This window comes from Lentzea sp. NPDC102401 (assembly GCF_044765805.1).
Lineage (GTDB): Bacteria > Actinomycetota > Actinomycetes > Mycobacteriales > Pseudonocardiaceae > Lentzea > Lentzea sokolovensis.
In genome coordinates this window covers 1-57671 of record NZ_JBIWKS010000025.1, presented here as the reverse complement: position 1 = coordinate 57671, position 57671 = coordinate 1, and the positions used below count along the sequence as shown (strand labels likewise).

At 65.7% G+C, this 57671-nt stretch carries 52 protein-coding genes and 7 pseudogenes (1 of these 59 running past the window's edge); 35 read left to right on the top strand and 24 right to left on the bottom strand.

From position 1 onward, the window contains the following. Positions 1–304, top strand: a pseudogene (locus ACIRG5_RS47295) (multicopper oxidase family protein); it begins 520 nt to the left of the window's first position. Between the two features lie 241 nt (positions 305–545). Here the strand turns inward: ACIRG5_RS47295 and ACIRG5_RS47290 are convergent. Then, the gene (locus tag ACIRG5_RS47290) at positions 546–1277 is read right to left on the bottom strand and encodes an esterase/lipase family protein (RefSeq protein ID WP_402917983.1); all 732 of its coding nucleotides are present in this window, start codon (positions 1275–1277) and stop codon (positions 546–548) included. A gap of 183 nt (positions 1278–1460) precedes the next feature. Between ACIRG5_RS47290 and ACIRG5_RS47285 the strand changes: the two genes are divergently transcribed. Next, the gene (locus ACIRG5_RS47285) at positions 1461–2597 is read left to right on the top strand and encodes a hypothetical protein (protein WP_402917980.1); all 1137 of its coding nucleotides are present in this window, start codon (positions 1461–1463) and stop codon (positions 2595–2597) included. 15 nt (positions 2598–2612) lie between these two features. Here ACIRG5_RS47285 and ACIRG5_RS47280 read toward each other — a convergent pair whose 3' ends face one another. Both ACIRG5_RS47280 and ACIRG5_RS47275 read right to left on the bottom strand, forming a co-directional pair. Further along, positions 2613–3140 (bottom strand): hypothetical protein, encoded by a 528-nt coding sequence (locus ACIRG5_RS47280; RefSeq protein ID WP_402918005.1) that lies wholly within the window; start codon positions 3138–3140, stop codon positions 2613–2615. A 42-nt stretch (positions 3141–3182) separates the two neighbouring features. Beyond that, positions 3183–3344, bottom strand: a pseudogene (locus ACIRG5_RS47275) (DeoR family transcriptional regulator); the annotation flags it as partial. 185 nt (positions 3345–3529) lie between these two features. Between ACIRG5_RS47275 and ACIRG5_RS47270 the strand changes: the two are divergent. Then, on the top strand, positions 3530–4291 hold the full coding sequence (locus tag ACIRG5_RS47270; RefSeq protein WP_402917977.1) for a DeoR family transcriptional regulator: 762 nt from the start codon (positions 3530–3532) through the stop codon (positions 4289–4291). Between the two features lie 6 nt (positions 4292–4297). Here the strand turns inward: ACIRG5_RS47270 and ACIRG5_RS47265 are convergent, their stop codons facing one another. Next, on the bottom strand, positions 4298–5134 hold the full coding sequence (locus tag ACIRG5_RS47265; protein ID WP_402917974.1) for a hypothetical protein: 837 nt from the start codon (positions 5132–5134) through the stop codon (positions 4298–4300). Between the two features lie 19 nt (positions 5135–5153). After that, the gene (locus ACIRG5_RS47260) at positions 5154–6065 is read right to left on the bottom strand and encodes a PucR family transcriptional regulator (RefSeq protein ID WP_402917971.1); all 912 of its coding nucleotides are present in this window, start codon (positions 6063–6065) and stop codon (positions 5154–5156) included. Between the two features lie 707 nt (positions 6066–6772). Between ACIRG5_RS47260 and ACIRG5_RS47255 the strand changes: the two genes are divergently transcribed. Further along, entirely contained in the window at positions 6773–7540 is a 768-nt protein-coding gene (locus tag ACIRG5_RS47255) for an IclR family transcriptional regulator (protein WP_402917968.1), read from the top strand. 231 nt (positions 7541–7771) lie between these two features. Here the strand turns inward: ACIRG5_RS47255 and ACIRG5_RS47250 are convergent, their stop codons facing one another. The 6 genes and pseudogenes from ACIRG5_RS47250 to ACIRG5_RS47225 form a co-directional block, all read right to left on the bottom strand. Beyond that, entirely contained in the window at positions 7772–8053 is a 282-nt protein-coding gene (locus tag ACIRG5_RS47250) for a hypothetical protein (RefSeq protein ID WP_402918002.1), read from the bottom strand. Continuing rightward, a pseudogene (locus ACIRG5_RS47245) lies at positions 7957–8585 on the bottom strand (IS110 family transposase). The gene ACIRG5_RS47250 and the pseudogene ACIRG5_RS47245 overlap by 97 nt, the downstream one beginning before the upstream one ends. A 416-nt stretch (positions 8586–9001) precedes the next feature. Continuing rightward, positions 9002–11062 (bottom strand): putative bifunctional diguanylate cyclase/phosphodiesterase, encoded by a 2061-nt coding sequence (locus tag ACIRG5_RS47240; protein ID WP_402917966.1) that lies wholly within the window; start codon positions 11060–11062, stop codon positions 9002–9004. A 685-nt stretch (positions 11063–11747) separates the two neighbouring features. Next, positions 11748–11972 (bottom strand): hypothetical protein, encoded by a 225-nt coding sequence (locus tag ACIRG5_RS47235; RefSeq protein ID WP_402917964.1) that lies wholly within the window; start codon positions 11970–11972, stop codon positions 11748–11750. Positions 11973–11981: 9 nt separating this feature from the next. After that, positions 11982–12759: pseudogene (locus tag ACIRG5_RS47230) on the bottom strand (transposase family protein). A gap of 839 nt (positions 12760–13598) precedes the next feature. Continuing rightward, a complete protein-coding gene (locus tag ACIRG5_RS47225; RefSeq protein ID WP_402917961.1) occupies positions 13599–14879 on the bottom strand; it encodes a PP2C family protein-serine/threonine phosphatase in 1281 nt (426 codons plus the stop codon). 1128 nt (positions 14880–16007) lie between these two features. On the opposite strand from ACIRG5_RS47225, the gene ACIRG5_RS47220 reads away from it, so the two are divergent. The 7 genes from ACIRG5_RS47220 to ACIRG5_RS47190 all read left to right on the top strand — a co-directional run bounded on the left by ACIRG5_RS47220 (position 16008) and on the right by ACIRG5_RS47190 (position 24222). Beyond that, on the top strand, positions 16008–16877 hold the full coding sequence (locus ACIRG5_RS47220; protein ID WP_402917958.1) for an SAM-dependent methyltransferase: 870 nt from the start codon (positions 16008–16010) through the stop codon (positions 16875–16877). A 110-nt stretch (positions 16878–16987) separates the two neighbouring features. Next, the gene (locus ACIRG5_RS47215) at positions 16988–18967 is read left to right on the top strand and encodes a putative bifunctional diguanylate cyclase/phosphodiesterase (RefSeq protein WP_402917955.1); all 1980 of its coding nucleotides are present in this window, start codon (positions 16988–16990) and stop codon (positions 18965–18967) included. A gap of 569 nt (positions 18968–19536) precedes the next feature. Next, positions 19537–19836 (top strand): hypothetical protein, encoded by a 300-nt coding sequence (locus ACIRG5_RS47210; RefSeq protein WP_402917953.1) that lies wholly within the window; start codon positions 19537–19539, stop codon positions 19834–19836. Positions 19837–20160: 324 nt separating this feature from the next. Further along, positions 20161–21105: an ATP-binding cassette domain-containing protein gene (locus ACIRG5_RS47205; RefSeq protein WP_402917950.1), complete on the top strand. Its 945-nt coding sequence runs from the start codon at positions 20161–20163 to the stop codon at positions 21103–21105. Continuing rightward, positions 21102–21899: a hypothetical protein gene (locus ACIRG5_RS47200; RefSeq protein WP_402917947.1), complete on the top strand. Its 798-nt coding sequence runs from the start codon at positions 21102–21104 to the stop codon at positions 21897–21899. The genes ACIRG5_RS47205 and ACIRG5_RS47200 overlap by 4 nt, the downstream gene beginning before the upstream one ends. Before the next feature lie 28 nt (positions 21900–21927). After that, the gene (locus tag ACIRG5_RS47195; protein WP_402917944.1) at positions 21928–22575 is read left to right on the top strand and encodes a TetR/AcrR family transcriptional regulator; all 648 of its coding nucleotides are present in this window, start codon (positions 21928–21930) and stop codon (positions 22573–22575) included. 654 nt (positions 22576–23229) lie between these two features. Next, a complete protein-coding gene (locus ACIRG5_RS47190) occupies positions 23230–24222 on the top strand; it encodes a GAF domain-containing protein (protein ID WP_402917941.1) in 993 nt (330 codons plus the stop codon). 497 nt (positions 24223–24719) lie between these two features. Here ACIRG5_RS47190 and ACIRG5_RS47185 read toward each other — a convergent pair. The 4 genes and pseudogenes from ACIRG5_RS47185 to ACIRG5_RS47170 all read right to left on the bottom strand — a co-directional run. Then, positions 24720–24906: pseudogene (locus ACIRG5_RS47185) on the bottom strand (transposase); the annotation flags it as partial. After that, a pseudogene (locus tag ACIRG5_RS47180) lies at positions 24858–25494 on the bottom strand (MMPL family transporter); the annotation flags it as partial. The pseudogenes ACIRG5_RS47180 and ACIRG5_RS47185, both read right to left, overlap by 49 nt. A 92-nt stretch (positions 25495–25586) precedes the next feature. Continuing rightward, positions 25587–26045, bottom strand: coding sequence for a hypothetical protein (locus ACIRG5_RS47175; RefSeq protein ID WP_402917938.1), 459 nt, complete (start codon positions 26043–26045; stop codon positions 25587–25589). Positions 26046–26356: 311 nt separating this feature from the next. After that, a complete protein-coding gene (locus ACIRG5_RS47170) occupies positions 26357–26677 on the bottom strand; it encodes a helix-turn-helix domain-containing protein (protein WP_402917935.1) in 321 nt (106 codons plus the stop codon). A 28-nt stretch (positions 26678–26705) separates the two neighbouring features. Between ACIRG5_RS47170 and ACIRG5_RS47165 the strand changes: the two genes are divergently transcribed. Continuing rightward, positions 26706–27140: a hypothetical protein gene (locus ACIRG5_RS47165; protein ID WP_402917933.1), complete on the top strand. Its 435-nt coding sequence runs from the start codon at positions 26706–26708 to the stop codon at positions 27138–27140. 466 nt (positions 27141–27606) lie between these two features. Here ACIRG5_RS47165 and ACIRG5_RS47160 read toward each other — a convergent pair. Then, a pseudogene (locus ACIRG5_RS47160) lies at positions 27607–28527 on the bottom strand (SbcC/MukB-like Walker B domain-containing protein); the annotation flags it as partial. 80 nt (positions 28528–28607) lie between these two features. Continuing rightward, positions 28608–29276 (bottom strand): hypothetical protein, encoded by a 669-nt coding sequence (locus ACIRG5_RS47155; protein WP_402917931.1) that lies wholly within the window; start codon positions 29274–29276, stop codon positions 28608–28610. 506 nt (positions 29277–29782) lie between these two features. Between ACIRG5_RS47155 and ACIRG5_RS47150 the strand changes: the two genes are divergently transcribed. The 4 genes from ACIRG5_RS47150 (at position 29783) to ACIRG5_RS47135 (ending at position 33642) form a co-directional block, all read left to right on the top strand. Then, positions 29783–30025: a hypothetical protein gene (locus ACIRG5_RS47150; RefSeq protein WP_402917928.1), complete on the top strand. Its 243-nt coding sequence runs from the start codon at positions 29783–29785 to the stop codon at positions 30023–30025. A gap of 100 nt (positions 30026–30125) precedes the next feature. Then, positions 30126–31181, top strand: coding sequence for a hypothetical protein (locus tag ACIRG5_RS47145; RefSeq protein ID WP_402917925.1), 1056 nt, complete (start codon positions 30126–30128; stop codon positions 31179–31181). Beyond that, positions 31178–32557 carry a hypothetical protein gene (locus ACIRG5_RS47140; protein WP_402917922.1) on the top strand — a complete coding sequence of 460 codons (1380 nt, stop codon included), beginning with the start codon at positions 31178–31180 and terminating at the stop codon, positions 32555–32557. Before ACIRG5_RS47145 ends, ACIRG5_RS47140 begins: the two co-directional genes overlap by 4 nt. After that, positions 32554–33642: a hypothetical protein gene (locus ACIRG5_RS47135; RefSeq protein ID WP_402917919.1), complete on the top strand. Its 1089-nt coding sequence runs from the start codon at positions 32554–32556 to the stop codon at positions 33640–33642. The genes ACIRG5_RS47140 and ACIRG5_RS47135 overlap by 4 nt, the downstream gene beginning before the upstream one ends. A 453-nt stretch (positions 33643–34095) precedes the next feature. Here the strand turns inward: ACIRG5_RS47135 and ACIRG5_RS47130 are convergent, their stop codons facing one another. Continuing rightward, the gene (locus ACIRG5_RS47130) at positions 34096–34593 is read right to left on the bottom strand and encodes a GNAT family N-acetyltransferase (RefSeq protein ID WP_402917916.1); all 498 of its coding nucleotides are present in this window, start codon (positions 34591–34593) and stop codon (positions 34096–34098) included. Between the two features lie 661 nt (positions 34594–35254). Between ACIRG5_RS47130 and ACIRG5_RS47125 the strand changes: the two genes are divergently transcribed. Next, the gene (locus ACIRG5_RS47125) at positions 35255–35488 is read left to right on the top strand and encodes a hypothetical protein (protein WP_402917913.1); all 234 of its coding nucleotides are present in this window, start codon (positions 35255–35257) and stop codon (positions 35486–35488) included. 103 nt (positions 35489–35591) lie between these two features. Here ACIRG5_RS47125 and ACIRG5_RS47120 read toward each other — a convergent pair whose 3' ends face one another. Next, positions 35592–36767: an AbrB family transcriptional regulator gene (locus ACIRG5_RS47120; RefSeq protein WP_402917910.1), complete on the bottom strand. Its 1176-nt coding sequence runs from the start codon at positions 36765–36767 to the stop codon at positions 35592–35594. Further along, positions 36767–37615 (bottom strand): formyltetrahydrofolate deformylase, encoded by an 849-nt coding sequence (locus ACIRG5_RS47115; protein ID WP_402917907.1) that lies wholly within the window; start codon positions 37613–37615, stop codon positions 36767–36769. The genes ACIRG5_RS47120 and ACIRG5_RS47115 overlap by 1 nt, the downstream gene beginning before the upstream one ends. A gap of 475 nt (positions 37616–38090) precedes the next feature. Here ACIRG5_RS47115 and ACIRG5_RS47110 point away from each other — a divergent pair, with 475 nt between their 5' ends. The 3 genes from ACIRG5_RS47110 to ACIRG5_RS47100 all read left to right on the top strand — a co-directional run bounded on the left by ACIRG5_RS47110 (position 38091) and on the right by ACIRG5_RS47100 (position 39982). Beyond that, entirely contained in the window at positions 38091–38783 is a 693-nt protein-coding gene (locus ACIRG5_RS47110) for a DddA-like double-stranded DNA deaminase toxin (RefSeq protein WP_402917904.1), read from the top strand. After that, a complete protein-coding gene (locus tag ACIRG5_RS47105) occupies positions 38780–39367 on the top strand; it encodes an Imm1 family immunity protein (RefSeq protein WP_402917901.1) in 588 nt (195 codons plus the stop codon). Before ACIRG5_RS47110 ends, ACIRG5_RS47105 begins: the two co-directional genes overlap by 4 nt. A 189-nt stretch (positions 39368–39556) precedes the next feature. Further along, positions 39557–39982: a hypothetical protein gene (locus ACIRG5_RS47100; protein ID WP_402917898.1), complete on the top strand. Its 426-nt coding sequence runs from the start codon at positions 39557–39559 to the stop codon at positions 39980–39982. Between the two features lie 169 nt (positions 39983–40151). On the opposite strand, the gene ACIRG5_RS47095 is transcribed toward ACIRG5_RS47100, so the two are convergent. From ACIRG5_RS47095 to ACIRG5_RS47085, 3 genes are all read right to left on the bottom strand, one after another. After that, complete coding sequence (locus ACIRG5_RS47095; RefSeq protein WP_402917896.1) at positions 40152–40544, bottom strand: hypothetical protein; 393 nt, start codon at positions 40542–40544, stop codon at positions 40152–40154. Positions 40545–40799: 255 nt separating this feature from the next. Then, on the bottom strand, positions 40800–41702 hold the full coding sequence (locus tag ACIRG5_RS47090; protein ID WP_402917893.1) for a phosphotransferase enzyme family protein: 903 nt from the start codon (positions 41700–41702) through the stop codon (positions 40800–40802). Further along, positions 41699–43135: a helix-turn-helix domain-containing protein gene (locus ACIRG5_RS47085; RefSeq protein ID WP_402917890.1), complete on the bottom strand. Its 1437-nt coding sequence runs from the start codon at positions 43133–43135 to the stop codon at positions 41699–41701. Before ACIRG5_RS47085 ends, ACIRG5_RS47090 begins: the two co-directional genes overlap by 4 nt. A gap of 442 nt (positions 43136–43577) precedes the next feature. Between ACIRG5_RS47085 and ACIRG5_RS47080 the strand changes: the two genes are divergently transcribed. The 11 genes from ACIRG5_RS47080 (at position 43578) to ACIRG5_RS47030 (ending at position 52280) form a co-directional block, all read left to right on the top strand. Continuing rightward, positions 43578–43823, top strand: a complete 246-nt coding sequence (locus ACIRG5_RS47080) for a helix-turn-helix domain-containing protein (protein WP_402917887.1) — start codon at positions 43578–43580, stop codon at positions 43821–43823. 208 nt (positions 43824–44031) lie between these two features. Continuing rightward, positions 44032–44769: a hypothetical protein gene (locus tag ACIRG5_RS47075; protein WP_402917884.1), complete on the top strand. Its 738-nt coding sequence runs from the start codon at positions 44032–44034 to the stop codon at positions 44767–44769. 49 nt (positions 44770–44818) lie between these two features. Further along, positions 44819–46459, top strand: coding sequence for an APC family permease (locus tag ACIRG5_RS47070; protein WP_402917881.1), 1641 nt, complete (start codon positions 44819–44821; stop codon positions 46457–46459). After that, a complete protein-coding gene (locus ACIRG5_RS47065) occupies positions 46456–47127 on the top strand; it encodes a GNAT family N-acetyltransferase (protein WP_402917878.1) in 672 nt (223 codons plus the stop codon). Before ACIRG5_RS47070 ends, ACIRG5_RS47065 begins: the two co-directional genes overlap by 4 nt. 187 nt (positions 47128–47314) lie before the next feature. Then, complete coding sequence (locus tag ACIRG5_RS47060) at positions 47315–47725, top strand: hypothetical protein (RefSeq protein WP_402917875.1); 411 nt, start codon at positions 47315–47317, stop codon at positions 47723–47725. Then, positions 47719–48354 (top strand): DUF3558 domain-containing protein, encoded by a 636-nt coding sequence (locus tag ACIRG5_RS47055; RefSeq protein ID WP_402917872.1) that lies wholly within the window; start codon positions 47719–47721, stop codon positions 48352–48354. The genes ACIRG5_RS47060 and ACIRG5_RS47055 overlap by 7 nt, the downstream gene beginning before the upstream one ends. Before the next feature lie 468 nt (positions 48355–48822). Next, positions 48823–50124, top strand: coding sequence for a hypothetical protein (locus ACIRG5_RS47050; protein ID WP_402917868.1), 1302 nt, complete (start codon positions 48823–48825; stop codon positions 50122–50124). Next, positions 50121–50384 carry a hypothetical protein gene (locus tag ACIRG5_RS47045; protein WP_402917865.1) on the top strand — a complete coding sequence of 88 codons (264 nt, stop codon included), beginning with the start codon at positions 50121–50123 and terminating at the stop codon, positions 50382–50384. Before ACIRG5_RS47050 ends, ACIRG5_RS47045 begins: the two co-directional genes overlap by 4 nt. A 33-nt stretch (positions 50385–50417) precedes the next feature. After that, the gene (locus ACIRG5_RS47040; protein WP_402917862.1) at positions 50418–50915 is read left to right on the top strand and encodes a hypothetical protein; all 498 of its coding nucleotides are present in this window, start codon (positions 50418–50420) and stop codon (positions 50913–50915) included. A 73-nt stretch (positions 50916–50988) separates the two neighbouring features. Further along, positions 50989–51618: a transcriptional regulator gene (locus ACIRG5_RS47035; RefSeq protein ID WP_402917860.1), complete on the top strand. Its 630-nt coding sequence runs from the start codon at positions 50989–50991 to the stop codon at positions 51616–51618. After that, entirely contained in the window at positions 51615–52280 is a 666-nt protein-coding gene (locus ACIRG5_RS47030) for a Crp/Fnr family transcriptional regulator (protein ID WP_402917857.1), read from the top strand. The genes ACIRG5_RS47035 and ACIRG5_RS47030 overlap by 4 nt, the downstream gene beginning before the upstream one ends. A 39-nt stretch (positions 52281–52319) precedes the next feature. Here ACIRG5_RS47030 and ACIRG5_RS47025 read toward each other — a convergent pair whose 3' ends face one another. Next, on the bottom strand, positions 52320–53963 hold the full coding sequence (locus tag ACIRG5_RS47025) for a helix-turn-helix domain-containing protein (protein WP_402917856.1): 1644 nt from the start codon (positions 53961–53963) through the stop codon (positions 52320–52322). A 225-nt stretch (positions 53964–54188) separates the two neighbouring features. Between ACIRG5_RS47025 and ACIRG5_RS47020 the strand changes: the two genes are divergently transcribed. From ACIRG5_RS47020 to ACIRG5_RS47005, 4 genes are all read left to right on the top strand, one after another. Beyond that, entirely contained in the window at positions 54189–54854 is a 666-nt protein-coding gene (locus ACIRG5_RS47020) for an RNA polymerase-binding protein RbpA (RefSeq protein ID WP_402917853.1), read from the top strand. A 247-nt stretch (positions 54855–55101) separates the two neighbouring features. Further along, on the top strand, positions 55102–55827 hold the full coding sequence (locus tag ACIRG5_RS47015) for a GPP34 family phosphoprotein (protein WP_402917997.1): 726 nt from the start codon (positions 55102–55104) through the stop codon (positions 55825–55827). Between the two features lie 136 nt (positions 55828–55963). Next, positions 55964–56572: a hypothetical protein gene (locus tag ACIRG5_RS47010; RefSeq protein ID WP_402917851.1), complete on the top strand. Its 609-nt coding sequence runs from the start codon at positions 55964–55966 to the stop codon at positions 56570–56572. After that, a complete protein-coding gene (locus ACIRG5_RS47005) occupies positions 56569–57156 on the top strand; it encodes a hypothetical protein (RefSeq protein ID WP_402917848.1) in 588 nt (195 codons plus the stop codon). Before ACIRG5_RS47010 ends, ACIRG5_RS47005 begins: the two co-directional genes overlap by 4 nt. The last annotated feature ends 515 nt before the right edge of the window (positions 57157–57671 follow it).

Below are 57671 nucleotides of genomic sequence, written 5' to 3'. Positions count from 1 at the left end.
AGCGCGTCGACTTCACCGTCAAGCGCGGCGCCACCGAGACGTGGCTGATCAAGAGTTCCGACCTGGCCGGCGTCAAACACAACTTCCACCTGCACCTCGTGCAGTTCGAGGTGCTCGAACGCACCGGCGGTCCTCCCCTGCCGAGCGATCGCCGTCTCACGGACACACCGTGAGGATCACGGCAGGCGAAACGATCAAGGTTAAGGCGACGTTCACCGGCTACACCGGCCGGTACGTCTACCACTGTCACTTCCTCGAACACTCATGGATCGGGATGATGGCGCAGATGGAGATCGTGTCCTGAGTGTGCGGACCCGCCCGGATTCCTACATGCTCGGATGGATTTTCCCCGTGCTGAAACCGATAATGAACGAGCGCCCTGCACGGCTCTCCCAGCCGGGGCGTCCTCCTGGTCGCTCAGCGTCTTGCCTGGTAACACTTTGGTGAGCGTTCCGCGAGACGCAGCGGCCAGGGCGTGATGGAGTCCCCGGTGCCACGAATGTCGGCTGCGGCAAATCCGACAGGCACCGGGGACTCCGCTCTCACTACAACGCGAAACAGTTCAACTGCACAGGCTTACCGAGCAATGCGTCTTGCACGCCGTCGTAGACAGTCCCGTCGAAGGCCATGCCCACGTGCGCAACCGTCCGCAATGGACATTGCGACTGCACCAGCACGTTGGTTGCGCCGTCGTTCATGCGAGCGTTGTCGACAGGACGTACCAGCTCATCGAGCACCGTGTAGAGGTTCGTGTACCGAACCGATCCGATGGTGTCCGGTCCGGCGTTGAGATCGTTGAGAAAGCTGGACCCGACCTTCATCTGCTGGCACGCAACGATCCGCAGGCAGTTCCCGCCTCCGAAGAAGTTCGCGATGGTGGCCACGATCGTTCCGTAGTTGGGGGCGGCGAGGTTGACCAAGGCGCTGACCTCGGCCGCGCCGCCTGATCTGATGTACTGGCGAGCGACGAGCCCGCCCTGGGAGTGCGCGACCAGCGCGACGGACGAAGCCCCGGTCCTCGCACGGAAGTCGTCGGAGAACCGATCGAGGTCGCGGGCGCTGGTGCGTATGTCGGCAGTGCCCAAAGCGGTGAGCTGGAAGATCCCCACGCTGTACCCGTCGGCGCGCAGGCGCTTGGCGAGCGGCTCGTAGAAGAACGCCGGACCGAACGTGCCTGCCACAACGATGACCGCCCGCGGCGGCGAAGTGGTCACCGCGTTGGCTGCAACGGGGAAAACGAACAACAGAAGAACTACAACGACGAAGCGTCGAATCACTGAGGGCCTCCTTGCCCGAGCGATGACAGCGACTTGCTTCGGTGAGCGCGGCACCCAGAGTGACCGGAGCGAGCACGCGCTGCAGCAGCTGTGCCGCCCAGTGGAACAACAGGTGAAAGCCCGGTTTCGGCGCCATGGCCGACATGCTGTTGCGGACGGACTCCTATTGATCAACAATGGGTCGTGTTCGACAGCGACTTTGCCGACGACCCAGCGATCACGGAGCTGCGGCAGCTAATGGCGGCCTGCCAGTTTGTCGAGGTGGTGGGCAGAACCGCCGATCTCGGCCCCGAACCGGCGATCGCAACGGATCGCGCGCGGTGGCGGATGCTCCTCTTGCTCCGGCTGGCGGCATTGGTGGTGCTCATGCGCTATCCGGAGGCCGAGGTCACCTGTCGACAAGCCCTCAGGTCGGCGGAAGCAGACGGAGATCTCCCCGCTCGCGCCAGGATTCTCGGATACGGGCTCACCACTGCCTACTTCCTCGGACGCATCGAGGAAGCGGTAACTCTGCTCGACGAGGTGCTCGCCGCCGCGGAGGAAATGCCGCAGGGCCCTGGACGCATGTCGACTCTGACCGCCGCGGCGATCGGAGCCGGGATGATCGGCCTGACCGATCTGAGCGACGAACTGCTCAGCCAGCTCGTCGATCAGGTGCTCGCAGCGCCTCATGGAGTGATCCCCGCAGGCGTCGTCATGTTCGTGCACGCATTGCTGACCACACGACGTTGTCAGCTCGCCCTGGAACTGGAGCAGCGAGGGCAGGCGAAGTACACCGATCTATATCGCAGCGTCCTCACTTTGGCGAGCGACATCGGCGTCGACGTCCTGGACGGGGCCGTGATCAACAGCTCCCTGGCAGACCGGCCGGCGAACCTGTACCTCGCCCACCTGTGCTTCGCCAAGATCACCATCGGCGAGGGAGCCGAGATCGAGGAAATGGTGCGGTCCGCGACGGCCGGCGCCACCACGGCGACGTTCGACTCGGTGAGCGCCACCACGGAGATCATGTGGGGCTTGAGTCAGCTGCGCGTCGACCTGCAAGGCGACGAGATCGATCTCGCCCACTGCGACGCATTGGCCAGACATCTGATCGGGCTGGCGGATCAAACACGCACCCCCGTCTTGCAAGCAGAGACCGCGCGCGTCTTCCTCGAGGTCGCACTCCGAAACGGTGACTCCGTGCTCCGCGCAGCAGCAAGAGAACGTTACGAAGCAGCTCTCGAGCAGCTGGACTGGATGACGAGGCTGGAACGTGCCCAGTTCACTGGCTTGAGATCGCAGACGATGAGAGCCATCGTCCGTGACTTCCTCGGATGAACCGATCCCACTGCGTCAGGACGTGATGAAGAGCCTCAAACCGTTGGCGCGCAACGATCCAACCAGCTCATCCGGTAGCCGCTCGCTGGTGATGCACGCGTCGACGAGATCCAACGAGCTGATCAGGTGACTCTCTGATGATGGCGCGGCACTGCCGGGCATGACCACCGCGACAACACGACAGCCTGACAGCGTGGCACGCCGGCCGGCGGATGCGGCGAGTTCGGTCCGAGCCTGAACACCGTCAGCGGTGATACCGGAACATCCGATCAGAGCCAGCTCGACGCTGATGTGGTGATCTCGCTCGGGTATCACCGTCATCGAGGGGCTCAAGAGACCAGGCGGCACGATCACGGTGAACCGGTCCTCCTGCCCGCGGAACAACGCGGTCAAGGACAACGACTCCGTGTGCACCGTGACGTTGGACAGATCCCGCCTGCTGATCAGAGCGCTCACAACGGAGCGCGTGCCGGGGCCCACGGCGACGCTGTCGCCGCTGCGCACAAAGGCCGCGGCCATGGCACCAGCCGCGGGGTCGGCCACGTCCTCTGGGACCTCGTGGCGATGGGGGGCCGTCGACGCGACCTTCGCCCCGCCGCGTACCCGATGCACCTCACCGCTGTCTTCGAGCCAGCGCAGGTCGTGACGGATGGTGACTTCTGAAACTCCGAGAAGTTGCGTGAGATGACGTACCTGTACGAATCCCTGTCGCCGAACGAGGTCGACGATGTGGTGACGACGCTCCATGCTGCTCGCCACGACAGGATCACGGCTGGTCTCCACCGTCGCCGCTGAGGTTCCTCTGCCAGTACCCATGTGTGCGCATCGCCAGTCGACATCGTTTCGGAAGTGGCAAAGTTGAAAGTAGAACAGATATCATGCGTTCACAAGCTCCGCTGACCGTAGGAATCGGCTGCCAGGAGGAGGGCGCGGTGTCGGACAAGGAGTCATCCGACCGCGACCAGCGCCAGCGACGCATGGCTCAGATGGTCGCCGACGCCTCCTACGTGGGAGTCAAGGAGCTCATCCGCGAATTGAGGGTCTCCAGGGGAACTGTCCAGGCCGATCTGCGCGATCTCGAAGCAGCAGGTCAGGTACGGCGAGTCTGGGGCGGCGCGCAGCCAGCCACCAAGACCGCGCCCAGAACGGCCGATCCCGTGTCCGCTGGTCCCGTCGCGGTGGCAGCCGCTCTCGTGAGGTCGCAGGACGCGATTCTCCTCGCGTGTGGTGACCTGTCCGATGCGCTCGCTGCCTCACTGGTCGAGCGGTCTGACATCGCTTCTCTCCGAGTGCTGACCGGCGATGTTCGAGCGTGTGCTCGCTTCGCCGAAGACCCCGTCCGGTTCAGCGTCCTGGTGACGGGCGGAACGTTGCGCGGCACCGTGCTGGTGTCGGATGACATCGCGCCGCAACACGACGAGCCTGTCGACATCGCCTTTCTCCCCTGTCATCGGATCAGCGCCGGCGGTCAGGTTTTTCTGACTGAGGAGCAATCCGCAATCGCCGCGTCGTCGGTAGCGGTCGCAGCTCGCCGTCGAGTGTTGGTGTCCGATGTGGACGTGTTCGCTGCTTCCGGTGGCAAGAAATGGCTTTCCTTGAGCGAGTTCGACGCGGTGATCACCGGCGCCGTGCGGGATCGCTCGCTCCTCGCGGGTCTTCGCTCGGCAGGTGCTCAGATCCTCGTCAGCGACTGACGAGGATCAGCCCGCCAGGAATTCGGCGGTACGCAGCCGTGCCGACCATTCATAGGCGCTCCACCGACGTCTCCACTGCCGGTCGTGCTCCGCGGCGTTGTCCTTATCTCCCAGTTCTCTTGTCGTGCAGGCAACCAACCGGTTCAGCTCGATACTCAGCAGGGCAAGGCCCGCGTTGTCGGTCGAGCGATAGGCGCCAAGGGCGAGTCTGAGCGCGCCGGCGACACTCCCCTCCACCGCAGCGGCCTGGGCGAGCGCTATCAGCATCAGGCACCGCGCTTGTTCGCCGGCTCGCGAGAACACGTCGGACCTGGGTGGGCACTGCCGCAGTGGGGTCCTGGCCGACGTGCCGAGCAAGGCCGATGCCAACATCTCGAATGCAACCCCGGTGCAGCGCCACACTTCTTCGGAAGACCGCTCGACCATTGTCCGCCCGAGCAGAGCAGCTCGGCGGAACTGCGACACAGCTTCATCCTCGTGTTCGAGGTAGATGTACGAGAGACCGAGCTCCACTCTGAGCCGTTCGTACGCAGACAGCTCACGCAAGGTCCAGGTGTGCGACCCGAGCCGATCCCGTTCATCGGCAATGCGGCCGAGCCACGTCTCCGAGACGCCATGCATGCCGAGATCCATGCTCAAGACGGCGAAGTCGCACGTGGCTGTCAGCGTTGAGTCGTCCGGCTTCCTCATCAGGTCGCCCAAGTCACGCGTGATCAGCTTCATCTCACGCAGCGCTTCGTTCGGTCGCCGGTCGGCGAGGAGGACCGCGGCGTGGACAACCCCGATGTGCACGGCTTCACCGGTCAGACCGCATGCACGCGCCTGCTGTGCTATCTCGGCCAAGACAATGGGCGAAGGTCTCTCAGCAATCGATTTCGACTGACATCTTGGTTGCATTTCGACCATTCGCAAGCACGTGTGAGTCAAGCGGCGATTTTTTCTTTCGAAGGTCTTCTTGAACGGCGACGACCGCCAGGCCGGTTCGCAGCATCATCAAGTCCCTGGAGCTCACCGGATTCCATCCGGTGAGCTCGGCGATCCTGGTCAGTCGATAGTCGAGCGTGCTGCGATGCAACGACAGACGCCGTGCAGCCTCGTTGCGATTGCCGTTCGTGTGAAACAGCACTTTGAGCGTCGCGACCAACGTCTGGTGATTCAGGACCCGCGCCATCGCCGGCGCCAGCATGCGAGCAGCATCGACGTCCTGCACCGCGAGCAACTCCAGCAGGACGTCGCCCCGTTCGTAGACTCCGGGTGGACAACCGAGTGCCCTGACGACCACCGCAATCCGGTGCGCCAAGTCCGTCGCACCTGCGGGCGAACCCGGCCAGTCGGAAGGCGCCACACCCGCCCAGCAGTCCGCCGCGGGCGGGAAACACGCGGCCAGGATTCGTCTCGCGTCCGCGGGCCCCGTGGCGACGAGCAGCCGGCCCGACCTCCCGGTGCCGAGATGCAGGAGCCTTCCTCCAGCAGCAGAAACAAGTTCCCACTTGGACACACAGGCCGGCACAGGGGTCACATCCGCGAAGGTGGCTCTGAACGTCGTCCCCGACGTTATGGCCGCGCGCTCGTGGAAACCGATGAAGAAGCTTTGCAGGACGCGTCCCACGACGGTGTCGATCGCATCCTCGTCGGCCGGATGACAGGTGCCCAACAGCCGGATCAACGCTAGCCGTAACGGCCGGACCACCTCCTGCACGGCGTGTCCGTCCTCACTCCACGAGGAGCCGGCGTCCCGCGCGATGATCGCCGCATCGCGACCGGGTACGGACATGCCGCCCCGCACCTCGGCCCGCAACCCGACACCAATGCGCTCCGCCCAGTTCTCGAACTCCGCTGGAACACGGTCGGCAGATCGCAAAAGCCCAGATCGCCGTTCATGACTCTGTCCTTGCCCTGACATGGCCAACCTGCCTTCAAAGACCAACGATGCTCTGACACTGCCCGTCGCGTCGGCCGCAGATTGTGGTCGTCGAACCATCCGAGAATCACTGGTTGTTCCACGTGGCGGAACAAGAAGGCGAGATCGGGTTGGCCGGATTCCGGACCTCAAGCGGATTGCACTGCCGGGAATCGCGCCCTGACCTGGCACTTCAGACGCACGGGCCAAACGAGATGACTTTCGAAATCGGTCGAGGAACCATGCAGCCGGCAAAGTGATTGCCCCTGCAAGCAATCGGGTGGCCGCGCGACTCCGACGTCGAGAACACCTGTTCCCTTGCGCTGCAACGAGTTTCGCCACTTTCGCGCTTCCTCTGCCCCCACCGGGGAGATGGCTTCCGACCGCATGAAACCGCGCGATCAGGCTTGAGTTCCTCCGAAATGAGATGGCTCAGCACGGCGAGCGAAAGGCATCCCACCTGCACTCTTGACGAATCCGAAAGATCAGAACTACAGTTCCGGCGACGGTCACCCCTGCGGCCGTCGCGCCTTCCTTCGTGTCAGAAGCAGGCGACATTTCGTTCCGCGTGGAGGTCAGCGATGACGCGCCAGTTGATCAACGAGTCCGCGCCGGCGAGCGAGCACGTGCTGGAGCGAGCGTTCAAGCTGTTGACCGCATTGGTTGTGGCAGAGCGTCCAATGTCCCTCACCTCGTTGAGCATCAGGTCGAACCTTCCGAAGACGACGGTGCTGCGCTTGGCTCGCACGCTGGTGACGCTGGGGGCATTGGAACGGCAGGTGAACGGCGACTACGCCATCGGGCTGCGGTTACTCGAGCTCGCCACGCTCGCACCTCGCGGGCACGGGGTCAGGGCGCTGGCCTTGCCACAGATGGAAGAGCTGCGCTCCGCAACCAGACAGCAAGTGGTTCTCGCAGTCATCGACGGCACTGAGGCAGTGCTCGTCGAGCGACTGTCTCCTCAGGTGAACGCCCGCTCTCAGTATCGCGTCGGCGGGCGAATACCCCTGCATGCGACCGCTCTCGGCCAGTGCCTGCTGGCACACTCCCCTGCTGCGTTGCAAAACCAGATCCTCGACGGAGACCTGTCGGTGAGCCCGGAGAGCATCGTGATCGCACCGGCGGAACTCCGTGCCCGGCTCGCAGCAGTCCGCAGGTCCGCCACCGCTGTGGTGACCAGAACAGCACCCTCGCCCTGCATGACTGTTGCCGGCCCTGTGTTCGGCCGAAACAGGCAGATTGTCGCTTCGCTGGGCGTCGTCACTTCACTGGAGGCGTTCAACCTCAAAGCGTTGCGAAACCTGGTGAACACGGCCTGCAGGAAAGTCTCGGAAGCAAACTCATCCTGATGACCGCCTCCACGCGTTCGGATGGGGATGCTCTCCCATCCGAACGCCAGCATGGACCTCGCCGTGATTCTAGCGGTGGGTGTGCAGGAACTGTTCGATGATCTGATCCGGCCGGCGCCTCGACGCTGCGCATCGAGGCGCCGGCCGGATCGCCAACCGTCGACATCGCGATACCGCCCGTGGCCTGGCCGGGATCGCCTGACCAGTCACACCGCCGACTGCGCCGCCGATCTATGTGGGCAGATTCCGCATCCGCTCGATGGCAGCGCGGCTCAATGCTCTGCCCGACGCGGCGGAGATGGCTTCGAACAGCCCTGCGGCCGCGGCATGGCGGCCGAACCGCCCGTTGATGAGGTATTCGGTGAGCGCTCCGATGACGGCGCCACCGGCGGCCTCGCTGGCCGGCCGGGCCACGCTCAGCGGCGTCCCAGCCTTGAGCAGCAACGCGAGCACGCCGATCCGGACGGCCAGGCCGCAGGTGACACCGATCGGTGAGGCCAGCCACGGCGACATTCCCGCGAGGCGAGGCGACGACCGTGCTTGCTGCGGTCGCCGTCGGCCACCGCGAGCATGTTGATGGCGTTCAGTCGCGACACGTACTGCACGACAGCCAGGCCGCGGTCGTGGTCGTGGCGACGGGCGGTAAGCATGCGCAGCTCGACAACCAGCTCCTGATCGGCACGCACCACGGCCAGGTCACGGTGCATGCGGGCTTGGTCGGCGATGACGTAAGCGTCCTTGGCATCGGTCTTGCCCGCACCTCGGTATGTACTTGCAGCCCGATTCACCCTCATGCCGGGCAGGTACACGACACGCTGACCATGGCCAGCAGTAACGCGACCAGCAGAGCCGCCTCACTGCTGTGCAGATCAATGGCCCACACCAGTTCCTTGGCCAACGCACCGATTTCCCTGATGAGCACCAGCAGAGCGGACTCGTCGTGGACCACACGCCGCGAGAACACCCTGCCGCCGGCAGCGTCCACCACCGCCGCGTGATGATGCTGCTTGCCGATGTCCACTCCCGCCCATGCCGGTCCAACCATGTCTCCTCACACCCGATGTCCAGTCCCGAGAGAGCCTCGCAGGCAGGTCCCTATCCAGCCACAACAACGCAGCTCTCAATCAGCAGCCGAGTCACCCTTGAGGGCCAGACGGCCAGTCATAGGGAGCCACCTGCGCAGACAATTGATAGCCACATCTGGCTCTCCTGGGACATCCGGGCCACTACAAGACCCAGACGACATCAAGACATGGACCACTGATCAGTTAGTACTTTACTCGTCTATGCTTCGGCGCGGACCATCGCGCGGAGACTGACGTCCGGTCCGCGGTTTCCAGAATAGTTCGAACGTGTAACGATCTGACGAAGATCTGCAGCGGACTCACGGAGTACTGCGGCCCAGATGTGTCCGTGCGTTTCGGCGACTTCTCCTTACCGGGCAAGGGCGTTGGTCGGCGCTCAGAGGATCGCACGGCCTCCTCGGGCCACCGGTGGCTGCTCGTCCCAGTAACCCGCCGACTCGGGTTTGCCGAACAGGTACCCCTGAGCGAAGCCGCAGCCGGCACGTCGGAGCCACTCGGCCTGCTCCTCCGTCTCGATCCCCTCGGCCACGGTCTGTGCGCCCAGCACCTCGGCGAGATCGATCACGCAACGGATGACGCTCCCGGTGCGGCGGTCGTCGATGTCGCGGATGAACGAACTATCGATCTTGACGATGTCGAACGGGTAGCGCCGCAGGTAGCTGAGCGACGAATAGCCGGTGCCGAAGTCGTCGAGCGCCACTCGAACCCCAAGATCCCGAACAGCCGCCAGGCCGCGCATCGCCCCCTCGTCTGCCCAGACCGACTCCGTCACCTCGATGGTCAGGTGTCCCGGCGGCAGAGCCGTCGCGTCGAGCACCCGGTTGAGCGCGGGCAGAAACACCGGCGCGGACAGCTGCCGGGTCGACACGTTGACCGTGACGCCCAGGGCGTGCCCTTGTGCGAGCCATCGGACGGCCTGCCGACATCCGGTGTCGAGCACGTGCTCACCCAGAGGCACGATCAGTCCGGTCTCCTCGGCCAGTCCGATGAACTCGCTGGGACCGATCAGCCCTCTGCCTGGGCGTTGCCACCGCACCAGGGCCTCGGCGCCGGTCACCGCCGACGTCGAGAGTTCAACGATCGGCTGGTAGTGCACCACGAGCTGCCCGTTTTCCACCGCGGTGCGCAGATCGGCCCGGTCGCGTTGACGGGCAAGCAAGTGATCTCCCATCGCGGGACGGAACAGTCGCATCCGCCCGCCACCCTCGCGCTTCGCCGCGTACATCGCCGTATCGGCGTCGCGCAGCAGTTGCGCCGTTTCGGTACCTGAGGACGAAACAGCGACGCCGACGCTGGCCCGGATAAGCTCCGTCGTGCTGGCAAGCTCCGCCAGCAGCCGCACGGCCAACCGGCTGGCTTCGAGAGAGTTATGTCCGGGTGCCAGGACAGCAAACTCGTCACCGCCCAGTCGCCCCGCGATCACCGGCAGCCCGATCGCGTCGGTGATGCACCGGGCAGCGGACCTGAGATAATCGTCTCCTGCCTCGTGTCCGTCCGCGTCGTTGATCTCCTTGAACTGGTCCAAGTCGATGACCAGTAACCCTACCGGTCCGTTCTCGAGAGCCGATGTCAGAAGCTGCATGAACTGCGCGCGGCTGACGAGGCCTGTCAGGGCGTCTCGCTCGGCCATGTCGCGCAGCGTGTCCTCCAACTGCCGTCGTCTGCTCACGTCGACTGCGGCAACCACGACTTGCACAGGACCGGAAGCACGCGTCACGGGCACCGAGTGAACAGAGATGACGCCGACATCGCTGACGGCCACCTCTACCGGATCCGGTCCAGAAGCACGACATCCAGCGTCGCAGCGAATTATGTCCGGCTCATGCGCACACGGCACTGTCCGGTCAGTTTTTCTGTTGTCGTTCCACCCGAACATCACGCCCGCACGCTCGTTGTGCAGGGCCGGTCTGCCGTCAGCGTCCAGCAGTGCTAGACCGACAGGACTCGCGTGCACAAGCGCAGCGACGGTTCGATGGGCATTGTCGGCCAGTTGCGAGGCGCGGACGGTCTCGTGCAACGCGACGGAGCCGATGACCAGTCCGACAAGCGGCAACAATGTCGCGACCACCAGGTCGACGTCGACATGAGCAAGACGGCTCAGTGCGAAGCTGGCCCCAGCAAGATAGCCGAAAAGAACGACGAACGCTTTCGGAGGAAAACGCTGGCTGCCTCCCCGCAACGCCCGCCGAGTAGTAACTGCGAACAAGAACGCGATCACCGGCTGTGGCGTCATCAAGACTATCGCGGCACCCACGGCGACAAGCCCCTCGACAGCCGCGATAAGCCAACCGTCGTAGGCGGGCCGAAACCACCAGCAACACAGGACCGAAATGACCAAGCAACCGAGAAGCAGACGCGCGCCGTCCACCTCCGCCAAGACTACGAGCTGAATCACAAGGACAGCACATGCCAACCAGGCGAACGAATTGGTCAGCACTCTCACTCCACGTAATTCATCGTTTCCCGACTCCCCTCCACGACATTGCACCGCAATGTCGGATGAACACCGCGGATCACTCAAATCTCTCACTCCCGGAATTCAGATTTCCGCTGCCCGACTGGCTAACATCAGATCATCCGACAAGAAGCCTCCAAAGCAAACAACGTCTGCCGACAATTTTTGATCACGCAAAAAGAAACCTACTAAACTTCTCTCCGCCTGCGCGCCAGCCCTGTGCACCGATGCCAAACTGCAACTTTCAGAGCCTTACACGTACCCGAACGCTGACCGACCGTGATGGGACCTCATCAACGTGGCCCATCAAGCCCCTTCCCGCCAATTGCATTTGAAACCGATTGGTTCAGTAATCTGGCGATCAAGGTATCGCTGCTTGCGTACGATTTAATCCGACAACACTGGACGTCACTGGCGGGATAATGCCTTCCCGGCCGGCGTCAAACGGTTGGTTCGACAACTTCGCTGAATGACGTGGTGGCCAAAGCTGAAACCAGAGTCCGCGCGGCCCCACCGACCAATAATTCAGGCTACTTCATCCCACAGACGCCAAGGGCGAACTCGCTGCCGTGGCCGGCCGCGCCGTTGCAAACGCCTTCAAACCAATTGCAGTCAAGATCCTGCGTGGGCAGACTCGGCTCCACTATCGGGGCGAACGCACCCGTGATCACCCGGCCGGGACAGCAGCACCCAGCCGCTCAATCAGCGCGAAGATCGCAGTCACGAGCAGAGGACGCGGTGCCGGCGAGCCGAAGTAGCGCAGCACGTTCGACACGACGAACACACTTTCGGCCACCGACAGCAGGACGAGTCCGACTGTGATTGCGCGCAGTCCCCGCCACACCCTGGGCACGGCATTGCGCGCGCAGCGGCGAGCACAGAAGATCATCACTGAGCCTTTTCATCCTGTGGTGATCCCGTAGTTCTTTAGAACGTAGATGGCTTTGGCCAAGCGGCCGGCGCCGCGGGGGCAGCAGCGGAGCTTGCGAAGGATGTCCCAGTTCTTGAGCTGGGCGTTGGCGCGTTCGCCGGGTCCGCGCAGGCGGGCGTGGGCGCGGTTGGCGTCCTTCTACGACTCGGGTTTGTTGCGGCCCTTGCAGGGGTGATCACGTGACGGCCGGTCGGGTCGTAGCCGTGGTAGCCCTTGTCGTCCAAGGCGATCAGCCCGGTGTCACGCAGGGCGGCGAGGATGTTCCAGATCCGGGCGGCGGCGGTGTCATGGGTGCTGCCGGGCAGGTCGCCGGACACCCACAGCATCGAGCCGTCCAGGGAGGCGATCACTTGCAGATTCACCCGTGCGTCTTGTGCTTGCCGGAGTAAAAGGGGCGGTCGGCGGCGATCCGGTCGATCGGGATTAGCGTGCCGTCGATCACCACGTAGGCCAGGCCCCGGCGTTTCGCTTTCCGCAGCGCCTGTCGTAGCTTCGGGGATCGCTAGGCCAGCAGTTCGACGGTTTCGTTGACATAGCGCCAGCAGGTCGTGGTGGAGACCGTGAACCCGGCGCCTACCTCGGCGAACGGCTCGCCTTCGCGCAGGTACACCAGCACCAGCAGGGCCTGTTGTCCTGGGTTGAGCTTGCGCCACACCGACCCGAACCGCTTACGGTGGGCGCGGACCAGCCCGGACACGACGGTCAGGGTCTGATGTGACAACGGCAGCGCGGCACGGTAGAACGACACGTGAAGCCCCTGGGTGTAGAACGATCTTGGTCGAAAGTTCTCCTACCAGGGGCTTCGTCATGTCCGGGCGACGACACGCCAACTGTCGCCGGTTGTGATCGGCATCCCTTACGCGCCAACACATCCAGACCAGGGTGAAAAAGGCTCACTGCGAACGCGTAGAGCAAGTATCCGTTGGCCGTACCGTAGGACAGCGAGATCGTGGCGACGCCGGCTGGACCACCACCGGTGGAACTGGCACGAGTGCGGCAGCGACCCTCAGCGCCCCGGTGTGGCCAGTACCGCAATCGTCATGATGACGACGCTCGCGGTCAACGGAGCGGCATGCCTCCACGCCTTACTCGCCGCGGCACCCGGCACACCGCGCTCACCAGGAAGAAGCAGACCAGGCTGCACACACCCAGTTGCAGCAGTACGCGCTCGACGAGTTGACGCACCAGCGGATCGAACCCGAGGAAGGACTGTCCCACAGAGGAACCTCACCGAAGGGATGCCTACAGCCCAGCACGCGATCAGTGCCGTTACGCAATGCAGGCATTTGTCGTCCGGTTTGCACATCGACAACCACAAGAACAACGCCAACGCCGAGAACCACAGAACGGTCTGCGCACTTCTCAGGTATTCCACCGCTCCTCCGGTCGCCCACGAAATCGGGCAGTACATCGAGCCGGCATATACGCACGAAATGTCCGCTGCGGCACACGCCCACGCACATGGCGTGTGCTGCAGCCGCAAGGCAACCCAGCCCCTGAGGACTGAGTTCCCGTTCCGAGCCGTGATCGGCCACGCTGAGGAGGTCGCTGGTCGAGAGCCACGGTTCGCGCGGGCACTCGACCAGTTCAGGACCGCGCGGGAAGCAGCATGGCGGATGCAGTGGTGGACCATTCGAACAGTACGAGGGTGGCGTCGTCCTGTAACCGGCCGTCCTGATGGTCTAGAACGGCATGGATGATGCGACGCAGTGTTTCCGGTGGGGACAGGCCCGCAGCTTCGTGGCGTTCGGTGTGGTCGATGAGTCCACGTAGCCCGAAGAACTCGCCGCTGTCGTCGCGGGCTTCGGTGATGCCGTCGGTGTGCAGCAGGATCCGGTCGCCTGGCTGCAGCGCGACCGTCCCCAAACCGGAGATGCCGCCGAGCGGGCGGATACCCAGCGGAGGTCGTGGTCTGACCAGCGGCAGGGACACCGCGTGATGGTCGCGTAGCAGTACTGGTGGGGGGTGTCCGGCAAGCAGATAGTGCAGGCTGCCTTGGATCAGGTCGACAGTGGCGAGCAGAGCGGTGCAGAACCCGGTCAGTGGCGTGTCGGCGAGGACCTGGTCGGCTGCGTCGGCCATCTCAGCCAGGTCACCGCCGCCGCGGCGGGCGTTGCGAGTGGCGGCCAGCACGGTAGTGGTGATCAGCCCAGACTTCACGTCGTGGCCGGTGGAGTCGAAGACCGCCAGGTAGGCGTGGTGGTGGTCGTCCACGGCGTAGTCGTAGCCGTCACCGCCGACTTGGTCGAACGGCTCCATCGCCGCAGCCACGACGAGGTCGCGGCCGGCGAACGTGCGCGGTGGCAGCAACTGGCCAAGAAGTTCGCTGGCCACGCTCAACGGCCGGGTGCGGCGTACCTGGTGCAAGACGTCGCTGTACGCCCGCTTGGCCACGATCAGGTGTCCCAGCAGGCCAGCCAGGGTCCAGCACCGCGCCCGCAGCCGCGTGTCGGACGGATCGATGTCAGCGGGCAACTCCAGCCGGAGGACACCCACTCGGTCAGTGCCGTCGACCACGGGTACCCACAGCACGGAGCCACCGTCCTCCACGGGACAGGCGTTGATCAGCTGGCCGTCAGGACTGGGCCGAGCGACCTCCATCAGGTCGCTGAAGCGGAACGCCCGTCCTGCCACGGTGCCCTCCATCGACAGCGAACCAACGGCCTCATCAGCCTGCTCTGGCCCTCCGGTACGAGACCCGATCGGATGAAGAGCACGCTCGGACAGATCGGCCAGGAACAACTCCGCCCGCAGCCCGACGCGGGCACACGCGCCGTTCACCAGGTTCACCAGCTCAGAAGCGGTAACCAGGTGCGAGGCGTCGATGACCTCGCTCAACACCGCGCACCACACATCGTCCCCGGTCATCACGCGACCATAACGGCGGCGGGAACCCGCAGCCGCCGCCGGTTGGCCGCCGCTCGCAATCGTCATCGCTCCAGCGGAAGCACCACGAGCCTTCCTGCGCACCATCGCGGCACGATGTGCACATGTCGGCGGCGACGACAGCGTTCACGACGCTGCCATCCTTCTGGCTGCGCGTCGACGCCCAAGGATGAACTTATTGGGGCCTGAGGCAGGTGAAGAACGAATGTCGCCCGTGGACGTCCTAGCCGCCACGCGGTCGCTGACAAGCTCGCCGATCGCCTGACCACCTGGCGACCCTTCGCACCGACTTCTTCCCTTCGAACCCGCCACCTTCACCGACTCCGAACCAGAGTGACGGCAGGACCGGACGCGCGGAGAGCAGGGCGATAGGGTCGCCATACCGCGGAGCCGCATCCGCTGGCCCCGCGTACACTTTCGCGTCCACTGTGGACCCGATTCGCGAACTGTCCCGAGTTCGCATTTACCGCAATTGGCGGCACTTCTAGCAATCGCCGGAAATCGGGCGGATATCGCTGAACTGCAGGTTCTGCATCGTTCGTGAACGTAGTGTTGCCCGGCGAATCGCCAGGTCCGGCTGAGGTGGCGTGCCGAAAACGAGCTCGTCGTGGCGCACCTCTTGCACAGCAAGCGGAGCTTGTGGCGGCGGCCGTCGCGGCACGTTCGACGGCGCGAACCCAGTTACGCAGGGTCTCGTGGTTCACCGAACTCGCGGGCGACGTGCCGCAACGGGCGATCCGAAGACCGGGCCAACTCGACCAAGTCCCTGCGAAACTGCTCGGGAACCTTCGACGAACGTGACACCAGTACATCCTGCCCCAGACCGGTGTCTGGGATGTACGTGTCTGGCTCGCAGGGGAACCGGAAGAGCCATGGCACCAAGTCCTTTACGAACATGACCTCGGACGACTCCGCTGACGGCCCCGCCCTTCGATTTGCGAGGAGTCGATGTCCCGCGCCGGCGCGGGAAGCACTTCGTCAGCCGGGCCCCGGCGTGCTGAACGACGGTTGCACCGTCCAGATCGGCCGGACTGGACGTGAAAGCCGACGCAGGGCGACGGTGAGTCACTCGTTGCACGACGTGTCGCTTGCTGTCCGGGATAGGGTGCGATGCGACAGGGGATACGCCTTCAGATGGTGTCAGAGGACCGAAGGGGGAGTCGGGTGGTGGCGGAACGTCCGAGTTGGGCGCCTGAGGGGGTAGATGTCACTCTCCCTAGTCCGGCGCGGATGTACGATGCGTTGCTCGGCGGATGGCACAACTTCGAGGTGGACCGGAACGCTGCGAGCATGGCCGTGCGAAAGGTTCCGGACCTGCCCAAGGTAGCGCTGAGCAATCGCGCCTTCCTGCGGCGGTCGGTGAGGTTTCTCGCCGAGAACGGCATTCGGCAGTTTCTCGACATCGGATCCGGTATCCCCACCGTCGGCAACGTCCACGAGGTTGCTCTCGGGGTCGCCCCGGAGAGTCGTGTGCAGTATGTCGACATCGACGCCGTCGCTGTCGCGCACTCCAACGCCATCGTGGGTGGTGTGGGCGGGGTGGGAGCGATGGAGGGCGACCTGCGCGATCCGGAGTCCCTGTTGGCTGAACTGCGTCGCAACTCGGTGATCGACTTGTCGCGTCCTGTCGCCGTTCTCCTCGTTGCCGTGCTGCACCTCATCACCGACGACGAGAACCCGTGGGAAATTGTTCGGATTCTGCGCGACTCGATCGCCCCTGGCAGTTGTGTCGTCATCTCCCATCTTTCCAGCGCCAGTCGGCCCGACGACGCCGCGCAGCTGGGCGCTCAGGCGCGGAACGCAGCCGGGGTGGGTATTCACTTCCGGACCAGGAAGGCGGTCGAGGCGTTGTTCGACGGCTGGACTCTGGTCGCGCCTGGGTTGGTGGAGTTGCCTCAGTGGCGACCGGAGTCGGCAGAAGACGTGTACGAATTACCCGGGAAGTCGCTCGGCCTCGCCGGTGTCGGCCGCAAGTCGTAACGGATGTCGCCGTGCCCAGGGCTGACTGGATTCGACATGTGGAGTGTCGATGGGCGGCGGAGCTAGCCGAGTTCCGACCTCCGTCCACGACGAGGCGTGAGGTCGACCATGTGGTCGCAGGATTGGTACGCGACCTGTGCACTTCGGTGGATGCGGGCGTATCGCCCGAAGCCGCTGGACACGCGGTCGGCGTTAAGCTGATCTCGGACGGCTATCGTCGGCCCGAGGTGGTCGCCACCACGATCCGGTTGTTGCTAACGGGAGCGGCGGGGTGCCGCGACGGCCTGGCGGCGGCGGTTGCGGCCGGTGTGGCCGAGGGGTTTGCCACCGCCATGCGTGAGCGACTGCTGTGCGAACAGGAAATCGTCCAGCGAGCCGCCACCGCGGCGGCCGACGAAGCCGAGCGGCGCCGAAAGGCGAGTGACGCACGATTTCAGGCGGTCTTCACCGAAGCCGCGGTCGGCATCGGAATAGTTGGCCTGGACGGTGTGGTGGCCGACATGAACGCTCCGATGGCCGCCATGCTGGGGCTCACGCCCGGCCAAGCAAAGGGACGCACCATCGCAGATGTCGTCGGCCCTGAGAACCTCGGTCTCGCTTACCGCAGGTTCCAGACGTTGATGAACGGCGTGGAGTCCCGGTTTCGGCTGGAGACCAGGCATCACAAGCCCTGCGGTGGCATCACCCATCTGGACCTGTCGATGTCCGTTGTCCGCGACACTGCGGGTACGCCGCAGTTCATGATCGGTGTCGCGGTGGACGTGACCCAGCAACGCCAACTCAGGGACCGGTTGTGGCACGAGGCACGGCGTGACGCGCTGACAGGACTGCCCAACCGAACGCTTCTCACCGAGTATCTCACCAGCCATCACGCCCCTCATGTGGTCTGCTATCTCGACCTGGACGGCTTCAAGAACATCAACGACAGCCTCGGTCACAACGCCGGCGACCGCGTGCTTGAGGTCGTCGCCCAGAGGCTGAATGCCGCAATGACCGAGACCAGTGGTTTCGTTGCGAGACTAGGCGGAGACGAGTTCGTCATCGTCCACACGGTTACAACGGACCACAACACGGACCACGTTCTCGACGGGCTCATCGCTGCCGTTGAGCGGCCTATCCGCCTTGAGACGAGCGAAGTACGCGTGACGTGCAGCGTTGGAGTCGCCCACTGCGATGTCGGAGGCGGTGATCCGCAGCGCTTGTTGCAGGCCGCCGACATCACGCTGTACCGCGCCAAGACCGGTGGCAAGCAGCGCTGGGAGCGCTACGACCCGGACCACGCGACGGCGGAGGCAGCGAGACGAGGACTCGCGATGGCCTTGCCCGCCGCGCTGGCGCACCGGGAGTTCACTCTGGCCTACCAGCCGATCGTCGCCCTCGCCGATGGAACGCCAGTCGGGTTCGAGGCATTGCTGCGCTGGTCGCACCCCCGGCTGGGCCGAGTCGCGCCCGGCGAGTTCATCCCGGTCGCCGAGGAGACCGGACACATCGTCGCGCTCGGTCGATGGGTACTGCGCCAGGCCTGCAGCGACGCCGTCCGCTGGAGCCACATGCTCGACGGTCGCGGCTACGTGAGCGTGAATGTCGCGGCGGCGCAGTTGAGAGAGCCGGACTTCACCGATGACGTGCTCTCAGCGTTGCACGCCGCCGGGCTGCCCACGTCGGCCCTGCAGCTCGAACTGACCGAGTCCGCGATTGCGGGCGACACCCCGGTGGCTCGTCAGGCGTTGACCGACCTCGCGGGCGCGGGAGTGTGCCTGTCGATCGACGACTTCGGTACCGGGTACTCCAGTCTGTCGCACCTTGCCACGCTGCCCGTGCGGCAACTGAAGATCGATCGCTCGCTCATCTCTCCAGTCGGCGGCGACGAAGCTCGATCCAAGATCGTCGACGCAGTGATCTCACTCGCGCACTCACTGGACATCGCCGTGGTCGCCGAAGGCGTCGAGTCACCGGCACAAGCAGATCATCTACGCGCCGCTCACTGCGACTTTGCCCAGGGCTGGCTGTTTGGCAGGCCCGCGCCTCTTGAGGAGTTCCTGCCTGGCGGGGGAAGGACGATCACGGCGCTGGGGCCGTCGACACGATAGAACCTCCCTGCACCGAGATGGTCGGTTTGTCTGCGGTAATCGACTCCAGCATGTACGCCTCGTACATAGGACTCCACGAGGTGTACGTCCACCGCAGCCACGTCGGAAGCCGTGATCAGGTCCGGATCGACGCGAGCGTCGACCACGACACTGGTTCTGAAAACGCGGTGACTCTCGGAACCTTCAATTTCAGCGAAGTCACCTCGTGTGCGGAACCTTCGGCGAGACTGGTGTCGACGGCACGTAAAAACTGGATCTGGCTCACTTCTGGTGATTGGCGTACCCGAGGTCACCGTCGTCGTCAGATGCGGACCGCAGTGAATAGGCCTCGTTTGCGCAGAAGCGCGAGGCATGCCCGGCCGAACATCTGCTCTTGATCATCTTAAGAGTTACGTGGAATCTGGACGTGAGGATGATCCTGTCTCCTCGGTGACGACCGCGAAACCGAGGAGATGGCTTGAGCGGCACGGCGGTGCTGACGGAAAAGTGGCCAGTGCTGGCGCGGCACGAGCGGACAGCGGGTTGGTTGCTGTTACAGGTCGACCTGGGACGTGCGCCGCGAACGATTGATGCCTACGCCCGTGGGGTTGTCCGAGTGCCTGCTGACGTGCGAGCGGGAGGGCATCGAGGCGCTCACCGCGAATCGGGCCCACGTAGCAGGCTTCGTGCATGAGCTGACCGAGCGGCCCAGCCGCCGTGGCCCGAACGTGGTATCGCTCGACTCGGGTTCCGAACTGGCCAATGCCACCGTCCAGCAGCGGATCGTGCAGGTGCGGCTGTTCTACGACTTCCTGATGGAGGAGGGACTTAATGAGTCCAACCCGATCAGGCGAGGCCGCATCACGCCGGTCGCCGGCAGCCTGGCCTGATCCCTCGGTTGACCAGGTTGCTATGGATCCCTGGCGAGGCGCAGTGGCGAAACAGAACATCCCGGAGGTGGCGAAGAACGAGCCGATGCAACCGCGTGATGCACGCGCTGACCTACGATGCCGCGCTGCGCAGCGAAGAGCTGTGCTCGCTGCGGACGGTGGATCTCGATCCGGCCCACCGGACGCTGCGGATCAGGGCGGAGACGACGAAGACCCCGGCTGGAGCTCGGCATCAACCGCGTGTTGTTCGAGTAGCTGGTTGACCAGCAGGAGAACTTGCCTCCATTATGTGAGTGAGCGCTCACACGCTTAGGAGGCGGATGGATGGGAGTCATCACAACGGCAGGTCTGACGCGCCGGTTCAGCGACGTCACGGCCGTGGAGGATCTGACCCTCGATCTGCCGGAGACAGGCGTGATCGGGCTTGTCGGGCCGAACGGATCGGGCAAGTCGACGCTGATCCGCATGTTGCTGGGTTTGGTCGCGCCCACTTCTGGTTCGGCGACCGTGCTGGGCGAGTCGATCGCCAGGCCGGGCCGCTATCTGGACCAGATCGGTGCTCTGGTGGAAAGTCCGGCGTTCGTGGCCGGCCTGTCTGCTCGCGCGAACCTGCTGTCGCTGGCTCGGCTTCGCGGATTACCCGGCCGACGGGTCGACGAGGTGCTTCAGGTGGTCGGGCTCACGGGCCGTGACCGGGAGCCGGTGAAACGGTTCTCCCTCGGGATGAAGCAGCGCCTGGGTATCGCGGCGGCCCTGCTCCCGGATCCGAGGCTGCTCGTCCTGGACGAACCGACGAACGGCCTGGACCCCTCAGGCATCGTCGAGGTCCGCGGACTGCTGGCGGACTTGGCGAGGTCGGGCCGAACCGTGCTCGTGTCGTCGCATCTGCTGGCCGAGATCGAGGCAGTCTGCGACTACCTCGTCGTGGTTCGCTTCGGCCACCTCGTCTATAGCGGGCCTGTCACCGATCTGCTCCTGCGGGCCGGCCATCGTCTGGAGATCGCACCCGAGCACGACCACGACACTTGCGCGCTGCGATCTCTGCTCGCCGAACAGGGGTGGCAGGTCGAGGAGACCGTCGGCGGCAGGCTCAGCGTCGTCGCCGAGGAGCACCAGAGTTCGGCCATCAACCGGACCGCGACCAGCGGCGGCATCACGTTGAGGCTCCTGACCCCGATGCGAGGCAGCCTCGAGGACGTGTTCCTCCAGATGACTGGCCACGCGCCTTCGGCAACGCACGTGACCGCCGCGGAGAAGAGGGTTCGATGATCAACGCCACGCGCAGCGAACTGGTGAGGATCCGACGCAAGGGAGTGATCATCGGCTGGCTCGGCCTGATCGTCCTGTTCGTCGCGATGATCAACATGGTGATCGTCCAGGTTGTCAGCGAGAGCTCCGCTCCTCCAGCGGGCGCGCCCGGTGTCAGCTTCCCCGTCCTCGCCGAACTGCGGTCACCCGAGGGCCTGGTCGCGGGCCTGTCGTCGGCGGCAAGCATGCTCGGGGTGGTGACCCTCTCCTTCTGGGCAATAGCCACGGCGAGCGACTACAGCACAGGGCTGATCCGGATACTGGCGTCCGCAGAACCCAACCGCGTCCGGCTCCTCTCAGGCAAGATCACCGCCTTGACGGCGTGGACGGCAGCAGCTAGCACCGTGGCGCTCGTCGCCAATCTGGTCATCGCGCCCGTCGCCGCCCGCGCAGGTGACATCGACGTCTCCGCGTGGGGGCAGGGCCTGGTGCCGACCCTGGCCGGAGCCTGGACGAACCTGTTCTGCACCTTGCTGGTCTGGGGAGTCATCGGACTCGCACTGGCTGTGGTCACCCGTTCGGCCGCCATCTCGATCGCCGTCGGCGTGGGCTACGTACTCGTCGTCGAGTCCGTCATCACCGCGGCCGCCGACACGATCGCCGACTGGATGCCCGGCAAGACGCTCAGCGCCCTCGCCCAGGGGGGCACCACCGACATTCCCTATGCCACCGCGCTGGCGCTCGGGGTGGCCTACACCGCCATCGGAGTCGGGATCGCTTTCACCATCTTCCAGCGCCGTGACATCACGGACTGACAACACGGCGACAAAGGAGGAACCAGTCGTGTCCGCCCGAGGCGACGCAACCCGCGCCAAACTGATCGCCACGACGATCCGACTCGTCAGCGAACTCGGCTACACGAAGACGACAACACGCGCCATCGCCCAGGCCGCAGGCATCGCGGAGGGAACGCTCTACCGCCACTTCCCCGACAAGGCAACGCTCTTCGGCGCCGCCGTTCTCCACAAGAACCAGCAGGTCGTCGACTGGGTCGAGAACCTGCCCGACCGTGCGGGAACCGCCACTGTCGTGGACAACCTCACCGACTGCCTCACCCACCTGGCGGCCCTGCGTACCGACGTCATCCCCCTCGAACTCGCGATTCTCACCGATCCCGAACTCGCCCGTGCCGCCCCGCCTCCCGGATCTCTACCGGGGCCTCCGGGACAACTGGCCCAATACCTCGAAGCCGAACAACAACTCGGCCGCCTCCGCCGCGACGCGGATCCCGTACACACCGCGATCGTCCTGCTCGCCATGCTCTTCGGACTGGCGATCAGCCCACCCCGCTCCCCTGCCGCACACTCCGCGTCCGCGATGCCCACCATCCGCGACGCCGTGGAACTGGTGTTGCAAGGGCTCGACCCACACCCGGCCCGAACGGCCGCCACGACAAAACCGCCACGTGACGAGCACGGCGGCACTCAGTGAATGCTGCGTTGACAGCGCACCCTGAGGACCGCGCCAGTGATCCACACCGTCAGTGGGGGCGGCAAGCCCACGCCGAACAGGAGGTTTGTGGATGTCGCCGGACTCGACGTCTGAGCGAAACCAGATGAACCGCCGCCAAGTCCGGCACGGCGGCGGAACAGCCTCGGCTCAACGCAGGCACCATGGGTCCCGCATCATCCGTGCCGCGACATCTCGGCTGCCCACCATGCAACGCGACGGCCGTGCCTCGATCTGGGATGAGCGCCACCTTCTACATAGCCGTCGTGAATGTCTGTTCGCACCATTTGTCCACTCGCGGGCAACTTCGGCCGGTCGGTTTCTATGAGTTTCCTGAAGCTGCCGAGCCACGGGACGAGTCTCACCGCCCGCACCGTACGTTGACGACCCATCACGTTGACGACTCAACTATTGTGGAATCAGCTTCGCTGACCGGCTGGCGCTGGGGGTTCCGCGGACAGGACGGTGTGACCGGTGAGACCGGATCCCTCTTTGCAGGACCGCTCCAGCTCCACACGCACGGAGGCAGGATGGCGGCAAAAGCTCGCGTTCCTGGTCGCCCACTGGCACCCGTTGCGAGACCCAGAGCACTTGACGAGGGAACTGGTCGAGTTCGCGCGGCTGGCCTCAGACGGGATGACCGCCGCGCTCACGGTTCCGGCGGAGCAACCGGGGTGGTTGCGCATCGCTGTGGCCGAGGGCGGACTGCGGGAATGGGAGGGCAGACTCGTACCGGTGGAGGGATCGGTGTCCGCGCTGGCCATTGAGGCCGGACGAGCGGTCATCATCGATGACGTGGTGCGCGATGAGCGAACAGAGCAGGCGGCTAGATCATCTGCTGTCGGTCCCACCGTGGCGGCACCGATCATCGCGGACGGTGAGATGCGAGGCGTGTTGATGATCGGCAGGCCGCCGGGCAGCCACCGGTTTGCCGACTGCGATCGCGAGATGGCCGACGCGGTGGCCGGTTACCTCGGCTGGGCGCTTCTCGCGCGAGCCGACCCGCAGGATGCGGGTGTGTCGGATCTCGCTGCCGCTGTGCACGGAGAACTGGCGGGCCGGTTGTTCCAGCTGACCGTGGACCTGTGTTCTCTGCGCTCCCTGGTACCAGAGGCCGCGATGGCGAAGATCGACAAGATCATCGCCAGTTCGGACGCCCTCGTCGCCCCGGCTCGAGAAGCTCTTTGTGAGAAAATCTCTCGCTCGAGCCAGGTTCTGCGCGCGCGATCCCGCGTCGTGTCCGCGTTCGGAGCTGCGCTGAGCACTTGCGACCTGGTCGGAAGCGTGCGGATCGACGACTCGACAGCACTGGAAGCAAGCAACACCGTGCTTGACATCGTGGAACGGTGGGTTCCAGTCGCGGTGGCCATTGCGGCCCGGTACGGCCTGGCGAGGGCTGTCGCATTGGACGTATGCCAACGAGACGGGACGATCGAGGCGCAGCTGCGGTACCGCGGCTGGGCTGCGAGCGCCACGGACCTGCCACCTGTTCATCGTCTTCAGACCACCCAGGAAGTCGACACACGGCAAGAACACACCAGTACGCCCGCGGACCACGTGGTACTGCGCCTGGCGATTCCGCATTCTCCTGCACCTCAAAGGGTTTCCCACACCAGCACCGAGCAGTAGCTGGGTGCCCTGCGGAGTGGGAACCGTCGAAATCTGACACCGGCCATCCTCGGCAGTGCTCCAGCCGGGACAGCTGTCCGCGCTGGGGTGTCGAGCATGCGGACCTTCTGAGGCACTGACCCGGCTGCCTCACACAGCGGGCTCATCCCATACCGCACGAACGGTGTGCTTCGCCAGGTCAGCCGCTGAGGTAGCCGCTCTCGCACGTCACACAGAGGGATCAGTGCGTTGGCAAAGCCACCAATGCGACCGCACGACGCGAGCGGCTGACCACGCCTGGAGGAGAGCACGCAGCGGGGTAGTCCACCAAGGAGTCGCCCACTACGCCGAACAGTTCCGCACATCCCACGCTAATAGAGCGCTTCTAACCCTTTTAGGGTAGAGGTGGCGGAGTTTGATGCGTGCGTCGTCGGTGGTGAACTGCCTGCGGACTTGACGCTGTTCGGTGTCGATGGCGTGTTGCCATGCGGCGAGTTCGGTGTCGAGGGTGTCGAGGTCGCTGACGGGGCGGTCGAGGCATTGCCGTGACAGTGCGGACAACTCGATCTCGGCGATATTGAGCCAGGATCCGTATTTGGGGGTGCGGTGGATCTCCAGTCGCTGGGCCAGGGCGAAGGCCTCGCCGGGTGCGAACGCCTCGTAGAGGGAGGCGATGGTGTGGGTGTTGAGGTTGTCCATGACCAGCACCAGTGACAAGTTGCTCCGCGACGGCCACCAGATCCGATGTCGACGGTCAGGGCCGGCACGAGGAACGAGCGGACCAGGAGCGTGTCCGGCAGCACGCCAAAGGCAACGATGAACGCCAACTGCGCGAGGAAGAGGACCTGGAGCACGGCCAGCACCGCGAACGTCGCCGCGAGGACCACACCGGCCGATGTGATGACGCCACCTGTGACGCTCAACCCGCGCTGTGTTCCCTCTCGAGTTCCGATCCTCTTCACTTCCTCTCGTGCCCGCGACATCAGGAAGATGCTGTAGTCGACGCCCGAGAGCCACCATGACCACGAACCCGAACAGCGGCGCGACCGGATCCGCACCGGGGAAGTCGAACAGGTGGTTGAACACCAGCGCGGAGACTCCCATCGTCGCCGCGAACGACAGCACGACGGTGGCGATCAGCACGAGCGGCGCCAGCAGTGACCGCAACAGCAGGGCAAGCACCGCGAAGATCACCACCAGGACGATCAGGATGATCACCAGCCGGTCGCGTTAAGAAGCGCGCTGGGGGGTGTAGAGAAATGTCGCGGTCGATCCACCGACCTTGCCCTCGGCGACAGGTCACCGAAGGCCCCGACCGCAATCTCTGCTCTTCGGCCCCAGGATGCAGACGGAGTGGAACAGTGGTCTGAGTGTGCCGCCCCAGTTCAGCAGGGTGCCCATACGTTCGCTGAGCGGAAGAACATCGTCGCTATGCGCGCGGCGTACTGCAAGAGTTCGACCTCGAGTGGGAGCACGACGACGTTGATAGTCGTGGTGTGGGCGGCGTCAACTTGCGCGGCGATGGAGCGGTAGGCGCATATAGTTAGATCAGCGGACTGTGCAAACGTAATGTCCGGATCAACGTGCAGCGCGACTGCGAACGAGACCACTCGGCGAGGACGTGGTACACCTGTCCACCGACCACGCGCGATGTAAGGCGGCTGCACGGCGGCCCCCTCCGGGATGAGGAGGACATCGGCCGCCATGGGGACATCGGCAACGGTGACCGAATCGGCAACGATCTGTCCGAGCCGGGCCACAACGACATCGCGAGAGCATTCCGCTGTGACGAGGATCGGCAGGATGTGACCAGTCAATCGCGGCATCGTCAGTGCATACCGCACCAGAAGGCACCTCCGCAACCACTTGAACACCGGCAATTCCCACACACAGCCGAATCGCGCGGAGACGCACTGAGGTTCACCCTAGGCCGTGGACACCTAGTGGTCACGCCCGTTAGTTCGTCGGGGGTCATGCCGCGAGTGGCGGGGGTGCGTGGTGGTCGTCATGGCCGAGGCGGGTCAGTAACCGGTTGAGGTCGTCGCGTGTGAAGGTCCAGTCGAAGGGCCGGGCCCGGCCGGCAGACTGGGATGGATACGAGGACGCGCCTGGATTCCCGGTTTCTCGTCCGCGCTGATCACGAAGTCGTTGTCACCTAAGGGTTCCCCGTCCCACATTCGATCGTACAGGTCGAGCACTCTGGCGGCCTTGACCGCGAAGTACGGTCACGGGGAAAGATCCACGACCGATGCTGCCACGGCTTGATCGCGTCCGTGGACAGCCAGCGGCGCACCGTGGAGGCCGACACCCGGTCGCAGATGCCGCGGTCGGCTGCCTCACGGGCCAGTTCCGGACAACTCCACCGGGCCAGAGCGGCACCGGCCTGGGCGGGCGGTTCGCAGGCCAATGCCTTGACCTCGGCCACCACGGTGGCGGGGAAGACTCGTGGCCCTCCGCTGCGGGGCCGGTCAGCCAAGCCCGGCAGGCCATCGCGGCAGAACCGCTTGCGCCACTTGCGGACGGTGTCGTCGGTCGGATTCGCCTACGCGGGCCGCAAGGTCACTCTGCGGCTGGACGGGCACCTGATGCACGCCGTGCTCGACAACGCCCTCGTCGGCAGCTGGCCATGCCCCGTCAGCGCCGACAAGCTCGCCCGACTGCAGGGCGCACGCACACCGTCCAGTCCGCTGCCGCCACTGCCACTGCCCGCCGGATCGCTTCGCGCCCAACGGCGAGTGCACGCCAGCGGCCGCATCCTGGTCGGCGGCCAACGGATCAAACTCGGGCCACGGCACCGCGGCAAGCTCGTCACCGTCGTCATCGAAGACACCCATCTACGCGTCCTGCACGGCGACGAAGAGATCACCGTCCGGCCCCGCCACAACCTCAAACCGATCACCCGGCTGCACGTCACCGGCAAGGGCGTCACGCCCGACTGACGTCAAGCATGTCCCGACGACAAATGGTCAAGCATGTCCTGAGCCCACACACCGACACCCGCGTCACTGAACTCCAGAAATGCGATGCCTTGGGGACATCGCCCTGGCTTTCGAGTGCGGGTGAGTGCTTAGTTGCGAAACATAAGCACTCAGGGTTAAACCTGGAGTCTGCTGTAAGGCTGTTGAGGCCCGTTGACCTGCGGTTTGGCGTAGTTGAGTGCAGTTGAGGTCGGTCGAAGACTTCTTCTATGTGAACTATGGCGATGAGATCGCGCTGACCTGCAGAAATGCGACTCCTGCAGGTTGGCGCGATTCCGTTCAGGTTCGTTGAGGACCGTTCTGGTGCGTCCAGCGCACGACGCTGCTCCCAATCCGCTCCCAGAGCGTGCTCCCACGGCTGCCGTACTGCTTTCGTCGCCGACATGGGCGTCCTGTGACGTAAGAGGAAGAGTCGACCTGGGGGACTTCAGCCGTCTTCCTCTTCCCGCTCGTCGAGTACCTCGTTCCCGTTCCATACGAAGCGGGCTGTGGTAACGGCGTCTTCTCCGTCGCCACCCGTGATCAGCTGATGGATCGCGATGCCGTCCAGTTCACGGTAGGTGCACCACTCGTGGTCCGAGGTGAGCACCAGGTCCAGGTCCAGTGCGGACAGGAGCTCGAAGACCTGGCCGCGGTTGACGGTGTCGACGCCGACGAAGACCTCGTCCAGCAGGATGACCCGCGGTGCTCCGGCGACAGCCTGGTAGTGGGCTGCCACGGCGGCGAACAGGGGTAGGTGCAGGGCGATCGCCTTCTCGCCGCCGGAGAGCGCTCCGTGGAGTTTCTTGGTCAACGGCTGCCAGCCCGTGCCGTTCATGCGGTCGAGTTTCACCACGAACCGGTGCCAGGCGGTGTAGTCGAACACCTGCTCCAGTTGCTGTTCCCAGCCCGCGGCGGACTCGTCGCCCTTGGCCTGCTCGACGCGCTCGCGGAAGAATCGGTGCAGCGACTCGCGATCGGCCTCGTTCAACCGCACAGGATCCTTGAGCAGGAGGTCGCGTGCCGCCTTCGTGCCGACCGGCAGGTCCGGCGAGACTTCCCACACCAGCCGCACCGCCACCTTGGACGCCGTGCGCACGCGCTCCAACCGGGCGTTCATGCCATCGACCAACTCGTGCGCCTGCCGTATCCGGGCGGCGAGGTGGCGGCGGGTGTCGCCGGTGAGGGTTCGGTCGAACAGTTCGCGTTCTTGTGCGGTGATGTCCTCCCGGCTGCGCTCCGCGTCGGATCGGAGCCGCTCGAACAGCGCCGACGCGCCGATGCGCATCCCGTCCACCATCGCGGAGAAGACCTGGACGTCCTCGTCGGAGTCGAGTTCGAGGTCGGCGCGACCACCGAGCACCTCGCGTGAATACTCGGCACCGCCTGACGGCGACTCTCACGCGCACACGCGCAAGTAGGGACGGGCGGCCGCGATCACCCACAACCTCAGGCGCGGAGTGCAGGTGAGGGAGTCGCGCTCTCGGGCGGTAGCACCGCGTGCCCTGCCTTGCGCAGCAGGTCCTGTACGCGCTCATCACCGGCGGAGCTCGGCCTGGGGATGGCTGGTGCGGAGGTGTGCTGACTCGGCCGTAGAAGACTCAGGTAGATGGTCTCGTGTACGACGGCGACCCGCCCGCGGCCGGGAAGCGTCAGCGTGGCGTGAACTCGCAGCAGTTGCTGGCGGCCGCTCTCGTCGGGGCCTTCCGTTGGGTCGGCGATGTGGGTATGCCGGCGCACCGAGTAGCGCCTGAGAATGGCCCCGAGTGGCAGTTCGTGCTGGTCAAGTGCTCTTCGTGCTTCTTCGGGGAGTCGCTGCCGGGCGATCAGCGCGCTGACGTGCGCGACGACGAGCGGGGCGGACGCGGGGATGGTGGCGCTCAGCGAGCCGGCGCGGGACAGCACACGCAGGGTGCTGTCGTGCAGCCGTAGCGCGTGGCGTTCGCGTGTGGTGGGCGGACGCAGCTCGTGATGGTGCAGTTGGTGGTCGAGAGGGATACGCAGCCACTCCTGCAACGTCGCGGTGAGTTCGTCGGTGTTCTCGATCAAGTCGATGAGACCGTTTCGCGCCGTGATCTCGGCGGCGGTCAGCTGGTCGCGCAACTGCAGCGTGGTCATGGTGCGGTCCTGTCCCCCTGGCGCTCTTCGGCCACCTGTCTCGGTCGCCCGCGGCGCCGTGACGAGAACTCGTTCAGGCACCGGTGTGCCCAGGGTGCGCTCACGCGGCGGTCCGGACCAAGGGTGCGGGGCAACTCCGCGAACCTGATCACGCGCCGTAGCTCTGAGTAGTCGTGTTCCGCGATTTCTGCATTTCCCTTGTGTCTCTGTTGACCTCACCTGGCCTTATCGTGCATGGTCGCAGTCACGTTCAGTGCATGGCTGCTGGGCGGGTCGGGCGCTACGAGCGCGGGCGCGGTGTGGGAACCGATGGGTCGCACGGTGCGCGAGGTGTCCGGCCGGCACGTGGGGTGCAGTTGTGGGGCGACCACAGAGGTCGGGGTCGCGGCTGGGCTGTCGCGTGCCGTCTCCGGTTCTTCGTGAACTGGATCCGCGCGCGGGCGCATCGGCATGGTGATGATGTCGTCTTCACCGTGGCGATGGTCCGACCTACCACGTTGGGGGACGTGGAGATGCTGCTGCTCAGTCAGCAACGGCACGACGACGGTGTGCCGGGAGCCGGTCCACCGCTTCAACAGATCACCGCCATGGACGAGTCGGCGGCCGCCGCGATCAGCCCGATCACGCTGCTCGCGGCCGGTGTGCTGGTTGTCCTCGTTGTGCTGCTGGCCTGGCTTGAACCAGGCAGTGGCGCGACGACAGCAGGGGATCTCCGTGTGCGCCCATCGGAAGCGCCGCTGCGCGGCTGACGAACGTCTAACTCTGCCCTGCTGGTCAGCTCGTCGCTGGCGCATGCCGCGATTCGTGCTGGTCAAGGGCTTCTTCTGTCTGGATCGGGGGATCATGGACATGGCTCTACGACGGCGTTTCATGCTCGGCGGTGTGGTCGGTGCGATGCTGCTGGCCACGGCGTGTACCGGCGTGGGCGGTGAACAAAAGCCGCGGGACAACGGTGCGCAACAGCAAGCCGAGTACCAGGTCGAGCCGGCGGTGCCGGAGATGTACAAGGCGAAGGCACTCGCTGACAGCAAGAACCGGGCGATCGACGCGTGTGGGCTGCACGACCCGGAAGCCGCGCAGAAGGTGACCGGCGACCAGCCCGACGAGATCGTGCCGGGCAGCTCCGGCTTGAACGAGTGCGACCTGCGCACGCACAAGGGCGAGTTCGAGGCCACCTGGACCTTCTACCTGGAAGTCGGCACGCTCTACGACGCCTCGGCGCGTCGCGATGACGCGCCGGAGAAGCTGGGCGGGATGGACGTGTTCGTCTCCGAGGAGGAGCGGACCTGCACGGTCTCCAAGCCGCTCGACGACAACTACGCGGTGCAGATGCGGGCGAGCGCGTCGGTCAGGTCGGACGAGAAACCGGCGAAGCCCGCGTGCACGGTGGCGCGCGAGTACGTCACCGCGCTGGCGCCGATCTGGCAGGACATGCCCAAGCACGGTTCCGGTCGCACAAAACCGGAGTTGACGCTGGTCAAGCTGGATCCGTGCAAGGCCGCGTCCGCCACGCTGGACCTGTTCGAAGAGGCGCAGCTCGAGACCGGCGGGCCGATGTCGTGCACGGCCCGGTCGGGAAAGGTGACAGCGCCGCAGAAGCGCGACAAGGGCGTCGGCCGGCCTGAGGTCACCGTAGCGTGGACGATGAACACCGACCCGTCGAAGCTGGTCAAGGCCGATGGCGACACCGCTCGCGCGATTACCGTCGACGGCCGCAAGGCCGTGCTGTCCAAGGGAAGCCTGGGCTGCACCACCTACATCGTCTGGGACGACCAGATCAAGGTCGACCAGGACAACCGCGTCGACGACGACGACCTCACCCAGCAGATCCGGGTGCAGACCGCGACATGCGACAACGCCGAAGAGGTCGCGAAGAAGATCGTGGCGAAGGTAGCCCAGCGATGAACCGCCGCCACGCCCTTACTCTCGCGATCTCCTCACTGGCCGCGCTGCTCGGCGGCTGCACCAGCATCGTGTCCGGCACACCGGCACCGCAGTCCGACCCGTCCGGCTCCAGCACGTCGACCAGCGGCGGCTCGTGCGCCCGAAGCGAAAGCCCCGACCGGTGCGTGGAGTGGCAGGACACCAAGCCCAAAAGCGGTCAGGAACTGCTCGCACAGGCGAAGCAGGACCCGCTGGTCACGGCGCAGATGCTGTGCTCGGCGGTCCCGGCCGCGGTGTGGGACCGCTATCTCGGCGCCGGGCACTACCGGGTGATCGACGAGGGCCAGTCCTGCACGATCAGCTCCGACGACACCGCGAAGACCCCTGACGGCAAGTTCGCCCCCGTCATCGAGGTCCAGCTCTACCTCTCGCCCACCGACACGATCGCCCGCGACCTGCAGATCCTGCGCAGCCGCAAGGACACCGCGGCGATGGTCACCGAGCTGACGCTGGCCGGCAAACCGGTCATGCGGGTCGGCGCGGCCGAGGACGCCGACGGCAAAGGCCGCGACAAAGAAGAGCTCAACGTCGCCGTGCTCGGCGACGTCGCCCAGCCCGGCGCACTGCGGATCCGGCAGAGCATGCGGCCACCCGTGGCCAGCCCTTCGACGCGCCGCTCGACCGGTCCAAGTTGGACACCATGTGCGATCCCGTCGTGGCCGAGTTTCTCAAAGCCCTTTTCCCATAAGCCTTTGTCCTACATCTCGGGGGAGATCATGACTATCAGAAACGCAGGACGGGCGGTGCTGGCAATCGCCGCGGTCACGACCGCATGTCTGTCCACAGTGCCCTCCGCGCACGCGGCGGCCGCGACGCAGGACCGCAAAGTGATCGAGCTGGGGGACCTAGACCCACGGGCGGACGCGAAGTCGGTGAACGCGGCGTTCGACCCGTGCGCGGTCGGATGGGAGGCCATGCCGCCCGAGGTGCGCCCGGCCGAGAACACCAAGCCCAAGCTGCGCGCCCCGGACAAGGACGATGCCTTTTCCACCGCGTGCCGTTACGACAACGGGGACAAGACAGTCGTGACCACCGAACAAGGCGGCAAGCCTCAGCAGGGACGCAACTTCATCGTCCTGATCGCGTGGGCGAAGCCAGGCCTGATGTCGACGGCGCAGTCCGACCACAAGGGATCGCAGACCACGCAGTTCGGCTCGAAAACGGGGCTGCTCAAGGCAGGCACGAACAACGCCAGCAAGGAAGCCAGCTGCACGGCGCTGCTGCCCCTGGCCAACGGTTCCGCCGGCGTCGGCATCACCAACGGGCGCTTCACCCAGATCGACACGTGCGTGATCGCCAAGGCGATCGCGACGGCGATCGCTGAGAAGACGCCGTGACGGCTCAGTTCTCCGGCGCCGTCACGGTGATCTCCGGTGACAACGTCGTCGTCGCTCCGGCCCGCACGAGTGTGCACGCGCGCCCGGAGACCGAGTTGGAGAAGACGCAGCCCATGCCGCCGCTCACCACGACGAGGCTGGTGTTGCAGGCGATCCGGATCTGGCTGGCGTTCCTGCGGCGCGGGGACGCGACGGTGAAGCTGCTGCTGGCCGGGATCCTGATCGCACTGGTGGCGATCCTGCTGCGCCAGCCCGGTGCCGCGGTCTCGGCGGCCGGGCCCGTTGAGGCGCCCGCGCCGAGCGCCACGACGTTCACGCCCGCGCCGCCGATGTCCCAACGGATTCCGGTTGTGGCACAGGAAGATCCGGCCGCAGTAGCGCCGCAAGCGGTCGGTGGGCGGGCACTCGCCGCGTTGCCGGCCGCGGTGGTGGGCGCGGTGGTGCCCGAGGTGTTGCGCGATCCGTCGCCGGGCGCCGAACCCGGTGCCGTCGTGCTGCACCCCACCGACGCGGTCGCGGTGTACGCGGAGCCAGGCGGTCCCCCGGTCGCGAAGCTGCCACCGTGGCAGCTGCTGTCACCGACATGGGTGCCGGTGATCGACCGCCGGCCAGGCTGGGCATTAGCGCTGCTGCCCGCGCAACCTCACAGCGGCGGTGCCGCGGCCGCGGGGTGGATCTACCTGAACCCCACCGTGCAACTGGCCGATGCAGGGATGCGCATCGAGCTCAACGCCACGACCGGCGCTGTGACCGTGCTCGCCGAGCTGGGCCGGGCCGAGCCTGAGAACTCCGTCCTCGGCCGTCCTGTCTCGGGCCACCCGACGGCCGGGCGTTCGGGAGCTCGCAGCTTTGTCGCCATCGGCGCGAGTACGGACGGGGTGCCGTGGTTCCTGCGGCCGCTGCTACCCATCGCCGTGAACGCGACCAGGTTGTGCTCCGGGTTCCTCGGCGGGGTCAGCGTTCCGGGACTGCCCGCGACGTCGGTGCTGGGCGCGCTTGACGGCGCCGGGTGCGTGCCGGTCCCGCCCGCGCTCTGCCAGGCTCTCGCCGACGTGCCCGCCGGTACCACTGTGGTGATGCGCTAACGCGAGGCGCGGAAACGGAATCAGCGCCAGACAACGCACGGGGTTGATAGGACGTGACCGCGTCCTATCAACCCCGTGCGTGCATCAGCTGCTCGCCGGCTCGCCGAACTCCGTGCTGTACCAGGAGAACAGCACCAGATCCGCCTTCGGCCGGTCTGCCCGGTTTCCGCACGTCGCTGCCGGAATCCGAGCCGTCTCCGCCACGCGGGCAGTACAGGGCATCTCACGCATCGTGCCGCACGGAGGCTGCGTCGCGGTCCCTGAAACGGGTGATAGCACGCGATGTCTGCGAGTTCTTTGGCTCGGTCGGTAACGGCACGATGGTCGGCTGCGACGTATCTGACGATGGCTCGCATGTCCGCCCCCCGGCGTGCGGGCCTTCTTCATGTCACCACGCGTTGCGCGGCATGAACACAGGAAGATCAGGCAGACACCGGCATGTTGGTGTGCGGCTCAGTCGCCCTCTCGAGGTGCAGCGAGCGGCCGCAGCATCACCAGGCCCGACACGAGTCCGGCATCCGGCATCGAGAACCACACGTGCGAACAGCTGCTCAAGAGCAGGGCTCGCGCCGCTGTGTTGGGGACGAGCAATTCGACGGTGGCGTGATGCCAGCCGGCGCTGACGGTCTCGTCGCACATCGCACGGACCAGGTGCGCACCCACGCCTCGGCGTTGCCACGCGTCCTCGACCAGGATCGCGAACTCGGGTCGGTCCTCGTGGAAGTGAACGGACCCGACGCCGATCAGGTCGTCGCCGCGCCACGACCCCAACCCGATCGCGTTCTCACGGCGCACAAGAGACTCAGTGAACGTGCGCAGCGCCGGGGCCGCTGTGCCGAAGCGCTGATGCAGCGATCGTGCCGAGCACCTCGCGAGCATCCGCTGCAACGCTGTGCCGTCCGCCGCGGTGAGTCGCCGCACGGCTGCGGAGTTGGTCGCGGTCTCACTCATCGAGTACCTGCCTCGACGTCGGGCGCGCCGCCCGGAGAGATCTGGAACCGGCGTGCATCGGCCAGGCCGTCTCCCGCGGAAGTGCTGTCGGGCGAGGGGAAGCCTGGCGCCGTCCGCGGGATTGTCGTTGAGATCGTCCGGGAACCAGGAAGGATCGTCGCTCCTGGCAGGTGAGGCGAGCGCGCCGGGCACCTGCTCCCAACCGCGCGCTGGTGGGTGATTGGCCTGAGCCCTCCGCGCCGCAATGTGAGCCTGTCGCGCGGGTCCGGCGTTGGATCATCGTTCACGGTCATCGCACTCCCCCTGTTGTCGCTGCGCCGAGCCCAGGCAGGCGTGAAGCGTGCTCAAGAGAGGGCGGGGGAACATCATCAGCACGCCGCACGAGCCACTAGAACGCCCGATCCGGCTGGACACCATTTCGAGCGACAGCGTCTAGTGCACCGTGGTCTGGCACCATCCGCACGATCCCATACAGGAGCGCGCACAGCCGCCGACACCTGCAGGAAACGCGAATCGACTGGCCCCTGGGGATGACACCTGACGCGACCGTTGGGAAAAGTGGAGCCGACCTACTCGCCGACCACACCACCTCAGGTATGGTTGCGTTCGCAAACACTCGATTCGTGAGACTCAACTCGGCAGTGACAAAGGGACGACCACCATGCATCTGACCATCGACGAGGCCCGAGGACTGCCCGCCGAGGAACTCGCGCACGAGCTCGATCGCGACGCCGCGGACTGGCAGAACCGGATCGACGAAGGCCGCATGACAACCGACGACTGGACCGCCCATGGAGTCTTCGCTGCGACCCGCGAACTCGTAGATCTCGGTGTCCTGTTTCCGATCGCTGAGCACACGGACGGTTCGCCGGATCGCAGCGCCGGCCACGGATGAGCGCTCGATCGCGCCGCGTCCACGCCGAGGTCTCGGCAGCCCCGTGGCCAGATCTCCGGGTGCAGTGGGGTGCGCGGCCGACCCGTGCTGTGCCGCTGCTGGGTCAGCCGTGCTCCGTTGTGCCGGACGAACTGCCGGCATTTCGAGACTGCCAGCGTTTCAAGCCGCGGATCAGCAAAGGCACGACCAGGGCGACGACGAACAGCCGCACGCATTGAGCGGTGGACACCACCGTCATGTCGGTCCCGGTCGAGGTAGCGGTGGCCAGAACTGCGGTGATGCCTCCCGGTGTCGTTGCCAAGTAGGCGTGGGTGAAGCCGACGCCTGTGAGGGCCCCGAAGACCCAGGCGATGCCCGTGCACGCCACGCACACCGCGACGATCGCGCCGATCAGATGCGGGAGCACGGAGATAGACCTGCGCAGGCGGGTCCGGCTGAAGTGTCGCCCGGCTTCCAAGCCCGTCAGCACAAGCACGGTTTCCTCCAGCAAGCCGTCCGGCGCGAAACCTCTCGCGGTACCGGTGAAGGTGACCACCACGGTCAGGACAGCCGCTCCCAGCAGCGCGGGGGCCGGCAGCCGCAGCCTGTTGCCCAGCTGCGTGCCGAGAACACACACCGCGGTGAGCACAAGCAGAGGGGACGCGCCGTTCGGCCGCTCCACCAGGTGCCCCATGTCCGGCCAGACGAACACAGACGTCGGCACGCGGGACGGGTTCTGCGCGTGCGTGCTCACCGAGATGACGAGCAGCGGCGCTGTGAGCGCGACCAGCGCGACTCGCAAGTACTGTGCGAAGGCGACGTGCCAGGCGTCGGCGCCGAGTTCGGTCGCGCTCGCGATGATCGATGCGGAGCCTCCAGGAGTAAGTCCGAGCAAGGCGTCCAGCGTGCTGACTGTCGAGACGCGTGCCAGCAGCATCGCGGCCAGCACGCACACACCGATCGTGGCGACTGTGGCCGCCAAGGACGACAGCACGACGTCGGCAGCACGTGCGAGCGTCTCGGGATGCAGATAGCTGCCCATGAGCACACCGATCAGCGCGTGAGACGTCCGCGTTCGCCACGCAGAAGGCACATGTTCGGCCCTGCTCAACGCGGCGGTGGCTGCGCCCATCACCGTCGCGATCACCAGTTGAGGCGCTGGCAGGCCGAGCGCCTCCCCCGCGCGGCCCAGGATGATGCAGACACCCGTAAGAGCCAGACCGATCGCGATCCGCGGGACGCCCCTGGCCGTCTCTCGCAGCGCGGATCCCGAACCGGTGTCCGTCGTGGCGAGTGACATCAGAAGATCACCGGGTGCTGGCCGTGCGGGATGACGCGTCCCGCGCACAGCAGGCGGATCGCCTCGGCCATCGCGAGCATCTCGGCGTCGCGACCGGCTTCGGCTAAGAGGCCAGGGCTGACCTGGCCACGTTCGACCGGCACCGACTTCTGCACGAGGATCGGCCCCTCGTCGACGCCGGCGGTCACGAAGTGCGCGGTCGCGCCGACCACCCGGACGCCTCGCTCGTGCGCCTGGTGGTAGGCCCGCCCGCCTACAAAGGCGGGCAGCAAACTGTGGTGCACGTTGATCATTCGGCCTGCGAGCTCATCGCACAGCGAACCCGACAGCACCTGCATGAAGCGCGCCAGGACGACCAGGTCCGCCTGGTGCTCGTGGACCAGGGCAAGCAGTTCCCGCTCGGCGGCGTGCTTGTCCTGCGCCCACCATCCGATGTGGACGGACTTCAGACCATGCGCTCTTACCTTGGCGGCGTGACGGTCGTGGTTGGACAGCACCGCGGCGATCTCGCCGCCCAGTACTCCATCCTCGTGCCGTGACAACAGGTGCGTCAGCACGTGGCCCTGCTGTGAACACAGCACCAGGATCCTCGGACGCTGATCGTGCCGATGAACGGTCCATCGCGCTGCGCGGTGCTCAGCCGAGAACGCGCCGAGGTCGCGCTCCAAGGCGGCGAGCGCCCCAGGACCCGCGGCGAACTCGCCACGCAGAAAGCCAGAGCTCCCCCGGACCTGGGTCTCGATCTCCACCTCGGGTCCGCCCAGCGCGTCGGTATTGGTCACCGTGCGCACCAGCCCGATCAGCGTGTTGCTCGGCGCCGCCACGGTCAGGACGTGTCGGCCGGTCATGCCGCGCCCCTGCTGGATCGCGACCACGGAAAGAGTGGTTTCGGCAGCGCCATCGCCACCAGCGTCGCGGTGCTGACGACGCCCACTGTCAGCACCACACCGACCCCCGCCATAGCCACGGACGCCCCGGCGGCGATCACAGCCCGCCGAACTCGCTTGTTACTCACATTGTCCCCCTGGATCGCTGTTCGGTCCCCACCCTCACGCCCGCAGCACGCAGAGTCACGACATCGAGGGCAAGATTGCGAGAAGGATCTTCACCTGCAGCAACGCGAAGGCGTCCGGCTGCACTCAGTGACTGTGCGTCGCGATCCTCGAGTAGGAGCGGTGGACTGTTGCCAGGTGTAGGCCGGGCGGGAGCCGCACAGTGTCACCTCCAGTCGGCCGACCTGCGGGTCCGCCGACTGGTTGCACCTCGTGCGAGAATCGGAGCGCGTCGGGGAAGGGGGTCTGCGTGCCGTCTTCGTTCGGAGACGTGTCGGCGCAGTTGGATCAGGTCACGGCGAAGGCTGAACAGGCCATCTCCGCGTTGGTGCAGGCGTCTGAGCTGGCAGAGGGCGCTGGAGAGCTGATCGAGTCGGCGATAGCGGGCACGACAGAGGAAACCGAAGCCGCGCGTGTGCTAGCGATCTTCGGCAACCTGCAACAGGAAGCAACGGCACTGATCAACGCGCTGCGTGAAGCGCTGGACCGTGTCGCCCGCATCCGAGGCACCTTCGACGTAAAGCCTGCGGCGGCCCCGTCGGGTTCGGGCCGGGCGTCGTATTCGGGTCGGCCCCTCTACGAGTCGTGGGCGCAGCAGACGCGCAACCAGTTGCCGATGCACAAGACCAGCGGCATCTGGCGCGACGCTGACGGCAACTCGGATCTGGTGCAGAGCGGGCGCGAGGAAGACGGCGAACATGAGAAGATCAACGAAAACCTGATCGAACAGGGACTCGTCAAGCCGAACCGCCACGTCGAGGTGAGCAAACACGTCGAAACGAAGGTCGCTTGGCGGATGCGGCAGAGCGGCGTCGACCGTGTCGAACTGGTTGTGAACATGGAAGTGTGCGACGGCTCGATGTCGTGCCGGAAGTTCCTGCCGTTCCTGCTCGGGCCAGGTCAAACGCTGGTTGTACACGACCCGGTAAGTTCGCACACATTCCGGGGAAGGGATGCGGTTTGAAGCACACGCTGGACTTCTACTTCTACGCGCCAGGAAACCGCGCGAACAGGCCTGTCGCCGTGCGGTCGGAATCCGACCTTGAGCGCACCTTGAAGGCCGTCCTGAACAACCGGCAGCCGCACCCGACCCAGGTTACCGGGCGTGAGTTGCCGACGTTCGGACCGGCAGAGATCCCCACCCGCCTGTTCAAGATCGACACCTCCTGCACGGGTGAGCATGCTGCCCTCCACTACGCCGGCCCCGCCGACCCGCGAACGGCGGCGGCAGTCGTGGAAGCGTGGATGCTGGGCGCGGCAACGGAAGACGACCAGGTCTTCTCAGAGCAAATTTACGACCTGGTGCGCGCCAACGTCGCAAGTGCCGCGCCATCCGACACGGAACCCGACGATGCCGCCTGGGTCACCCGTATTACCGATGAGGCGCCGCAGGACGTCCCCACCTTGTACATCGACAAGGCGAACGAGACGGAGTTCCCGCGTGACGCGATCATTCCGATGCCGCTGCTTCGCTTGGCGTTGCTTGAGTTCCAGGTGACCGGCCTGCGTCCCGAGTGCGTGCAGTGGCAGCCGGTCGACGTCTACTGATCAGAGCATTTGAACACGCCGCACATGGTGTATGCGACGTTGTAGAGCAGTTCGCAGAGCATGCTGTCCCTCCTTCCAGCGCAGGAGCGACCGACGCAACAACCTGACTGTGGCCGACGTCTGAGAGTGCGACAACCCTGAGCACGGCACGATCGCGAGGACCATGCAGCCATCTTCTAGCGTCGACTCTTGTTTTTTGATCCGATCCCGACCGATGTTTTTGCCGCCTGGGGCCAATGGGCGGGAGGTCTCGGAAGTATCGCCGCCGTCGTCGTCGCTTTGTGGATTGTGAGGCGGGAATCCATCAGAACGCACCGGACCGAGGAAGCGCAGAGGATCGGCCGGGCGCATGCAATCACTGCGGCATACAAGACCTGCCCAATCGATGACCCCGGCCAAACCTTCAGGTACGGCATTCAGGTTGCGAACCACGGCTCATTGCCCGTCATTGATGTCCGAGTGATCAAAATTGCAATCGTTGAGACTATTTACTCGACGGCGGATGCACTCCAGATGAGGCGATCCTGGAACGTAGACCTGCGCGGGGCTTTACCTGTTCATGTCTCTGATGTTTTAGCGGCTGACGAAGGCGCCTTTTGCGAGTTCCTGAGATAGGCAAACAACTCGAGAAGATATCGCCTAAACACTTCACCGTGCATGCGTACTTTGACTTCGTTGATTCCGAAGGCTTCCGATGGAGTCGGCGCGGAAAGGTGGCGCCAAAATTGGCCTCTTCCGCAAATTGTGCTGATTACTGGATAATGGAGGATTGGCCGGACCGGAACTAGCGACCGCGTTTGTTGCCCCAGGCCAGCACGTGCAGCCGGGTGGTGACGTTGAAGCCGCGGTTGATGGCGTCGTCCGCAATGGCCTGCATGTGCCGGGTGACGCGTAGGCGTCCGTGCCTGCGGGCATCATCCACACCGTGCGCGGTTGGATGCCCGAATTCGTCCACGACGGGCGTGCTTCGCGCAACGTCGTCCGTTGTCGCGCACACGAACTTGAAGCAGGCTTTGCCACCACTCTGGATGAACGCCTCAAGCGGCCTGCGCCGAAGTCGGTGCGGCGCGTCAATTCCGGAGTTGGAGACCTTCGGCGGCACCCTGAACAGCCCAGTACCGCGCAGGGTGTCAAGGTTCGACGGCAGGGTGCCATTGGTCTCGATCTCGACCTGCACGCCGCAGGCATGCAATTCGCGAAGCAGGCGACGCCAGCCCGTTGTGCCAGCTACAGAAGGGGTTCGCCGCCAGTGATGACGACACCTGCCGGCTTCGCGCCGAGCTTCCGCTCACGGCGTCTCGATGACCGCGCGGCCTCAGCTGCAACCGGCGTAGGATTCGATCGCTGTGTCCCATGGCCAGAGGCAGTATTTCGTCGGCCGGTCGAGGCAATTCCTTCGCAGTTGTAGGGCCTGGGCTGCCTGGCACCGCAGTTAAGAGACTGCGGTCCAGCGAGCTGTACGGTCATCGTTGCGGAGCGACGCTACACGGAACGTAAGTTGGGCGGCGGCGGCGGGAACGCTTGTGGCGAGCCTGAGGTAGGACGCCAGCGAGTGCATCTCGATGATGTCGCGCACCACGACCCATCCCGGCCAGCTCAGCATGTCGTAGCCGTAGGCGGTGAGCAGAGCCTGTCGTTCCGCCGCATTCTGGTGGAAGTGGTCGGGCAGAGCGCTCACGAGGTCGAACTCGCGGGGCCCCAGGCAAACCTGGTCGAAGTCGATCAGCTTCCAGCCGTCGCTGTCGACGATGTTCTCATCGTGCACGTCGCAGTGCACCAGGCCGATGCCCAGCGGCCAGTCCATGTGGCTATAGGTCTGCACCAGGTGCTCGGCCCTGTTCTGGAGCCAGGTCCTGTCCTGTTCGGACAGAATAGGCTTGGGGCGGTCGCGGTCGTCGTGCAGCGCTTCTCGCAGCCGAACAAGAGGACGGTGCGGGGGCACGGAAAACGGCGGGACCGGAGTGTTGTGCAGGCGGCGGATCAGGCCCGCGATCTCCTGCTGCGCCGGGACATCGTGGGTGGGACGGTAAGGCCAGAACGTGGCGATCGCGCCCGCGGCCTCGATCGGCTGGTCGCCTCCGGCGGGTGGGAGCGCGATCGTGGGGTCCTGCTCGGCGAGCCATCGCGTCACCTCGATCACGGTGCGCGCTCGCTGTCGACGCAGGTCGGTGGCCGGCGCCATGCGTACTACGAGGTTCTCGTTCGGGAGCAGGTAGACCGCGTTGGATCGGGCGTGTAGCAGTGTCGCGCCAGCGCTGTCAGCCCCGTACTCGGCGCACAGGACGCGGAGCTGGTCGGGGCCGGGCAGCGCGGCGTCGGGTCCGGTGGCGCTCACGCGGCCGTCGCCGTGGCGATGCGCGCGCACAGGTCCGCAACGTCCGGGTGGTGCGCGACTGGCAGCGCGGCGGCGGCGAGGCGGTCCAGGCGCGCGAGCGGCCGCTGGGAGGACAGTGCGGTGATAGCCGTGATCGCCTGTTGGCCTGTTGTCACGGCTGCCGGGATGTCGCCAACGCGAAGCAGACAGCTCGCCAGGCCTGGAAGATTGACCGCGGCCGAGCGGGCGTAGTCGCCGCCGTAGCCGTCGATGGCCGACCGCAGGTGACCGATCGCGTCGGCCGCGGCGGTCTCGGCCGCGGCCTGGTCTGTGCCGGCGACGGCTTCGGACAGAAGGAAGAGTGCGTGCCCGTGTTGGGCGGAGATCTCGGCGGGCCCGACGTGTGTGGCCCAGGGCGCTGCTGTGGTGAGGTCGGCGTCGGCGTAGCGCTGGTGGGCCGTGTCCAGTGCGCGGCGGGTGGGGTCGATCTTTCCTTGGGCGGCGAGGCACCACGCTCGATGGATGTCGAGGTAGGAGCGGGTGCTGACGCTGACGGGATGGCTGTGGCCGGCCACCACGGCGGTGGCGAGCTCGGTGAGCTTGAGGCCTTGGCGTTGGTCGCGCAGGTGCAGGGACTGGTGGGCCATGTCGAGCAGGACGTCGACCATGAGGTCGGCGCTGCTCTCGACGACATCAGCGTGACGGGCTTCGTCGAGCGCGAGCAGCCAGTGCACCTGGGCGTCGTGGTGTGCGCCCATGTCGTAGCTCATCCAGGCAGCGACCATCGAAGCCTCGGCGATCGCCAGATGCAGGTCGGCACGCACGTCGTCGGTGCAGGCGGCGTTCTTGAGCAGGCGGGCGAAACGCACGTGCGCCCGCGCGTCCGCGCGCATGATGCCGCCGCCCTGCCGGTTGTCCCACTGGCGGTAGATGGTGGTCATGTCGCGCAGTGCCGTCACGTCGGTCGTGCCGATGCGCTCAGGTGTGCGCGGATCGTCGTGGCGAGGACGTGGTCGCCGCAGATGCGCCATCTCCGGAACACTGATGCCCATGGCGGCCGCAGCGGCGAGTTGGATGAAGTTCTTGCGGTTCAGCCAGGTGGCTTCCCGCTCGACCGGACTGCTCAGACCAGGCGCGGTGTCGAATCCCAGCAGCGAAGCGGGGATGCGCAGCACGTTAGCGATCCGGACAACCGTGGCCAGGTTCTCCAGCGTCCTGGCGTTGCTCTCGATCTTGGACACCCAGGGCTGATCCAAGCCCGTCACATCGGCGAAACTCTGCTGAGACAGATCTAGGACAGCGCGAAGCGCCTTGAATACGGTGCCGAAGTCATGCTGGGCGAGGGCGTGGCGCAGTTCCGGGCGTTCGTAGAAACCGCCGGGCACCATCAAGCCCTCGAACGCCGGTCCTGGTCGCCCCGTCATGGCCTCATCCCCGCATCTGCCGATCGACATCGCAGCGTAGCGGCATCCGACCTGGCGGTGTGACGACCCTCGCCGTCGACCGCTCGTACCAGATTCGGCCGCATTGCGGAATGTCCAGTCGACATATGTCGACTGGACATTCCGCAACACGATCATTCCGAGCATGGTTCTCGCTCATGACGCAGGCGCTCATCTCGCCCCAAACGCATGCTGGAAAACGGGATACAGACGCCTGTCGTTCAGCCTCGTTGCGCACCGCTGACGCATCGCGCCGGCCAGCGCGACGAGCACCTCCCGATGCCACCGGACACCTCGATCCGGCGTGCCGTTGGCGAGCGCACGGTGGCCACCGCCGTCATGCCGGTTCACAGCGCCCGCACGGCTCGGTGGCGGTGCGTCGCGGTCCAGCCGGCGACTGGCAGACACCCGCACTTCAAGTGATTACCGAAGTACGTGAGGAGCACTGACCGAGATGGTCAACCAGGTTCTGAAAAAAGGGAAACAGATCCGAGGTTCTGACCGCACGAAGCTGCGCAAGGACCTGCAGGCGAAGTACGAGAAGGGCGCCAGCGTCCGTGCCCTGGCCGAGAACATCGGTCGCTCGTACGGCTTCGTGTACAAGCTTTTGACGGAGACGAACGTGAGGCTGCGTCCGCGTGGCGGAGATCGTCGATTGACGACGGCGGGCGTCCCGCAGCGGCAACAAGGAACACGGTGAACCGCTTCTCTCGAACCCTGAGCGTCGGGCGCTGATCCGCGGCCTGGTCACAACGCAGCTGCCGTCGTGCAGCTCGGGCTGGACAGGCACAGCACGGGCGGCGCGCCTAATCCATCCGACAGGCCAGGGCGGCCCGCGCACATCCCCGCCCCGATGCGGGACGTAGTGAAGAAACCCTTGTGCTTCGCAGGAAGGAGGGCAACCCGTCGTGCGCGACCAATACCCCGCAATGCTGATCGCCTCGCACCTCTGGTGCTGCACCTTCCAAGAACTGCACGAGACTCGACAGAACTGCGCCCCCGTGATCGCTCAGGTGGTGACAGCGGCGGGACTGTTCTTCGAACAACTGATGCTGGGCAGCATTGACATCGTCGAAGGCCGTGTCGAGGTCCTAGATCCCCTGCTCCCGTTGCGACTGCCCCGTCATCGGCACGCCACCGATTCCGAACTGGAATGGCGGCGTCAGGTTCGGCTCGGCCGCGAAGACGAGTTGTTCCTGGAACGCCGGTCGTACATCCAGCAATCCAGGCTCGTGCATCTGCGCCAGTGGTTGCCGGTGTTCACCACCGACAGCTGCGACAAAGTCGAACAGCGACTGCTCAAAGCGGACAAGGCCCGGTATTTGCGGTCGGGACTGCTGCGTCAGCAAGTCGTTGTTCCCGCATCTGATTGGCGTCTCGCTCCCGCCAGAGCCCTGGCCTCCGTGCTGAAGCAGACCCGCACACCAGGTCAGCCCGGCGCCGCGGTGATCCAACAGTGGCACGTGGCGATGCTGGCGCTGCTCAAGATCACCCGAATCTCCGAGGACGTCTTCGACGACCTTGATCCAGCTGCCCTGGCGCGAATGGAGCACATCGTGAAGGGCGGCCTCGCCAGCTGGCCTGCTGCGCGCCAGCTCATCGCCGAGACGACCGCCTTCATGAAGGCCAACGCCTTCGCCCACTAGCCAGCGCACCTATCCCTGTTCCCCTATCCCCGTACCGGAGCCGCACCAAATGTCCACCATGTCCAACACGCCACCGGGCGCGAGAGCACCCGAGCCCAAGGTCGACGAGGCCGCAGAGCTCGCCGAGAAGAACCAGTTGTCCGCTCGCCGGATCGCGGGGTTCCTGCTTGCCTCCGTGACGCTGTTGACTGTCGTGACCGGTGTCATCACGAACGGCTTCACGGCTGCCAGGATCACCGCGATTCCCGGCGCGCTCGTGATCGTGTTCGCGATGCTGCTGGCGTTCCTGCCGTCGTTCTTCGCGATGGGCCGCATGATCCGCGGTACCAACAAGGCGTTCTACGCCTACTGCGCCGTCGGGCTGGGCCGCCCGGCGGGCGTCGGGGTGTCGTTCATCGCCCTCGGCGCGTACGCGGCACTGCAGGTCGGCCTGTACGGGGTGTTCGGCGACGTCGCGCTCACGACACTGCAGCCGTGGCTCCCGCCGACGGTGCTCGGTGCGACGCCGAGCCCGTGGTGGTTCGCCCTGGGCGCGTGGGTGGTCACCGCCGTGCTCGGCAGAAGCCGACTCAAGCAGAACAGCACGCTGCTGCTCATCGTGGTCGCCGCGGAGCTGGTGTGGATCCTGCCCTTTACGGTGATGAACTTCGCGCACCCGGCACAAGGGTCCAGCATCATCTCCACTGTCGATGACGCGTTCATCCCCATCTCGGTGGCAACCACGAGCATCGCCGTGCTGATCTGCTGGCTGGCCATCATCGGCATCGAGAACCCGCCGCTGTATCTGTCGAAAGCCCGCGAGCCCCAGCACCGCACCGCCAGCCGCGCGGCGTACGGCTCCATCGTGGTCATGGCGGTGATCTACATCAGTGCCTCCTGGTCGATGATCGTCACCGCCGGACCGAGCGCAATCATCGGCGCGTCGGCCGTGGGCCCGGACATGGTGTGGGCAATGGCCGATCACAACGTCGGACCATGGTTCGGCCTACTCGGCAGGATCCTCTTCCTCGCCAACGTGCCCGCCGCAGCGGTCGCTTTCCACACGATCGTCACCATGTACGCCCAGAACCTCGGCAGCGAAGGCATCCTGTGGTCGTGGGTGGGCAAGCTGTCGCACCGGACCCTCTCGCCCCGCAACGCCTCCGCCGTAATGAGCGCGATCGCGTTGGCCGTCATCGTGCTGGCGTGGGTGCTGGGCTGGCAACCGACCGCGGGATTGTTCATCATCGGCGGCACGATCGGTGCCGTCGGTGTGGTGATGATGCTGTTCCTGACGAGCCTGTCAATCCTGGGCCACTTCCGCCGCAACCGCGACGTGTACCCAGCAGCACAGGACAACGACGCCCAGCAGGCAGAGGTCGGCCAGGCCGCGCGAGCCGGAGAAGCCGCCGCTGGTGACCACGACCGCCGGCGCCACTCGCTGCGCATCCGAGTAGTGGCGCCGGCCATCTCCGCGGTCGCCACGTTTGTGGTGCTGTGCCTGGCGGTCGCGAACTTCGGGTTGCTGATCGGCGACCCCGAGTCGAACCTCGGCTGGGTCGTAGCCGGCATCTACCTGCTGTTCCTGCTCGTCGGCGTTGGCTACGCCCTGTGGCTGCGCCGCAACGCACCCATCAGATACCACAAGATCGCCGGAGACGACACCTGCGCGGACGACGAGACCGGCGCCGAGGACGTGGCCGTCGCATGATGACGCTGACCGAGTCCAACATCACGCTTGTCGACGCGGCCGCCGACAAGACCTACCCGCTCAGCAGGCTCGAACAGGCCGGGATCACCGTCAACGACGTCGCAGGGCTGCTGGCTACCGCGTTCTTCGATACGCCGCAGGCGGAGTGGCTTGTCCCCAGCGCGGCCGAACGATTCGGCCCGCTGCAAAATCACTTCGCTCTCGGTGTGAAGTACGCGCTGTTGCACGGCCACATCGACCTCAGGTCCGACATGCGGGCTGTCGCGGTGTGGGTCCACGCTTCCGATGGGTACCTGCCTGCCCCGGAACCGGACTACGACGAGCTGTTGAAGCAGGGAACCGGCCCGCACTACGAGCGGTTCGAGACATTCGACAGCACGATGGCGGCCTACCATCCTGACGGCGTTGGCCGCCAGTATCTGGAGTGCGTCGGCGTACTCCCCGACTTCCAGGGATACGGCTACGGCACTGCGCTGCTGGACCTGAATCACCGACGTCTGGACGAGATGGGCATGCCGGCATTCCTCGAAGCCGCGACCACTCGCAACGTCGCCCACTACCAGCGCCACGGCTACAACTCCTGCGGCACGTACAACCTGCCGTTGAACGGCCCGGCCATGCACCGCATGTGGCGCGAACCCCGACGAGTGTCAGACCTGGCCACGTAGAACAGCGGCCCCCGCGGGCGCTGCGCACGACACCGCTGCAGGGGCGGTGTCACCTCGCACGCCAGCGCACCGCGGGCAGCTGGGGGTGGCGGTGGCGCAGAGCCGAAGAGGTTCCCGTCCTCAAGGCGGCCTGCGCCACCGTCTACACAACACACACCGCACCTACCGTGTTTGGACTCCGCATCCCATGACACACAACACTTGTTCACCCCGCACCGCGCCGCGCCGCGCGCGGTGGCAGCGCCACTGGTCAAGGACCACTGAAGTCCTGCGCGAGTCTCCCTCCCCGCACTACCGGCAGCACCACCCGGCGGCGGTGATCGCCTACTGGCGCTGGTTCGACGCCACCGCCCCGGCCACCGCCGGAGCGCCGCGCACCAAGGCCAACGAGCAGCTCAGCGACCCGCTCACGGACGTCGCGCCCGCCATGGCTGTCCTGGGCTCTGCGGTCGACAACGGGCGGGTCTATGACGACGAGCGGGCCTGCGCGCGCGAGTACTTCGCGGAGACCACCGCGAGTGAGCTCGCCGAAGGCATCCTCGTCGGCGTGGTCGCACTCCCACATCCCGCGCCCGACGGAGTTCGATCACTATGCTGACCAGGTTCTCCGTCTGTTCCCTCGCAGCGGGGGCACTGCTGTTGGCCGGCTGCCACAACAAGGATGGCTCCTTTTCCCAGGCCGTGCCGCACTCGCCCGCCACGTCGCCGCCGAGCTCGCAGGTGAGCGCTGCCGAGACCGTCTCGGCTCCTGCGCCCGGAGTGTCGCTGAGGCCCCGTGAGATCCGGTTCGACGAGAACACCTCGGCCTGTGACCTCTTGCTGCCCCGCCAGGTCGAGCGCCTCGGCGGGGACAAACGCAATCCGACTTTCCATACCGATCCCGTGTGGCGCAGTCCGGCTTGCTCCTTCGGCGGTCCGACGCGCATCTGGTCAGTCATCACGGTGACCGAATCCGGTGTCAAGTTCCTTCTCGATGCGCAGGAGTTGCACCGTCAGCTGAAGGGCGAACTGCAGGTCGAGAACGCCGCCCCGATCGCCATGGCGTTCCCGGCCCACACCGCGGTCGACCCCGCCCGCCGGGCCCTGTCCTGCTACCTGGCTGTCGACACCGCCAACGAGCAGATGCTGATGATCGGCATTGAACTCAGGCCGCCGACGAAAACGCGGGATCCGTGTACCGAGGCACGGGCGATCGCCGAAGAGGTCATGCACACCCTGATCACCTGATCGTGGTCATCGCGCCGGGACGTCCGCACGGCCTGACCACTGGTCGAGGACTTCCCCGCTGAACAGTCGTGGGCCCGTCGTGGGCCCGTCATGAGCTCGGCTACGGCGACTGTGTCGGAGCGGAACCGAGCCTGGAGCCTCCGAGATGCCGCATGCGGCGCGGCACCTCGGAGGCTCCGGCTCACACGCCACGCAGGACCGACATGCCGCACAGCGATAACCGCATCACGCTTCAGGAGTTTCACCCGTGATCACCCTGACATCGGCACGCCTCACCCTTCCGCGGATGAGGCACTTGGCTGCCGCCAGATACGACCATGAGCGCACGTTGTCAGCGACGGGAACGGGGCACGCGTGACCGCGCAGCCGCTCCCGGTATCCGCCAGACCAGTCTGTGCTTACACGGTGTTGACCGGCCCGATTCCTCAGGGACTGCCGCCTGGGACGACGTTCACGCACCACCAGGTGATGATCACGCCTGCGCTCGCGGCGAAGATCCTCGACCTTCGCGCACCTGAGGTTCGGCGCGCGCCCCGGTCGCTCGTGCAGGAGATGGGCCGGGAACTCCGAGATCAGGGGCTCATCACGCCCGTGGAGATTCACATCGCCACGACAGGTGAAACCGTTGCGGGCCATGACTTCCTCGATGCCCTCATGCGGGCCGAGGTATGGGCGCGGGCAGACGTGGTGCACAACGTGAAGCTGCCCAGCTACATCGCCCGCAAGCGGTACAGAGGCACCACGAGGATGACCGAGCAGCGCGCCAAGCTCTTGCGCGAACTGCTGCGCGCACCCGACGAACGCAGGCACCTGAACGACATGGCGGCGACCGCCGGACTTTATGACGGCTCGGCGTTCTACATGATGCGAGCGTTCGAATCCCAGGGGTGGGTATCGAGTGAGCGCGATGGCCGCTACCGGTGGTACCGAGTCACGACAGACAGCATCGATGCCATCCGTGCGGCGCTGGAACTACCACCAAGTGGACCCGCACCAGGTCCCCCTGCAAGCAAACCGCCCAAGTCATACCCGCTAGCGGTCCCGACCGTGATCACACAACCTTCCCTCGAGCCCGCCCGGCCCGGCATCACCTTCGAACTGACATCCCCGCAATACGCGCTGCTGTCCGAGTTGCTGCTCGGCGAGCCGGGCGAACCCCGATTTGCCGACGATCTCCGCACCGCATCGGGCACTACGGACAGTGCTGCGCACTCGATGATCGATCGTCTCGTCGTCGCGCAGTGGGTACGTGAGTGGTACCGGGCTGAAAGCGTTGACGCGCTTGCGAGAAGGTGGGCACACCGCTGTGTTCAGCTCACCGAAGCCGGGGCCGAGCAGGCACACATCGCGCTGCAGCAATACGAACCGCTGTCGATCGAGCCGATCGGCTCGGAAAACGCCGCTGACCCCGCACCTCGGCTAGGAGGCGTGCTCCTGTCGGTGCAGAAGCGACGCAACCTCAGCGGGGCGAGCATGGCGAAGCATGGGGGGCGCAGCCAGTCATGGTGGTCGAAGCTGACCTCGGGGCGCGTCCGCAGCGTCGACCTTGAGTCCTTGAGAAGGATCATTGATGCGGTCTCGCCGCCAGCGTGGCAGTCCTGGCGCATCATCGCGCTGGCAAGAGCACTCAATCAAGGCTCGCGAAGAGAGTCGGGGCAACACGTCATCTTGGTCGGCTCCCGCCTGGAGGCTGCGTGGGAGCGCGAGCTCTTCTGCCAGGCGAAACGAGTCCTGATCTCCAGCCCGGTAACCACGCAAAGGATGACATGAGCAGCATTGCTGAGGTCCGGGACCTCGTCCACGGTCACTTGGCCGAGATGGAGCGAACTGCGGGCCAAATTATGAGCCTGCGGGAGAATCTGGCCACCACGGCATACGAGATCCGTTCTGCCGTCGACCGCGCCACAGGCCACTCCAGTCACATTTCCGATACAGAAGCGCTGTTTGCGGCAGGGCTGGCGATTGACGCGGATTGCACGAAGCTGACCGGAGCAATTGAGCAGATGCGGACGACCGTGAATTCTTGGTGAGGCAATTCTCACGATTCGACGAGAGGAGCTGCTGTGCTTGACGCATTCATTCAGGCCATCATCGGCGCCATCACTGCCCTGAGCGGCGTTACGCTCACCTTCTGGATGCATCGACGTGCCGCCAGGCGAAATCAAATCTTCAACCTCGTGGTCACGATGATGACTGCCCTTGATGCCCACCGATTCGCCATGTGGGTTTTAAGGGAGGATCAGCACATATCGGGTCACCCCGACAGGGCATACCTTGCCCGCACAGAGGAAACGCGCAATGCGGTTACCGGGCCGCGACTGAGTTTGAAGCTCGTCGATCCTGGTCTTGGTAAGACCGCTGACGCCGCTGTCGCAGTTGTCTACGCGATGCACGACAGCCTGGATCTCGATGACCTTAAAGATAAGCGGCTTGCCGCGCGCGATGCTGCTCGCGAGTTCGAGCGGCACGCCCTGTTCTTTCTCTCGTCCGCAGGAATCGGCGTCTCCGGCCCGGATCACGGCCGTGATCCCGCATCGCGCAATTCGGTGCCGGCCAGGTGATTAACCCCATTCTGCTTGCGCATTGCCGCACTACTGCGGCGATCTGACTACCGAACACAACATCGACACTTGAATGGGACAACACGAATCAATGGCCCGTCCCGCGGAGGTCCAGAGCATCCTCAATGAGCTCGGCCCTCTCATCCACGAACAACGCCTGAACGCCAGGGTTAGCGGGCCGGTGGCAGCGTTCCGCGCGGGCTTCAGCCAGTCGAAGCTCTCCAAGATCGAACACGGCAAGCTGTGGCCCGAAGAAGAGGATGTGCGCCGGCTGGTCAGCGTGGCACGCATGGCCCCAGAGACGACCGAGCGCGTGGATGAGCTGCTGCGACGACTGCGCACGTTCAGCGCATTCAAGCCGAAGCGGAAGCCTCGGATCCCTCTCGAGCAGCGTGATCTCGACGCTCGACGCGACCTCGACGAACTCGGCCGACTCGTCCGCCAGCACCGCGAGAACGCCAACCTCAGCAGGGCCGCAACAGCATCCCGCGCCGGCCTCAGCGAGACGCAGTTGGTCGACGTCGAGCAGAGCACTGTGCCGCTCAGCGACGAGGGCATGTGCCGTCTGGCCGAGGTGCTCCGCATGACCCCGCACACGACCGTGCACGCTCTCACGCTGGTGCGTCGGCTGACAGAAGCTCGTGACCGTCTACGCGCTGAGGGACGGCGCACCCGGCGAGCTCCACGGCGGCGACCGGGGTGAGTGACCCGGACCTCACCGACCTCGCCGTCCGTTGCGGAGAGGAGGTCACCTACCGCCAGCGCCATGTCATCTTCACGCGTGGCAGCTGGGGAGACCGCCTCTACATCATCAGGTCCGGCAAGGTGAAGATCACTGTCAGCGCGTCGGAGACCGTCCAGGAAGGTGCCCGGCGCAGTGATATGGAGAAGCTGTTAGCCCTGCACGGCCCCTCTGACGTGTTCGGCGAAGCCGAGGTCTTCGCTCCAGGACCGCGGGCATCGACCGCGACTGCCGTGACCGGCGTGCGCGTCGTCAGCATCGACCGCGACGCGCTGCTCGGGCGAATCCGCGTCACGCCCGCACTCGCCGAGTCGATGCTCGGCATGCTGGCTCGCCAGGTCCGCCGAGCCGACGCCGAATGCACCGACCTGGTCCTCAACGACGTGCCCGGCCGTGCGGCCAAGGCGCTGCTGGAGCTCGCGACGCGATTCGGCTATCCGGAAGGCGGTGCACTGCGTGTTGTTCACGACCTGGCCCAGGAGGAGCTGGCTCACTACGTCGGTGCCACCCGTCAGGCGACCGGCGAAGCGCTGTCCAGCTTCGCCCGACGAGGCTGGCTGAGAGTGGACGGTAGAAGTGTGCTGATCCTCGATTCTGATCGGCTGCAGCGACGCGGCCGCTAGCCCTCATCCGGCGCTGACTCGGCCGTTGTCGTCACTAGGTCATGCGGCCGTGGTCGCGCTGTGAATTCGCCGGCGCAGGTCGACGACATCGGGCCGGTGCGTGAACGCCGCCGCGGTGTCCGAGAGGTTCTTGAGTCGGGCGTAGGCGCGCGTGGAGGAAAGGTTCGTGATGGCGGTGATCGCGTCGCTGCCGGTGGCGACGGCCGCGTCCAGGTCGCCGGCGAGGAAGTACGCGCTGGCGAGACCGGGCAGGTTGACCGCGCTTGATCGTGCGTAGTCGGGGCCGTAGCCGTCGACGGCCGTGCGCAGGTGTGCGATCGCTTGCTCAGCGAGATGCTGGTGGGCTCGTGTTTGCCGGAACTGGCTGAGTGCCAGCAGGAACAGGCCGTGGCCCTGCTGAGCGGCAATCTCGGCGGGCACGACGTGCGCTGCCCAGGGAGGTGCCGTGGTGGGGTCGATGTCGAGGTAGCTCTGCTGCGCCTGGTCCAGGGCGCGGCGGCAGGCGTCGGCCTGACCGAGCGTGCCGTGGCACCACGCCAGGTTCGTTTGCAGGTAGCCGCGGGTGTGGTCGCTGACCGGGTAGGCGTGCGTGTCGGCTTTGGCGAGCGCCGTCCGCACGAGGCTGTGCGCCTCTCTGGGTTCGTTCTGGTGCAGATATTGGTGTGCCATGTCGAGCAGCACGTCCACCTCGAGGTCAGCGCTACGTGGGTGCTCGGCCGTCTTCGCGTAGCTCAAGGCGATCAGCCACAGGTGGCGGGCGTCGCTGTGGTCCTCGACGTCGTAGCTCATCCAGCCCGCCGTCATCGCCAGCTCGGCGGTCGCCAGGTGCAGCTCGGCCTTCACCTGGCTCGTGCACGTGGCATGCCTCAAACGCTGCATGCAGCGCAGGTGCTCCTTGGCTGCAGCGCGGACCATCTCTCCGCCGACTTTGTAGTCCGTGTCGCGCAGGCATGCGGTGACGGCACGGTTGCCGTCGACGTAACCCATGTCGATCTGGTCGGGAACCTTCGGGTCGGTACGCCGAGGCTTCAACTCCGAAAGGTCTTTGAGCTCCGGGATACCGGACGCACCGAGCACCAAGCCCATCACCACACGGCCGAAATCCCTGCGGTCAAGCCAGCTCACCTCGCGTCCGCGCGCGCTCCGATCAGCGGTCTCGTCGAAGCCCAGCAGTGTCGGACGGATGCTGAGCACCGCGGCGATCCGGGCGATCGTGGCGATGTGGTGTATCGGCATGCCGCGCTCGATTCGCGACACCCTGCCCTGGTCCACGCCGAACAGATCGGCAAGGTGGTCCTGGGTCAGCCCGTAATCCAGGCGGACTTGGCGGAACACGACACCGAAGTCGTATGCAGCGAGCGCCGCCCGCAGTCGTGGCTGCTGGAAGTAGTTGGCGGGCACCAGAAGCCCATCACTTGTGCGAGCCGCCTGGGCACACACGTCGCAGACGCTTCTCGTGTCAACGCCGGGCAACGCGTTCGGGCACGTGCTGCAGCGTCGCCCAGTTCGGCCAGTCATGGCCCCCCTGTCTCTGTCGCGCGAGAGGAGCCAGCGTAGTGCTGCGGCGACCGACCTGAAGCCGGGGTCTCCGCTCGCTCTCGCCCTATCACGACGCGGAGCCCTGCGCCATGGCACCGATACATATGTACCCGTGCCATGGCGCACCAGGAGCAGGAAGGCCAAGGTCAAGGTCCATGGAGATGCTCCTCGTCCGGCCCCAACGCATTGGTGTCGGCCGGCCGTTGGCGATACCTTCCCGCTCCTTCTTGCCCCGTCCTACCGGTGCTGGTCGACGGATCGGCCTGGGTGGCGGGAATCCATCTCGCCACGCACTTGGGCTGCTGGCCTTGCGTTGTGAGCCGATGAACCGCATTCAGAACATCTCGCTGTTGCGAGGACGGGCTGGGCATGCCGACCGCGCTGACGACGAGAACGCCGCCGCGATGTGGCGCGCCGCAGATACTGCGGCGGGGTGGTGGTGCAGCTTCCGACCCTCCAGCGCATGAGCTGCACCGCCACATCATCAACTACGCACGGCTGTCTGGACTCGTTCATGCCCGCAAGAGCGGATCGGCCACCGACGTGTGCAGCAGACATCGAACTCACCGGGTCGCGCGCTCGACTCGTCCCCGCTTCAACGGCTGGATACCGAACCAGACAAGGAGAGTCGTGTTCACGCGCAGCGTAGTGGCTGGTCGGATGGCGTACAGCAAGGGACCGGCCCTGACCGAAGCCGACCGCGACGAACCGGTCGAAAAGCAAATCGCGTTGTACGCCTGTCCACGGGGCCACGAGTTCGACCGTTGGTTGGCTCCGGATGCCGACCCACCCGAGGAGTGGGAGTGCCCTCAGCACGGCCTGAGGTCACCGCAGCCTGGCCTGGTGCTGGGACCTCTCCCGGCATCGCGCATCGGTCCTCGGCCCGGCAACACCCACTGGGACCACGTGAAGGCCCGCCGCAGCATCCCCGAACTGAAAGAGCTTCTGGCTGAGGCACTCGCCAAGCGCGGCATGGACCGGTGCGACCCCCTCGCCGACGTGGTGACCACCACGCCGCACCGATCGAGTGCCTGACTCCGATCACACGCACCCACGCGATCTCGAACTCCAGGCACCTGCCCAGCCTGGGGGCGTTGCACTACGAACCATCCACACCACCCGGCACGTTAGACGAACGTGCGCTGCGAGGATTGCACAGCGGCATGCCAGCATTCAGCCCCCACATCCGTGGCACCCAGCCGTCACGCCAACGAGCAATGCTCCCTGCCCGTGAAAGCTCACGCCCAGCGTCCCCCGCTCTGGTCTTCGTGGCAGGTACGTGATGCCGCGGCCACCAGACGGGCAGACCCCACTCCGGCCAGGAAGGCGGTTTTACCTCTGCGCACACGACGCCAGAGGACGACCGCTGCTCCCCGCACCGGTCATTGGAATCGGCACGGCCAGCGCGATATTCGGTGATCTCATCCTCATCGGCTATCTGATCATCGTCGACGACCACTTCCAGCTGCTCCCGAGGGCGCGGGCGCTGCTGCAAGAGACGTCCTCGCGCGGACGCCCGACGGCCTACACCTCGCTGCTGCACGACCTGTTCCGCAATCCCAAGGTGACCGTACGAGGCTGGACCGCAGACCTCGCGCCCTACGCTCCACACTGGATTGCGCACCGGCTCGAAGCACACGGCCACGTCCGTGAGGTGAACCACCCGCGGTTGCTGCGTCGGACGCCACCCCGGTACGAACCTGTCGACCGGAACGCGCCGAACCACCTCGGCGACCGCCTGCTCCTGGCGTTGTCGGGGCGGAGTTCCTTGACGCTCCTGGACATGTTCGAGGCCGGATTGCTTCAAGCGACACAGCTGCACCGCAGCCGCCTCGCCAGTCTCCCGGATCTCGACGACGTGATCGACCACGAGCTCCGCAAGCTCGGCACATCCGAGCTGACCCCCCGCACACAGTCGCTGTGTGCGCTGCTCGTCCCCACACGCGCGCTTGCCACCGCAGCCACGCACTCACGCACACCCGCTGATACGAACAGGATTTACGTGTGATGAACCTCCGTGCCGCCGTCACGCTGCCGGTCGACGAACTTGAGGAACGAGTGCGAACGCGCCCCGCGCTACAGAGGTCAGTACTTCACCGCGCGCCCGTGTCGCTGTTCGCCCGTGAGGTCACTGGGGGTGTGGCGTGACTCTGATCCAGACCACGTTGTCCTGCCAGGGGATCACTCCCCTGCTGATGCACAACGTCCGCATGGTCGACCCGCTCGACCCGATCAAGAAGCAGCTCGACGAGAGGACGTCGCTGGTGGACAAAAGCGACGAGATCCACGAGGAAATCAGCCGTCTGGAGTTCATTGGCGGCATCTACTTCGCCGAGGGAGTGGGGCCGTACCTGCCGAGCTTGATGCTCAAGGCGGCCATCACCAAGGCCGGCGGCATGGTGCGCCTGGGCACCAAGGTCACGCGTGGCGTGTTGATCGAACAGCCGCAGATGCGCCTGGAGTACGAGGGTCCGCGTGATCTGCTGGAGTTGTTCGCGGACAAGCGCTTCGTTCATCGTGCAGCGGCAAAGACCGGCGGTCGTGGTGGCGGCCGGGTGATGCGTACGCGGCCGGTGTTCACCGAGTGGTCGGTGACGGCGTCGATCATTCTCGACACCGCACAGCTCGGGTACGACCAGCTGATCAAGCTCACCGAGGAAGCCGGGCGGTACCACGGAGTCGGTGACTGGCGGCCTGAGCACGGCCCGTTCACGGTGACGGCGACGGACCCGGTTGAGGTGATGGCGGATTGACCGCTGAGGAACCCGAGCGGCAAGCGCCCACGCCCACCGGCCGGGGAGCCTGGCGCACGCTGGAGGCAGCGCTGCTGGCGCTGGAGCCTGGCGAGATCCTCACTTACGAGGAGATGGCCGCCCTGTACGGCGAGAGCGTCGACGACGCGCGGGCGATGGGCCGCATCTATGGGCGGCTGCGCACCGCCGCCCATCACGTCCTGGACTCGCATCAGCGGGTGTTCCGGATCGTGCGGGGCATGGGGTACCAGCGGGCCAAGGTCGAGGGCGTCATCGCTCAGGTGCAGCAGCACCAGTCGCGGGCACTGCGGGAGGTGCAGACGGCGTCGACGAAGATTTGCACCGTTGACCCGGAGAGCCTGGACGCGGCGCTGTCGTCGCTGGTGCGGGCGACGCGGGATTCGTTGGCCAGCCAGCTGTTCCTGATGCGCGGGCGTGACGTGAGGCGCAAGGACCTGGCGACCGTTCTGGCTGCGGCCACTGCGCCCGCATCAGTGCCGGGTATGCCGCGCGCCACGGTGACACCGCCCGTACCGCAGTCAGGGGCACGTGCTTTGATGGACAAGGACTTCCCTGCCGTGTGACGCGTGCGGGGACCGGGTTAGGTCCGGTTATGTATGGCAGTGTTCGGTTGGGCATGGTCGGGTTAGGTCGTGTTCCGTCCGGCTCGGCGTGGTGTATTTTGGTTGGGAAGCAACGCGAGGGCGCCTCCGGTTTCACCGGGGGCGCCTCCGTCGTTTCACCTTCAGGCCGGGTAGCGCAGGGTATTGTTGGGCAGGGTTTGGCAAGGCCTGGCTCGGTAGTCGTTCGGCCCGGTATGCTTGGGTTTGGGAAACATCGCGGGAGCGCGTCCGGTTTCACCGGGCGCGCTCTCCGTGTTTCCGGCGCCGTAGGGTTCGGCAGGACAGGGTTTGGTGCGGTCTGGCGTTGCAGGGTTGCGTTTGGTAGGCCTGGGTTTGGTGTGTCATGGCTTGGTCTAGCGGGCGGTGAGGAAATTCCCTCGCGAGCCTGTCAAGTTTTCTGTGTAAGTGATCGCAAATGGATGGTTAGTTGATGTGCTGGCTGATGCGGTCTGGGTAGTGCAGGACCAGGGCGCCGA

Coding starts and splice junctions, on each gene's coding strand:
- ACIRG5_RS47260 (WP_402917971.1), bottom strand. CDS start 6,065: ATGTCCGTACCCGGTCGCGATGCGGCGATCATCGCGCGGGACGCCGGC.
- ACIRG5_RS47255 (WP_402917968.1), top strand. CDS start 6,773: ATGACGCGCCAGTTGATCAACGAGTCCGCGCCGGCGAGCGAGCACGTG.
- ACIRG5_RS47250 (WP_402918002.1), bottom strand. CDS start 8,053: ATGTCGCCGTGGCTGGCCTCACCGATCGGTGTCACCTGCGGCCTGGCC.
- ACIRG5_RS47225 (WP_402917961.1), bottom strand. CDS start 14,879: ATGACCGGGGACGATGTGTGGTGCGCGGTGTTGAGCGAGGTCATCGAC.
- ACIRG5_RS47220 (WP_402917958.1), top strand. CDS start 16,008: ATGCGACAGGGGATACGCCTTCAGATGGTGTCAGAGGACCGAAGGGGG.
- ACIRG5_RS47210 (WP_402917953.1), top strand. CDS start 19,537: ATGCCTACGCCCGTGGGGTTGTCCGAGTGCCTGCTGACGTGCGAGCGG.
- ACIRG5_RS47205 (WP_402917950.1), top strand. CDS start 20,161: ATGGGAGTCATCACAACGGCAGGTCTGACGCGCCGGTTCAGCGACGTC.
- ACIRG5_RS47200 (WP_402917947.1), top strand. CDS start 21,102: ATGATCAACGCCACGCGCAGCGAACTGGTGAGGATCCGACGCAAGGGA.
- ACIRG5_RS47190 (WP_402917941.1), top strand. CDS start 23,230: ATGACCGCCGCGCTCACGGTTCCGGCGGAGCAACCGGGGTGGTTGCGC.
- ACIRG5_RS47155 (WP_402917931.1), bottom strand. CDS start 29,276: ATGACCACGCTGCAGTTGCGCGACCAGCTGACCGCCGCCGAGATCACG.
- ACIRG5_RS47145 (WP_402917925.1), top strand. CDS start 30,126: ATGGCTCTACGACGGCGTTTCATGCTCGGCGGTGTGGTCGGTGCGATG.
- ACIRG5_RS47140 (WP_402917922.1), top strand. CDS start 31,178: ATGAACCGCCGCCACGCCCTTACTCTCGCGATCTCCTCACTGGCCGCG.
- ACIRG5_RS47130 (WP_402917916.1), bottom strand. CDS start 34,593: ATGAGTGAGACCGCGACCAACTCCGCAGCCGTGCGGCGACTCACCGCG.
- ACIRG5_RS47125 (WP_402917913.1), top strand. CDS start 35,255: ATGCATCTGACCATCGACGAGGCCCGAGGACTGCCCGCCGAGGAACTC.
- ACIRG5_RS47120 (WP_402917910.1), bottom strand. CDS start 36,767: ATGTCACTCGCCACGACGGACACCGGTTCGGGATCCGCGCTGCGAGAG.
- ACIRG5_RS47115 (WP_402917907.1), bottom strand. CDS start 37,615: ATGACCGGCCGACACGTCCTGACCGTGGCGGCGCCGAGCAACACGCTG.
- ACIRG5_RS47085 (WP_402917890.1), bottom strand. CDS start 43,135: ATGTCGATCGGCAGATGCGGGGATGAGGCCATGACGGGGCGACCAGGA.
- ACIRG5_RS47080 (WP_402917887.1), top strand. CDS start 43,578: ATGGTCAACCAGGTTCTGAAAAAAGGGAAACAGATCCGAGGTTCTGAC.
- ACIRG5_RS47070 (WP_402917881.1), top strand. CDS start 44,819: ATGTCCACCATGTCCAACACGCCACCGGGCGCGAGAGCACCCGAGCCC.
- ACIRG5_RS47065 (WP_402917878.1), top strand. CDS start 46,456: ATGATGACGCTGACCGAGTCCAACATCACGCTTGTCGACGCGGCCGCC.
- ACIRG5_RS47060 (WP_402917875.1), top strand. CDS start 47,315: ATGACACACAACACTTGTTCACCCCGCACCGCGCCGCGCCGCGCGCGG.
- ACIRG5_RS47055 (WP_402917872.1), top strand. CDS start 47,719: ATGCTGACCAGGTTCTCCGTCTGTTCCCTCGCAGCGGGGGCACTGCTG.
- ACIRG5_RS47050 (WP_402917868.1), top strand. CDS start 48,823: ATGATCACGCCTGCGCTCGCGGCGAAGATCCTCGACCTTCGCGCACCT.
- ACIRG5_RS47045 (WP_402917865.1), top strand. CDS start 50,121: ATGAGCAGCATTGCTGAGGTCCGGGACCTCGTCCACGGTCACTTGGCC.
- ACIRG5_RS47035 (WP_402917860.1), top strand. CDS start 50,989: ATGGGACAACACGAATCAATGGCCCGTCCCGCGGAGGTCCAGAGCATC.
- ACIRG5_RS47020 (WP_402917853.1), top strand. CDS start 54,189: ATGCCGACCGCGCTGACGACGAGAACGCCGCCGCGATGTGGCGCGCCG.
- ACIRG5_RS47015 (WP_402917997.1), top strand. CDS start 55,102: ATGCCGCGGCCACCAGACGGGCAGACCCCACTCCGGCCAGGAAGGCGG.